Consider the following 57671-nt stretch of genomic DNA (forward strand, 5'->3'; position numbering starts at 1 on the left):
GGCCGTGAGCAGACAACGCTCCTGACTCCCCTGCTGCTGAACTTCCTTGGATATGACAGTGTCAGCGATATGTTCGATGACTTTCAGGATCACGGCAAGCATGTACCTGTTCATGCAGCGAAGCTGCTGTTTGAAGCTGCCGCAGGAAACGATGCTGTAGCTTTGGAAATTCTGACCCGCCAGGGTGTCGAGCTTGGCAAATCAGCTGCTGCGGTCATCCACAAGCTCAAAATGGAAAAGGACACCTTTGACGTGGTACTGGCTGGAAGTCTGCTAACAAGGGGAGATCATGGCTGGATTCGCAGCAAGGTTGAACAGGCTGTCGCAACCGTTGCTCCGAATGCGACCATCGTACCTTTGGCCACTGAGCCTGTCGTCGGTGCATTATGGTCTGCTATGGATGCGGATGGACATGCGGTAAGCCAGGATGTATATGACAAAATGCGGGCCTTCCGCGACTTCGAACATATTAAGCAAACAACAAGATAAGCGACAATAGAGACTGTCATCATAAAAAATTCTTAAATGACTGGAGTGTGCAAAAATGGCAAATGAACAAGGACTGAAAATAGCTGTAATCGGCGGTGGATCTTCCTATACTCCGGAGCTCGTTGAGGGGTTCATCCTTCACCATGCCGAGCTGCCGGTACGCGAGCTGTGGCTGGTGGATATTGAACCGGGTCAGCGCAAACTAAACATTGTTGGCAACCTGGCCAAACGCATGGTGGAGAAATCCGGCCTTCCGATTGAAATTCATCTGACGCTCGACCGCCGCGAAGCCATCAAGGGTGCGGACTTCGTCAGCACTCAAATGCGTGTCGGGATGCTTGACGCCCGTGGCCGCGATGAATCCATCCCTTTGAAATACGGCGTGATCGGCCAGGAAACCACCGGTCCCGGAGGCATGATGAAGGCGCTGCGGACGATTCCGGTCCTGCTCGACATCTGCCGTGACATCGAAGAACTCGCCCCCAATGCTTGGCTGCTGAACTTTACGAATCCGGCGGGTATGGTCACCGAAGCCATTCTGAAGTATTCCAACGTAAAAAGCATCGGTCTCTGTAATGCACCGATCGGCCTCATCAAGCAGACCTCGGCCAAATACGGCGTAGAAGCGGATCGCATCTATGCCGAGTTTGTCGGCCTGAACCATCTGCACTGGATTACACGTATCGATGTGAGCGGAGAAGACAAACTGGATGAGATGCTGGCCGATACGGCCAGTTACAGCGCAAAGAACGTACCTGCACGGGAATGGAATCCGGAATTCCTGCAATCCCTGCATGCCCTGCCTTCCTACTATCTGAAATATTTCTATATGACCGATGCCATGCTCGAAGAGCAGCTGGAATCCTTACAAAAAGGCGGCAACCGTGCGGAAGTGGTTAAACGCGTCGAAGAAGAACTGTTCGAGCTATATAATGATCCAGAGCTGAAGGATAAACCGAAACAGCTGGAACAGCGTGGCGGCGCCTTCTATTCCGAAGCAGCCGTGAACCTGATGCGCTCGCTCTACAACGGAACGAATGACATTCAGACGCTGAACGTCGCTAATCAAGGCATCATTGAATTCCTGCCGGACGATGCCAGCATTGAAGTCAACTGCGTGGTCACCAAAACCGGCCCGCTGCCGCTGCAGCTGACCAAGGTTCCTCCGATGGCCGTCGGACTGATCCATGCGGTTAAAACCTATGAGCGCCTCGCCATCGATGCTGCCGTGACCGGTGATCGCGGATTGGCCATACAAGCATTGGCCCATCATCCTTTGGTCCCTTCTGTCGAAGTGGCGATTCAGATGCTGGACGAAATGCTCGAAGCCAACAAGGAATATTTGCCGCAGTTTTTTACTGAATCTACAGCTAATGCATAATTCAGCTATAATCCACTCGTCCTGATGCCATAAGAAAAACGTCTATCGACGTACTTTCATAGAAGACAGACCGAATTAAAATATTGTTTTTCTTACAATGATAGAATGGTTCAGCTTCGCTGATATTGATGGATCCTATAATCTTATACGAAACCGCCATGTCCCAGGATTTCCTGAGATATGGCGGTTTGTCGTTATAGGTACTTGCCCATCTATATCGCTTTGCTCAAAGCATTCATCAAATGCATTCTCCTAGCTCCATCCATAAAAAAGCAGGCAGGGAGCTAATCTCCCTGCCTGCTTGCATATGAGTAATCAATCCATTTCAAGTTGCTTAGTATGTCCACCAGTTACCGGACATCACGATCATGGAGAACAGCTTGATACTGTCTTCATAGTAGCCCTCATTGGAGCTGCCGGCCGTTTTGGTCCAGACGGAATTCAGCCAGTTTTGGTTCGTGGACGAGGTCATAGCGCTGACACCAAACGGTGCATAGAACGCGCCGCTGCCGCCGGACCCTGTGACAGTGCCGTTGAGTTTATAACCATCCTTCACACTACTAGGGTTGCCGCTTACTTTGGTCGAGATCCAGCTATTCATTTGATTGAGCTGATTGAGCGCCCGGCTGTCACCGGTCATCAGGTAATCCGTTGCGATCCGCCAAGGTGTACGACATGAGTTGTAATCGTAGCTGCCGTCGTTTGCCCCTTCCAGAAAATCAGCTGAAGCCGGCTTGTAAGTCGAACCAGACAGAACAACGAAGTCTGGAAGCAATCCGGTTGATGAGCTGTAGCCGCTATATAAGGAGTTGATGATGGTATAGGTTTTGTCGATCACGTTCGCCCATTTGGCATCACCGGTTGCCGCCTGGAACGCCTTCAAGTGATTCAGCATAAAGTCCGATGGACGGGTGGCATTTTTGAACGTGTTATCCGTTGCCCAGTCGCCAAGACGCAGCGTCCATTGGGACTGATTCACGTCACTTTGCATGATAGCATTGATGATGTCCTTGCCCGCCTGAAGGTAGTTGATACTGCCGCTGCTACCCCACTGCTTGTCCGCAAGCAAGAGCGAATAGGCAATATCCATATCTCCATCCGTGGCCGAGTCTGCGCCTTCAATGTTCTGGAAGCTGCTGTTTTGTTTCCAAGCCATCAGTTTCGAATTGTTGTCGCTCGGATGAGCTTTATAATATTGATAAAGTCCGTCAAAATAAGTCTGCGCATTGCTCTCATAACCAGCCATTAGAACCGTTGCCAGCATTCCGTACCCATGTGCCTCGGATACGGTATTCCCGTTGGACTGATACTTCACATAATACTTGCCTGTGCCCGCCGTTTTCAGATATGCCGATTTCCAGCTGTCCCATTTCGCTTTCACGGAGCTGTCCATCGCGCTTTGTGTAACATTGCTCGGTTTGATCGAGCCGCTGGTATATGTCGTGTGCTGCGGAAACGGCTTGTTCGGAGAGGCGAAAGCGAATCCTGCCGGAATCAGAAGAAAAGCGAGACAACACATCGTAACAGCCTTGCTGCTAAACGAAAATTTCCTATTTTTTCTCATAAACTTACGCTCCTTTTAGGTTCATATGGGTCTTGATCCATGACATAACCTTTAAGCCGAAAATTCAGTGCAGCATCTGGATGGTTAAACAATGATTTGATACTCGCTAAACCACAATCACCTCCGCCTTAAAGTTAAAGCGCTTTAACTTTTAAAACGCTTACATTTATTTTAAATGTTCTTCTAATATTTGTAAATAGACCTTCCGAGATTGAATCAATAGTCCTGAATCGACATTTTCCATAAAAAAACCCAGGAACCAACGTCCCAGGTTTTGCTTGCCTTCATGTCGCCCTCCATCATCGGGAGTTGACTCCTCACTCGATAGAGTGCGATATAATCTAGAACGAGCCCCACAACGAGTAACATCAGTAAGAAAATCTTCGTCTTATAGCTGCTCCCGGTCCATTCGTTGATCTTCATAATCCAGTCCGGCAGAGAATACTGTCCGTTATAAGCGGCGTGGCCAGAATTACCCAGGCAAACAGCAGGGCAGGCAGGGCATAGATCGCATTTGTCAGTCGCCTGTGACCGCGCACGGCCATTTCCAGTCCCAGCGCGACCATCGCAGTATGTACAGGATGACTGACACTCATGATAGTCGGCAGGAAGCTTTCTTCAAACCTGTAAGGGAATAGACTCCAGAAATCCCAATGGATCGTCTTTCCTCCAAACATCGTCGCGCTGTAATCGATCGATCCGGCATTCAGCCACCTACGACTGAGCCCCTCCATGAGCTGGAAGCTCACCTAAGGATTTTATATAAGACTCCTCCCTGTATTCAGCTATTAAGGACGGCCTGTTACAATCCGCAATAAGAGGTCAACCTCTGGCATTTGATAAGCTTCATCTTCGTGAATGTTTAAGGTCATTAGTGCAGAAACAACTGTAAAATAGGTGGAAACCAACTGCCGAGGATCACCCGGTGCAAATTCGCCTGCTTTCTGCCCTTCAATAAATAATGGTTCCAATATATCGACCACATAGGATTCCATGGAATATTGCTCAATAAGCTGTTTTGCTTTCTCAGGCACCCCATCCGATGTACGAGCCTGATGAATCAGCATAAAATAAAGCTGACCCTCACTATCGAGTTGAGTAAAAGCTCTTAACTTTTCGATGGGAGAGCCAGGTAATTGGTAGACACTTTTCATACTATCAATCGACTCTTGGATCGCTTGCTGAATAAGTAGGATAAATAGTTCGTCTTTGGATTTGAAGTAGTGGTATAACAGACCCTGACTGATACCTGCCTCTGTGGCGATCATGCTCAATTTCGCCCCAATAATGCCTCTTCGTGCAAAAATCTTAAGTGCCGCTTCTATGATCTGTTCTTTTCGTTCATCGCGGATAACCTGAAGTTGTTCTTCGTTCAACGGTGACAATGTTTTTCGCTCCTTTTTAATTTCCAGCCTATATTTCATTTTTCACTCTTCCGGTGGAAAGGGTACAAAGCTTGCTTTAGAAAAGGATGGTAACTGGTTCAAAAACCCATCCAATGTTTGGCCCTTTTTTTGCAAAAACGCAGTGAACCATTGGTTGTCTTCAATTGATGCATGAGCAAGAATAGAGCTTACCATCTGTACATTAGTCATTACAGTTGGGGAGAACAATAAGGAATTCACTCCCCAATACAATAAAAATTGCTCCACATTATGGCTCGATGTTGTCTGTTGGAGAAACACATTAAAGTATTTTTGAGCAAAATCAATCCCGATCAATGGCTGACCCACATATTCTACGCCTGACCATTGTAAATCAGAGACACAATTCAACCACCAAGCAGGCTCAACCACATCCTGTAGTCTTTGGAGAACTGTCTGTTCATAAAAGGGTTGGGGATTGGTGCGTTGATCGCTTAAACACTGCTCTAACATCTCCACTTCAATCGCAGCCATGGTCATCCCAAGACCATAAATCGGATCGAAATTGCAGAACGCATCTCCCAGTACCAACAGTCCAGATGGCCATTTTTCCATTTGTTCAAAGTGATGGCGAAACAATTCCGATATCCTATAGCCTCGGGGAGATGTGAGCGGTTCAAGTTTCTTCAAAACCTCCGCAATCAGCGGGTCTACAAGCTGAGCAACGTTTTGTTCAAATTCTTGTACGGTCGTGCCAGGATAATGTCCACCCGCACTCCAAAGCAACATTTCTGCTCTATTATTTTCAACGATGGAGAAAACGCCTGTGAATTCCTTCTTTCGGGAATTCCCATCAACTCGTATAACATCCCATTCTTCGGATAGAGGCGAAGGAATATGATAATGGCGAGTACTGTATCCCAGAGAAACCTTTAGAAGATCACGTTGAGGTACAGTATAACCCAGATCCTGAAGCCATGTCACCAGCTTGGAAGAACGTCCGCTGGAATCCACTACCAGATCCGCTGTAAGTGTTCTATGCTGTCTAGATGGTCCGCGATCTCGTACGGAGATACCCGTGACAATGGTCTGTTCCGCATTGGTTAGCAAACCAATTACGTCTGTTTTGGGAAGAAATCGTACATTCGGAATCCCTTTCACCCGTCTACGAAACACCCATTCCAGTAATGCCCTGCTGAACGTAGATTCATTCTCTGAGTTTGGCATATCGAAGCTTCCATATGGATTGCTCAAATGAGCGATTTTGTTGAATGACGAGGGGGCCCCTTGTGACAGTAAATCATCGTTAAATCCTGGAAAGAGGCGATTCATAATAGTGCTCCCACGCGGCGTAAGTCGATGCGGCTGAAAATCCTGTGGGGTCCCGGCGCGATTTTCAGGTTTGTCAGGGAAGTCATCTTTATCTACTATCCAAACTTCATCGTAGTATTCGGAAAGTACCTTTGCAGTTAGTAGTCCACTTATTCCTCCCCCAATGATAATGGCACGTTCTGAACTTTCTTGCGGAACTGCTGCATTCGTCTCTTTCATGAAAGTATCCCTCCAATTATAAATTCATGCAATTATGATGATAGTGAAGCTATAAGCAGAGATTTCTAACTTAGGTTAATCGGTTCAACCGTTCAATGTTAGATTATAGTAATTTTTATTAGTTGTCAAAGTTAAGATGATACTACCTATGTTAACGAAATAAAAAGTGACCTGATCATAATCGCATCCCTGCGGCACGCTTTCTTTACCGCAACCTCGAACTGTTCGTGAAAGCTCACCATCTATCTTGTGCATAAAGATAGCGTCTTTATGCTTTAACAGCTCTGATCGAATCACCTTATGCAATCCACTAGCTAGTACCCATTACGTCATATCATTCAGTCCATTCCGCTTGCCCACACATGTCCACTAGGGTCCGGGTAATCCCTGCACATCACATACAATTCACACCAAAGGATATTATTTAAAACGGCTGTTTCTAAGTGCGTCATCTATTCATTTCCTTTTAATGCTCATGTCTTACCAGTTATAATCCGGAATATGAGGTCTGATGTTATTGTTTTTTACCGATAAATGCAAATGACAGAACACTGCCGCCGAACAGTATAATGGTCATTACGATAAACGACATCTGCATGCCGGCAACAAACGTTTGGCTGCCACTCAGAATTGTGCCGAGGATGGCCACCCCTATCGTCGCCCCAAGCTGCCGACTTAAAGTATTCTTTTAGATAATCAAATACTGCATAGTCTGATGGCTCTTCAATTCTTATTTATTAACCCCCTTCTTCAGGAGCAGTCAACCCATTTAAGATTTAGTTGATTTATCTTTTAAAAGCTTTTGAATGGTAACTCCAAATAAAACACAGCAAGTAATTGCCGCACATAAATCTGCAATGGGCTCAGCAATAATAACCGCGTCCGTTTTCGGACTAATAAAATTTGGGAGGAAGAGTACTAATGGAATAAGCAGAATAATTTTGCGCAAAATCGCAATGAATATAGAAACTCTAGCTTGTCCCAAGGCAATAAAGATCTGTTGAAAGGCTAATTGAATACCATAAATACATGTTCCTAGGAAAAATATTTTCATTAGTCTGGCCGTCAGTACAATAAGCTCTCGATCGTTGGTGAACAGGCTAATGGGTAACTGCGGTATAAAAATTGCTATGCCCCACATCAACAAGCCAATAGCAGCACAAATAATACTACAATATGAAATTGTGGATTTTACTCGTGTATAATCGTGAGCTCCGTAGTTATAGCTAATGATTGGTTGTGCTCCCTGAGCAAAACTGGACAGCAAAAGCCCAAATATCTGCATCAGCGTTCCCATAATCCCCATAGCCGCAACATACATGTCACCACCATATCTGGCGAGAGACGTGTTAAATACAATTTGAATTAAACTTTCCGTCGATAGCATAATGAACGGAGAAAGCCCCAACGTAAGTACGCTTGCTGCTTGTTTAAGGTTGATGCGCATATTGGATAAGCGTAAGCGCAAATGGGCACGTTTGGACATTAAAAAGCCTAATACCCAAATGGCCGAAATAAATTGTGCAATAACAGTTGCCCATGCAGCACCCTTAATGCCCAAATTCATACCATAAATAAAAATGGTGTCGAGGATAATGTTCACAACCGCACCAACACATACCGTGAGCATGGCTGTTTTAGCATTTCCTTGTGCTGCAATAAACGGATTTAATCCCAGAGAAATGAGTACTCCTAAAGTTCCAAAAAGGTAAATGTCTAAAAATTCATTGGCGAATGGCAAAGTCTCATGACTGGCACCAAATAGTGTTAAGAATGGTGACTTAAATAGAAGAAACACAGTTGTTATTAGTATGGATGCCATTAGTAGCATAGAAAAACAACTACCAAGCAATTCTTCCGCTTTTTTATGTTCCCCTTCTCCCATTTTTATAGAAGCTAAAGGAGCACCACCAGTTCCAAATAGAGCTGCAACCGCTGAAATTAACATAATAATCGGAAAAGATACACCTATAGCCGATAAAGCTAGTGTTCCCCCTTCTTCCATTCTGCCCAGGAACATTCGATCAACTACGCTATACATGGCATTGATTAACTGAGCTATGACGGCCGGAGTAGCTAACCAAAAAATTAGCTTGGGGATACTTTCATTAGTAAAACGGTAATTCATTTTATTTTTCATAACATGGACATCCTTTTTTTGATCTTTAGAAAATGTTAATAATGCTCAAAAAGCCATCATAAAATAACAGCATTAAACAACTTAACCGTGTTGTTATATGAATTAATTAGAGAGAAATACATTTTTTCGACTTACTGTTCCTATAGGATGTGAATGGATAAATACTTACATCTGATATTGCTTGATGGTAAGCGGACCCACTGTTCTTGTGATCTTTAAATTCATGCTGTTCCTACTAATATCTTATTATTATTAATGAAATGGAGCACTTTTCTATCATAGATTAATCGATTAATATAATGTTGGATTCGAATCAATGAATATAGATTAACACAATAAACGCCTATGTAAAACATCGATTTTAAAGGTGCTATCATGCGTTTAATAGCCTTTAAAGCGTATGTTTAATCCCTATATACTCACAATATAATAGAAACGTATATGCGCAAAAATAGAGTGTCTAATGAATAGGAGATTTCATAGTTTTCCAAAAATGATTAAAATTTATTATCCTCTTTTTCTCATCTGTACAAGAATAACCAAGTATGGATCATTCCATTGCAAAAACCTCTCTTTGAATGGTTGTCTGCCATTTAAAAAAAGGTTTCTCTATTGCTCTTCATTATTCGACTACTAATGGGTTCATTTACTCTTCTGTGGGCTATATTACTAATTTGCGATTATCGTCAGCCTATCCATTTTCTAAAGATAACCACAAAGGCCTTAGGAATTCTTTTCTAAGGCCACTTTGTATATATATCTAACTATAACGGGGTAAATACTCATGATAATTAACCATTTGCTTATAAGACTAAAAGACTCTTCTTATACAAAAATTGAGGAAACAAAAGAAATCCTTCTTAAAATGAAAGGAAATATTGCAACCTTACTCGATATGCGGGTCCAAGGTGGACATGCGTCGTGATTCATCTTCTTACGATCTCATGCTGATCACAAAATTTGCATCGATAACGCATATGGAAACGTATCTGGTAGATCCTTTACACCAAGAAGTCAGCATATTTATCGGTGGTGTATTAGACATTGTTCGCACAGACTCTGAGGAATACGAAACCCAGCATACTCCATTGAGGTGAAGAGCATGCTGGGTCTTTGATTATACGTGACAGTCAGGTCAGTCAGTCAGAATAAACTTGAATCAGATTTTATACGCCTTCATCGCTTTGAATAATTCCTTGAACGTTGGGCGTTTACCATACATCAGCACACCTGTACGATAGATTTTCGCTGCGAGCCAGCCGAAGATCATAATCGATACCACGAGAATGGCCAGGGACGTCCAGATCTGCCAGGTTGGCGCCACACCAGCCCCGATCCGTACCAGAATTGCCGTTGGCGATGTGAACGGAATGAAGCTTGCTACTTTTAAGAGCAGGATGTTCGGTGTAGCAATACTAAAGATTGCGATATAGAAGGAAACCAGGGACAACATCGTAATCGGCAATACGGCCTGACCGAGTTCTTCTGTCCGACTCACCATTGAACCAATGGCTGCGAACATAACTGCATACAGGAAGTAACCAAGAATGTAGAAAATCAGTCCATATACAATGACGGCAATGTTCACATCACTCAGGTTCATGTTGAAATCACTCAGTACATCGCGGTTATGTGGTAACAGCATATTGCCGGCAACTACCGCACCGAAAATACCGATTTGCAGCAAACCTACCATGAAAATACCGATGATCTTACCAAACATCTGACTGAGCGGAGATACACTTGTAATCAAAATCTCCATAATACGTGAGCTCTTCTCAGCTGTAATCTCGGATGCAATCATATTACCTGTCATCATCGTTGATGTGAACAACAGGATAATCAGCAGGTAAACAACTACGTAGTTGATGCCACTCATGCCACCTTCCGACTCCACAGCAGCTCCGCTTTGGTCAGAATCAAGGCTTTGCTCTGTCAGTTTCACCGGCGTACTAATGAGCTGCTTTTGCTCCGCCGTGAGTGTATCCTTCACCACCACATCCAGCTTCACAATTTGCAGCGCAGCTTCAATAGGTGCAATAACCTGCGGGGAAATATCTTCGCTTGAGTACAAGACCGGCTGTGGGAAGTCTTGCCCCGCCACAGGTTCGAACTTCAGGTACCCATCCAGAAGTCCAGATTCCACATCGGCCTTAAGTGCCGCTTCATCTTTACCAGCGTCGTTAACGACCCGATACGTCTCATTTCCTTGTGCGGAGGAGTATGTCTCCAGCTTCTCGGCTACCTCTGTTTGGTTCGTGCTCAGAAGACCGATATTTACTGGCTGATTTCCGCCTGCACCTCCGCCAATGGGACCACCGTTAAATAAGGTAATGAAATATGGAATATTGAGTCCAATCGTAATTAAAAGTGCAAGTACAATGGTCGTAACCATGAAAGACTTCGTTTTCACTTTGTTTTTGAACGTAAATCCGATAATCGTGCCCATTTTATTCATTCGACTCACCTACCTCACGAATAAAGATTTGGTTAAGCGTTGGTTCCTTAATTTCAAAATGTTCAACGGTCGTCTGTGCCATGGCTGCTCTCAGAATTTCCTGAGCTGCTTCCATCTGACCAATATGGATCAGGTATCCACGCTCACTTTGCTCTACCTTTTTCACACCCGGCAACTGTTCCAGCCCGTTGACACTTCCCGTTGTGCTCAGGAATACCTGCTCACGAGGATAACGACTCTTGATCTCCTTGATCTCTCCCTGTACCACAGTATTGGAACGGTGCAGTATGGTTATCTGACGACATAATTCTTCAACGTGCTCCATGCGGTGTGTCGAGAACAGAATGGCTGTGCCTTCGTCACGCAACTCCTTCACCGTAGATTTCAACAATTCCACGTTCACCGGATCAAGTCCGCTGAAGGCTTCATCCAGAATGAGAATTTGTGGTCTGTGGACCACTGCGGCAATAAAACCCATCTTTTGCTGATTCCCTTTGGATAGCTCCTCAATCTTTTTGTCGTAATACTCCGGCACTTCGAATCGGTCCAACCAATATTTCAGGCTCTGATCCGCATCCTTTCCATTCATGCCGCGCAGACGGGCCAGATAGTTGATCTGTTCACTGACCTTTACCTTTGGATACAAACCGCGCTCTTCCGGAAGATATCCCATAATCTGCTGCAATTCCGTGTTATAGGGTTTGCCGTTGTACTGAATATTTCCGCCGTCCGGGTGGATCAGCCCAAGCACCATACGCATCGTTGTTGTTTTACCAGCGCCATTGGCTCCAAGCAGACCGTAAATTTCCCCTTCTTTTACATTGAGCGTTACACCATTAACTGCCGTTTTGTCTGCGTATTGCTTGACTACCTGCTTCAATTCCAATCGGTTCATCATGTATCGTCTCCCTTCGGTTATTTCCACTGTACGGGTGCATACCCGGCAATCCAGAATGCCAAGACTTCATCCAATTCCAAGTTACGGATTTTCATAACGCGTATCCCTGCAAGCTCCAACCGTTCCTGTGCCTCAGTCACCCGGGTTGTGATTACCCGAATCAGACCGTTCTCTTCTTGATAAGATTCAACTACACCAGGAATGCTCTCGGGTCGCAGCTCACCTTCATACCAGAGTTCCTTCCATTGTTCGAGTACGATATCCTTCTCCGCCATCCCCAGCGACTGACCACGGTGCATCAATACGATGTAATCTGCAAGCCTTTTGACTTCATCCGCAATATGTGTGGCAATCAGAATTGTGGTGTCTCCACCCGCCATGAAGGTACGGAACTGCTCGACCATCACTTTCCAGGCAAAGGGGTCCAGTCCTGATGAAGGCTCATCCAAAAGCAATAGTCTCGGGCGAGCTGCGATTGCAGCTGCGATCTCGAATTTCCGCCGTTCTCCCTTGGACATCTTGTTCAACTTCACATCAACAGGTACTTCCATATCGCGAATCAGTTGGTCGAACAACTTCATATCCCAACGCGGGTACCAGTAGGCCCGAAAATCAGCTGCTTCCTGTGCAGTAATCCGGTTCTCTTCGAGCCCAGCGTTGTCAGCCACAAAACCGATCTGTTGTCTCAGTTCAATGGGAAGAGGCCCCTCATGTTCCTTCCCAAACCATATAATCTGCCCGGCATCTGGCAGTACCACTTGTTGTAGCATGTTAAGAAGTGTGCTTTTGCCTGAACCGTTATGACCGAGAATAGCAACTACATACCCTTCCGGGATGGTCAGATCAATCGGGCCAATAACTCTGCGTTTTCGCATTTTGGATACGCCGTTCAACTGAACTGCTATGGGTTCCATGTATGAATCACTCCCTCACTTCGAGTAAACAGCCTTCAGGACTTCCCGGAACAGAGTCTCCATTTCTTCTTCCGTGCATCCTACCGATTTTCCAGACTGCACCGCTGCCTGCATTGCTTCCTGCGCGGCCTTCAATCTATAATTTTCTCTGTCCCCGGCTTCTACCTGGGCCACAAATGTACCCGTCCCCTGCTTCGTACGAAGCAGGCCTTCATTCTCCAGATCCTGATAGACCCGTCTAACCGTAATGACACTGCAATTCAGCGCTCCGGCGAACTCACGAATGGACGGCAAATGTGTCCCCTCCCCCAACTGACCCGTAACAATTAACGATCTTAACTGGTTTTCAATTTGGTGATATAAAGGTTCAGCGCTATTTTCATTAATTTGAATGGGTATTTTCACATCTTGCACCTCGCCCTCCGGTACACTCCAGTCTGTTACCTGTCCGTGCCGGCTTCATCCTGTATTCATTCTTGCGTTCATCCCTCATACATTAACTCAAATCCCGAGTGGAAAGTTTCTTCAGCGTCAATCGACTGAAAAGCCATAACCCAGCTAGGCCAGCCACCAAAGCAACCCACATAATCGGGGAAAGCAGCCCCCATGTTTTACTCATATCAATTACAATCGAAAATCCGTAACTGCCCGATGTCCGGATCAGCAAGGATAAGATGATCGTAAGCGGCAAGAACAGCGAACTGAGAAGCAAATATTTTTTACCACTGTGCAGAAACTCTCCGTAAATATATAAGCCTGTCATGAGAAGTCCGTAACCTGTACAAGTTATGCCAAAGGCCAGGTACTGATCCCATCGGAACCCTTCCTCGTGCAACCCGACCACATACAGTGATCCATAGAAAAAGATACCATTATACGTAAACGCCATCAGAGACTGCTGAAGTCTCGACCACATCACCGTCTCGTTAGGAATGGGAAGTCTGCGATAGTAGGCCAGCATCTGTGTATAGGAATCCTCCTGTATGTAACGGAAAGATCGCCTGCTAAACACGAACCCCTGAAATGGCACCATGATCAAAAAGAAAGTATCTACAACAGGATTAATGAAATCTGTCTTCTGTTGTCCTAATAACATCACACCACTCATGCCGCCAGTGTATATCATAAAAATTGCAGTCCACAGCCATTGGAGCTTATCCTTGTTCATCTCACTACGGGTCAACCACCACGCCTGCTTCCATGCGCTCATATCATTGCCTGCCTTTCCATCTGTCATTGGAACACCTTGCTCACTGTGTCTACTGTATATATCAATATACACAGCATACAGACCATTTCCTATTCCCGTCAACTCCCTATTTTCGTGAATCAGGAGAACGGGTGGGATTCATATCAGAGTTACGATAAAATAAAACTTGATTCTGAACGCACAGTGATTCATTGTAAAATTATTTGCTCAACTTAAATAGATACATAGAAAGGATTGATTCACCTATGGATTGGCTGGTTGAGATCGGGTTTGTGTTCCTTTTTCTGATTGTGGTCATCTGGCTCATTATTCGCGACGAACCCAAACGGCATTCTGCCAAAAAAGGCAGACATCGTGTACGTCGTAACAACGGCTTCACCGACTCATCTCCGGCGTACCCGGTCATTACCACCAATGATGACTCCTATACTCATCATTCCAAACACACTAACGATCACAAGCATCATGATAGTGATTCTTTTTCGGGATCTAATCACCATCACAGCAGCGATAGCGGAAGCAGCAACGACAGTGGTGGAGATAGCGGTGGTGGCGGTGGAGATTAAGATAACTCCTCAAACCAAAAAAAGAGCTGTATCCGATATTGTGCGAACACAATTCGGAACAGCTCTTTCCTGTTTCCCGGCACCTGAATACAAAAGAGGTCTAATCCTTAAATCAGCTCATAACCACTTGGCAGAGTACGATTCCTACGGATGGCACGAATCTCTTCCAGAGACAGCCGCTGATTGGTGGAGATCAGGGATTCCACATCATTGCCACGGATCAGATCATCCAAATCTCTCAAATTGGTGTTCCCACGAAAGACGCGGAATCCGCCTTGAAAGTTAGGTCTCGTAAACACAACCAACGTTGCATTCGAACTTGTCGAGAAGAAACGCAGGCTCTCTACCCCACCCAGGATGTTATCCAGATTACGGAGACCCGTGTTACCGCGGTATACCCTGCTTCTTCCACGATAGCCCTCTTCTGAATAGACCGCGAGACGTGGATACGTTTGACTTACATGGACTGTTTTTTTCATTTGTTTTCCCCCTCTCGATCTCATTCTATGAATGAACGAGAGAGGAAGCTTGGACCAATCGACGGATGGATTCATCCATTTTCATATTTTCAGAGAATTCTATTCATCACATGAACTATTAAACGCCCAGAATGACTTCCCATACCGGGCGTGTATGTCCACCAGGATACAGCAGGTACAACAGAACGTATACAATAACGCCAGTGATGGCGCTGCTGAACCAGATCATGGATGTGAATCGCCCCCAGCGGCGATGTGTCTTGAATTTCTTTTTGAAACCAAGCACCAAAGTAGAAATGCCAAAAACCGCTGCCACCGTGGCGAGGACAATATGAAAGATCAGAAATATCCGATAGAAAATCTCCATCTCCGGGTCCCCGCCCCAAGCCGTATTCCCGACAAAGATGGTACGAGACATATAAATGACAAAGAACAGCAGTGCAGCAACGGCCCCTGCAATCATCGCGGTTTGGTGCGCCTCCCGTTTGCCACGGATAATTAGCACCCAGCCAATTCCAACCAGCACCGCGCTAATCACAATGAAAGAAGTACTGATCATGGGTAGCAAAAAATACATATCCATCGTGTGTTTCCCCCTCTTGTCCCAACAAGACTTGTTTTATTTCGCTGCAGGATTAAGTGGACCTCCCGAATTCTCTACAGGATATGGATCATCATCATCTTCCTGTTTTTCCTTACGGTACCATTGGAAAAAGACGTATGCCAGCATGGAGACAAAGATGCCTTCCTGTATGAATTTCATCAAAATACCGCCCACCTGCTGATCTTCCTTCGCAGAGGACAGGAAGTTGAAGAACGCCGGTCCACCGAACGATCGCAGCAAAGCCGTAGAATCCCCGGATACACAATACCGCATCGCCTCAGCCCATACCGCCGGGTTGCTGTAAGTGGCATACAAGGGTTCAGATGCAAAAATAATCAGCCCACAAGCTGGTGTCAGCAGCACCATGTTCAGAAAAATGAATCCAATCTTGGACAACCCTGACGCTTGTCTTCCTTCCGGCAACGGATTGAGCAGCGTCCACCACATAAGCATGGAAGTGATGAAAAGTACAATGTAATACAGACGGTGAACCGTGAAATTCAACATCACGTAATCATGTACCACCGGTAAATGATATAACGAGAACAATCCGTTAAACAGCACAGCCGCCACAATGGGATGGGCCAAAAAAGAGAACTGCCGTGTCGGCAGCCATCGGATGATTCCACGCCATACCCAGAGGGGCAATCCCTTCATCAGTAGCGGTGGGGCTACAAGATAGGACAGAGCCATACTCACCATATGGAAGCTGAACATCACATGACCCAGCAGATTGAATGGCCCAGCTTGGGCCAGATACAACACGGTAAGCCCCGTGATAAACATGATTTTCTGGGCAACCGTCGCCTGATCTGCCCCCTTGATCCGCTCACTGAACGGACCAACGAGCACTAGATAAGCTGCGGCAATGAGCAGAAACAACGCCAGAATAAGTGGACTCCATAAATCGTTGAAACTAAAATATTGCAACCCGAGCATACGGGAAACCTCCCCGTGACCTGATTTGGTTGTTGCCTGAATTCATTGTGGGATTGATTCGCCTAAAAGGGGAAAAGACGGCGACCTGCGCCGCCGCCATCTCTTTTACCACCAAACCCAATAAAGTGCCATAATGATGCACGTAAAAGCTACGAAAAATCCGAAGGCCATGAACAGGATAGGCATTAAATGCCCTTTATCCTTCAAGTGCATCCAGTAACCAAGCTGTACAAACACCTGAAGGATCGCCATAACCACCAATATAATAATGGTGAAGGTCGTATTGACTCCTCCCGCGGCAGCAGCCGCGAACGCAATGAGCGTCAGGACGATCGAGAAAATAAAAACAACGACGTGTTTCTGTGGTCCTTCCGCCCGGTGACGATGCTTCACAGGCTGCTGATCATCACTCTTATCCTGTACCGACATGTGTTACCCCACCTTTCCGAGCAGGTACACGACCGTAAAGATAAACACCCAGACCACGTCAATAAAGTGCCAGTACATTGCGGAGACGTATACTTTAGGTGCAGTTACGACCGTTAATCCTTTTCTGAACAGTTGCCCGATAATGAGCCCGATCCACATAATACCGAATGCAACGTGAGCTCCGTGGAACCCGACCAGCGTATAGAACGCTGAACTGAATGCACTTGTCGTCATGCCGAACTCTTTATGTTTCACATATTCATAGAACTCGTAAATTTCCAGACCGAGGAATCCGAGACCCAGTACAACGGTAATGCCAAGCCAGAGAGCGAGAGCATTGCGCTTGCCCTTGTGCATAGCCTGGATGGCAAATACGCTTGTCAAACTGCTGACCAAGAGAATAAAGGTTGCGGCAGCCACGAGTGGCAGATGAAACAATTCATTCGCCGTCGGTCCGTCATTCGTTTGCCCACGGAGGGCCAAAAAGGTTGCGAAGAGGGTTCCGAACAATACTGTCTCGCCGCCAAGGAACAACCAGAAGCCGACAAGCTTGTTGCGTCCTTCGAGCGTTGCTTTCTCCGGTTCATGCGGCAATTTTCCATTTACTGGTTCGGCATGTGAAGTTGTCATGTTCTAACCCCCTTCTCATCCTGATCCTCCGGTTCAATATGCCAGCCATGATCATCGTAGAGTGACCGCAGCGCCATAGCACCAAATGTAATCAATAGGCCAATAATAACCACAATATAATTGTTGAACAATCCGTTCATAAAGGCATTTCCAAAATCATCCTTGCTGAACATTAGACCCAGCCCGGCAATGAATATACCAACGGACATCACAAACGGCAGTGGAGTTGCTGACGGCATATGAATCGAACCTACAGGTTCGGCCGGTGTCATCTCCGTATGTCCTGCCATTTTTTCTTTCCAGTACGCATCGATTCCGCGTACCAGAGGCGTCTGCTTAAAGTTGTATTCCGGCGGTGGAGATGGAATTGACCACTCCAACGTACGACCATCTTCCCACGGATCATTTGGTGCATCAGCTGGTTTTCTCGTTGTAATCACGATGTTCACGAGGAACATGATGACCCCAACGCCCATCAGGAATGCACCGATGGAGCTGACCAGGTTAAGCAGGTCAAAATCCTGATTCGGCAAATATGTAACGATCCGGCGCTGCATCCCCATCAAACCAAGGAAATGCTGTACAAAGAACGTTAATTGGAAGCCGATCATGAATGTCCAGAACGTCCATTTTCCGAGCGTTTCGCTCAGCATGCGACCGAACATTTTCGGCCACCAGTAATGTAGTCCCGAGAACAAACCAAGCACCAATCCACCAACGATAACATAATGGAAGTGAGCCACAACAAAGTACGTATCATGGAACTGGAAATCCGCAGGCGCAGAGGCCAGCATGACACCGGTAACTCCACCCATAACGAAGGTTGGAACAAATCCTACAGCAAACAGGTTTGCTGCCGTAAAACGAATCTGACCGCCCCACATCGTAAAGAGCCAGTTAAATATTTTGATCCCCGTTGGTACAGCAATCAGCATGGTAGAAATCGAGAACAATGCATTCGCAACGGTTCCCAAACCTGTTGTAAACATGTGATGCGCCCATACCATGAATCCCAAGAAGGCAATCAAGATGGTTGCAAACACCATGGAGCTGTAACCGAACAATCTTTTACGTGCAAAGGTTGGAATAACCTCTGAGATAATACCAAATGCCGGCAAAATGAGAATATATACTTCCGGGTGTCCGAAGATCCAGAAGATATGTTGCCAGAGTACCGGGTTACCACCACCTGCAACATCAAAGAAATTGGCTCCCAATATACGGTCAAACGTTAACAATACAAGTCCTACCGTAATGGCAGGGAATGCAAAAAGGATGATTGCTGATGTAATAAATGTGGTCCAGGTAAACATCGGCATCCGCATATAGGACATTCCCGGCGCACGCATCGTAATGATAGTCGCGAGAAAGTTAATACCCCCGATGAGTGTCCCTAGACCGGCGATCTGGAGACCTATCGTGTAGAAATCCACACCGTGCGTCCCACTGTACTCGCTGCCAGAGAGTGGCGTATACGAAGTCCAGCCGGCATCCGGTGCTCCTCCCATCAACCAGCTGAGGTTCAAGAGCAGTCCACCAAACAGGAACGTCCAGAAACCCAGCGCGTTAACAAAAGGGAAAGCAACGTCCCGTGCCCCAATCTGCAAAGGCACAACGGCATTCATAACGGCAAAAATAATAGGCATGACACCAAGAAAAATCATCGTTGTTCCGTGCATCGTAATCAATTCGTTGAAGACCTGCGCCGACACAAAATCATTCATCGGTTTCATGAGCTGAATCCGAATCAAAATGGCTTCAATACCGCCGATTCCAAAGAAAAATCCACCCGCAATTAAGTAGAGCACGGCGATTTTTTTGTGATCGACGGTGGTAATCCAATCCATCAAGCCCCTATACCGCTTGACGCTATGAGCATGAGCCAAGGTTGTGTACCCCCTTCTTCGTCCTTGCTGTTCTATTCATAGTCCAATTTGTAGTTGGCCAGATATTCGGCAATTCCGTCGATTTCTTCATCTGTGAGTCCAAGGTCTTTCGGATTAGGCATCGTATTGCCCGGCTTCACGGATTGTGGATCATGGAGCCATTCTTTCATGTTGTCCAGCACCTGATTACCGTCTTCCTGGCCTTCGCCCTGGTTCAACAGAATACCTGCCACGGATTGCTTGCCGCCGATTCCCGTCAGGTTAGGCGCAACCGGCCCGCCCTGATCACCAACTGCATGGCAAGAAAGGCAGTTCGTTTTGAACTTCTCGGCCAATTGGGTATCTTCGGGAAGTACCGCCGGGGCTTTCATTTCATTGACCCATTTGTCAAAGGATTCCTGGCTGACCGCTTTTACCTTGAATTCCATGAAGGCATGCGACCTGCCGCATAATTCAGCACATTTCCCCCGGTAAACGCCTTCATTTGGCGCCGAGAAGCTGAACTTGTTAAGCGTTCCATCCGGGTTTGTGTCCATTTTACCCGCAAGTGACGGCACCCAGAAGGAGTGAAGCACGTCAGCGGTTTTCAATTCGAATGCGATTTTCTTTCCGGTCGGGATGATGAGATCTTGAGCGGTGGTTACATCATATTGAGGATAAGTGAATTCCCACCAGTACTGATGCGAGGTGACTTTGACCTGAATTGCATTTTTGTCGTTGGACAGATCTTCGCCTTGGGCAAAAATCGTTTTTACCGTCGGTACTGCCAGAACGATAACGAGCAACAACGGAATGGCTGTCCATATTACTTCCAGCTTGAAATTACCTTCAACCTGTTCGGGCATTTCATTCTGCCCGGCTCGTCTGCGAAACCGGATCAACACATACGCCGCAATAGCAAATACAATGATGAGCACCACGATCATAATCGTAATGGACAGCTTCATCAGATCATATTGGCCTTGCGCCACAGGACCCTGAGGTTTCATTACCGACAAGTCTTCCCGCCCGCATGCGGATAGCAGCAAAGAGAACACCGCCAGCAAGGGGAGAATTCGCTTTGCAACCTGCCACTGTTTCATCATTGATCTACCCCACTTTTTTAACATTTTCGTAGATTTCCGTTTTCGCCCAAAGTAAACTCAAATTAAGTTCATTTCAGCACGATACACGTAATCCTGTCCGACATACAGAACGCTTACAAAAATAACGCTTCCACTACTCCCGTCTTTTCCTGCTAAGGGCATGTCTGCGCATTCTTCCAATTCATTCTATATGGTTCAATCACTTATTAAATATAAGTTGAGGGTATGATTTTGTCAATCTTTGGACACATGTTCACAAATTGTTCACTATATGTAAAAAACCGCACCACAACTTGATTTGTAAACGATTTCAGTTAAAAATATTAGTCTCTACTTTTGAAAAAATTTGCCAAATTTCGGTGATGAAATTGATTTTTTTGCCGATTTTTCTCACATTGAAAACATGCAGTATTATGCAAAAAAGAAGAGCATACATCAAGGTTCTCTCCCTTACAACTACTGGAAGGAGCGGTGAAGCTCCATACCGCCTCCATTTAAATGAGACGGCACGGAGCCTGAACCCAATGAACATCCCGACACCGTTATACAGCATCACTACCAGCTTACCTAAGTTTCAGCGCTCATGTCCCATCCGTAAGTATAAGAGGTCCATCCCCTGTGATGGCCACCGTATGCTCATACTGGACGCCCCAGCTTCCATCAACGGTTCTCACCGTCCAGCCATCTTCATCCCATACAACCGCTCCAGAGCTGCCTCTCGTAAATATGGGCTCGATTGTAATGACCATCCCCTCTGTCAGCATCATACCCGTTCTGCGTTTCCCGTAAGGAAGCACGTTTGGTGGTTCATGGATGTATTGACCAATGCCATGACCAATAAGAGGCTTCACAATACCATAACGATAAAACCTCGCTGTCCGCTCAATCGCGTTCCCGATATCCCCCAGCGTATTTCCTGGCACTGCCAGTGCTATCGCTTTATGAAGTGCCCTTTCCGTTCGCTTCATCAGCTTGCGGATGGACTTGCGTTGTTCACCAATCCCATAAGTCCATGCAGAGTCGGCAAGCCAGCCGTCTTTGTTCACCACCATATCAATGGTCACCACATCTCCTGTGGACAGTTCCCGGTCATCAGGGAAGCCGTGGCAAACCACTTCATTAACAGAGGCGCATGTGGCGTATGGATAGCCTTTGTATCCCTTTTGCTCAGGTGTAGCTCCTCTTTCAGCCAGAAAAGCCTCCACCCGTTCGTTAATATCACCTGTAGTTACACCAGGGGTGAGCCACTTTTCAATATGCTCGTGACAGCTCCGCAGGATTCGCCCTGCTTCCCGCATGTAGCCAATCTCTTCTTTTGTTTTCAAAATAGGGTCCACATGCATTCATCCTTCCTGCCATATGTGTACTTCCATGTATATGCAGCAGGAACGGAACAAAGCCCCAAAAGTACAGCGAAGCTTGGCGGCTTATTCCGATTACTCTTAGGGGAACCCATTTATCCATTGAAAATATATACATATCATTTTCCAAACAAAAAAAACCGTCTGCCGGAGCCTAATGCCCGGGAGACGGTTCTATTCATATCGGAACAGTATATTCAGAGTTGTGTGTGTTTCAGGACACGGAAGAATCCATCTTGACAAGCTCATGCTCAACCACAGAAGTCAATTCTTCCTCGTATCCACCCGTAATCCGGTATTTTCTCACGTACTCCTTCACGAATTTTTTTGGATCTTTAGGACGGAAAATCCGAGTCATTTCCCTCAAACTTTCTTTGACCTCATTGTGACCTTTCGTTGCCATTGTAATTCCCTCCCAAAACGTTGAAAGTGAATGCTCCGTTTAGAGAATGCCGAATAAGTCTTAAATGCCATCCATGAAGTTGTGTGCGCGGCTCAAAGCAAGCTTTAGGTCGGGAACCTTGCTTAAGCAAGTACCTGACACTATAAATACCCGATATGATTCGGTGTGAATCATAATCTTATTGTAGCATATTCGGAAGTATCTTACGACTTGACAATTTTACCTAATATTTATAACGGTTTTTATGCCCAAAAAGTTTAATTCCGAATCATATGTTATAAATACGATACTTCTATACGGAATTAATATATCCAGCATAACACTCAACTATTCGGGGGATATTATCACGGACAACCCATACAGTTAACATACTGGGATCTAAGGAGGCGTTGTTTTATGGATCAGAAAGACAAAGAAATGCTGCCCCTTTCGCATGAAAAGGTGGAAGTGGACGGAATATACACCAACGAAGCGGGACAAGAAGAGCACCTGCATCGAGGACAACAATTCCCAGCCGATCCCGTTCTCGGCAAGACAGAATGGGAACTGACCGAATTCGCCTTTGACAACCATCACGAAGGTCGTACCGACGAACGCTTGGTTCCCAAAGAAAATGACACTGACAAGATTGGCAAGACCACACATCCACGCAGACATTTCCAGCGGGGTGACCGTTAGGTTATAAATGAGAAAGAAAAGGGACAGTTTCCAGCGCTGCATTGGAACCTGTCCCTTTTAAGTTAGCAAAGATACATTTCGTTCCATCCGGTTCAGTTCTGTCCACCTTCCTCATAGCCTATATAAAAAGGACAAAGGAGGCTGGACCGGATGTCCCCCATGAAATCGTCAAGCGGTCTGGATGAAAATATTGCCGGCATGCTCTGTTATCTGTTCACTTTTGTAGGCGGAATCGTCTTTCTGGCTGTAGAGAAACGCAGCCGTTTCGTTCTGTTTCATGCACTTCAATCCGTCACGGTATTTGGAATCATCATGGTCGGTCATGTGTTGTGTGCATTTCTCCCATTGTTTGGGCCACTGCTGGCATCACTGTTGTCCCTGCTTGGAGTGGTGATCTGGCTTCTCATGGTGGTCACCAGTCTGCAAGGCAAATGGTTGAAGCTCCCTTGGGTCGGAGACTTTGCTGAGAAACAAATGCGGCATCTGTAAAGTGAAGCAAGGAGACATTCATTCCAAGAGTCCTATCATTCTTGGATCAACCTCACCCAATATAAAAAGCGGCGATCATGCACGTTGAACACGGGTTATGATCGCCGCTTTTTATATATTTAAGAGAAAGTTCTCTCTATGAGTGTCACATCAATCATGATGTTTTCCTGCGAATCGGTATAAAACTCAAATAGGTACCGCATCTCCAAATCCACTCCAGTGGACCATACTCAAACCAACGCATCCACAGGTTGCTCACAATAATCTGAACAATGACTGCACCCAGGCACACGATACTTGATATCGTGTACGATACAGCACCCTCCTTGAGCACGAGTTGGTATACCCCCAACAAAATGACGGTTTGCCCAATATAATTGGTCAATGCCATTCGTCCAAACGCTTGTAGTGGATGGAGCAGTTGGGCATACCCATGCCGTCGATTCAATAGTAGTAACGTACTTAGATAAAAGATGGACACTACCGGGCCAGTCGCCACACCGATGTGCTGTAACAGAAAGGCTGCGTCCATATTTGTCTGTTCAGCAACAGGCAGAGTTGCGCCTACCACCTCAAACAGATATGGACTCATTGCATCCGGAGGAGCAATCCACCACATGATCCCGATTCCTGCCATAGAAGCAATCAGTGCAGTAAGCCATATGATTCGCAAATGGGGCAAGCCGTTCTGTATCTTCTCCAGCAGTCGGTATTGTCCAGCAGCCAGTCCCAGAAGGATAAGAAAGGGTAACGTTAATATTTTGATTCCCAGCGCGGCTGTAACAACACATCCAAGTACAGCAAGCACCAGGTTCACGGTTCTGGGAGCCCAATAGAGCGGTAGGATGATCAGCCCGACAATTCCATAAATAAACAGGGTTTCTCCAGACTGATACTGCTGATGAATGTATCCAATGACCAGCAGCATAAGTATCCGCAGAAGATAAAGAAGCAGCTTGGGTTTGCCTTTTGCAGCCGCACGGCTCATAAAAAGGTAAAACCCCAACCCAAACAGAAAACTGAAAATGTCATAAAAGCGGGCCTCCACCAAAAAATACAGTCCCCGCTGAATCCAGAAATCCAGATCGTTCTCAGGTTTCAGCATACTCCATAATCCCAACACATTCACAAAGGGTAGTCCCAACAGGGCAAATCCCCGAAATAGATCCAATAACACAATACGTTGTTGCGTAGATACAGGTTGATTCATAAGTATCCCTCCTTACTTGACCCACTTTATAGTAAAAGGGTATACCGCCGCTATCGATTTAGGTGAACAGTCTCTTACATCTGACATAAGGTTATGTTCCCCTTATTGTTCCTGTTTCTTCATACGCTGGACCTTGCGTTGATGTCAAACAACGCAAAACCACCGGAAACACTGCTCTTATGAGCTGGCGTTTCCGGTGGTTTATATGACGTTCATGCCATTGAACATTCACAGCATAAATGATATATGGAATGAACTGTCCATGACATTTACAATTTTCGTTCACATTATTGAATATTTATCCCTTTAAACGCTGATACAGCCGTTAACATAACAATCATGCTGGGGTATCAACATTAATCAGGTTGTCTAAGCCGACTTTCCAGACTCCCCAAGGATCACATCCGCTTGCCGCTCAGCCATTTTATCAGCCGCTGCTTTAGAACCCAGACCATTAAACAGCAAGTTCATGAAAATGGCTGTAAAACTACCTGCAATGATTCCGTTACCGAGCATAATCTGTGCCCAGTCCGGTGCACCTGCGAACAATTGGGGCACGACCGTTACACCCAGCCCCATGCCTACAGAGCAGGCGATGATGAACAGGTTCTCATGACGGTTCAGATCGACCTGGCTTCCGAGAATACGAATACCTGATGACACCACCATGCCGAACAATGCGACCATGGCCCCGCCAAGAACTGAACCTGGAACAAGCTGTGCCAGTGCAGCAATCTTCGGTACAAAGCCGATGACCACAAGCAATCCGCCTGCTACAACAATAACATCGCGCGTTTTGACACGAGTCATCTGGACAAGCCCTACATTTTGTGAATAGGTCGTGTATGGGAATGAATTAAAAATACCGCCCAGCACAATCGCCAAACCTTCTGCACGATAGCCACGAGCCAGATCTTTGGAGGAAAGGTCCTTATCCAAAATTTTGCCGAGAGCCATAAATACACCAGTGGATTCAGCCACGCTGACAATCGCTACCAGAATCATGGTCAGAATCGGTACAACCTCAAACGTCGGCGTACCAAAGTAGAATGGCTGCACGACGTGGAACCAGCTCGCTTCACGAATTGGCGCAAAGTTAACTTCACCCATAAGCCCAGCTGCCACTGTACCCACGAGAAGGCCGATCAGCACTGAGATGGAACGAATGAAACCTGTAGTAAACCTAGTCATCAGAATGATGAACAACAACACGCCGAAGCCGAGCATAAGATGAACTCCACTGCCAAAATCTTCTGCGCCCTGACCGCCGCCGAGATCGTTAAACGCAACCGGAATCAGAGTCAGACCAATTATCGTCACGACCGATCCAGTCACGACTGGCGGAAAGAGCCGAATCAACTTGCCGAAGATGCCTGAAAACAGCACAACGAATATCCCTGACGCAATGATCGCACCATAAATGGCAGACACACCGCTCTTCATCCCGATTAAAATCATCGGTGATACGGCCTGGAATGCACAGCCAAGCATGACTGGCAGCCCCACTCCGAAGAAACGGTTGCCCCATACCTGCAACAATGTTGCCACGCCACAGGCGAGCAGGTCAATCGCAATCAGATAAGTTAACTGCTCCGTTGTAAAGCCTAGTGCCTTGCTGACAATAATCGGTACAACGACAGCTCCTGCATACATCGCCAGCACATGCTGGAGACCCAAAGAGAAGGTTTTGATCGGATGCCGATGCCGCTGAAAAATACGTTCGCGTGCCATATTAGATCGTGACCTCCTCATCCGCAAACGTAACCTGTCCGTCTGACAACGCCCCGATGCGAACCAGCGATTCCACACGGTATCCTGCTTCTTTCAGCAAACGACCTCCCGGTTGGAACGCTTTTTCAATAACGATGCCAATACCAACCACTTCAGCGCCTACCTGCTCCACAATGCGGGCCAGACCAAATGCTGCCTCGCCATTCGCCAGAAAGTCATCAATGATCAGTACACGGTCACCAGGCTGCATGAACTTCTTCGCAACTGTAATTTCATTCGTCTCCTGCTTGGTAAAGGAGTACACCTTCTCAACCAGAATGTCTTCGGTGAGCGTAAGTGACTTCTGCTTCCGTGCAAAAATAAGGGGCACGTTGAGTTCCAGCGCAGTCATGATACCTGGGGCGATCCCTGATGATTCAATGGTCAGTACACGTGTAATGTTCTCCCCTTCAAAACGGCGAATGAACTCCTTGCCCACTTCCTTCATCAGAACCGGGTCCATCTGGTGGTTCAGGAATGAATCCACTTTGAGTACCTGCTCGGACAGAACAATGCCTTCCTGTATTACCTTGTCTTTTAACAATTGCATCGTAATTCTTCCCCCTGTGGCCCTCCCGTACAGAAGCCTGCATGACCTCAATTCCCTTTGTGAAAAACAAAAAGCCCGCCTTTTTACACGCTGCGGAAGGACCGGAGACGGGAAAAGACGGACTTGTACGTATATGGACAAGCCGCATGGATACTGCAAATGTAGTGCAATGGAAGAACGCGTGATAGGTTGACTCAGAGCAAACCTCAAACCTCCCTATCCAAGAAGGGATCTGAAGCTGCCTGAACGTCCTTTTTCAAACACACTGCCTGAGAATCATCTCTTCCATACTTTAAAAACGTTGCAGGATCTTTCCCGTAGTCCGATCATTCCGGTGATCGGGTAGAGACATGCAGGCCTATTCCTGCACATATACGAGTCGGCATATTTAATTTTTAAGCTCCATGATTCGTTACAATGTATGATCGCGAACCTGAATGTAAAAGTGTGAACAGAACTGATAATGTTAGAAGTATACCGAATCGGCGGCGTGAAATAAAGAAGTATTTTCATGGAAGTTGCGGAAACTTGTATTAATTTGCATTAAAGGGATGATTGCTGCGGTTTTTTTATGTACAATATGAGAACAGAAGCGCGTGTCCGAACGGAGAATCGATGGAAACGCCGCCTGTATTAGGAATTTATTTGGTAAAGGAGATTTGCACACATGAAAGGCGTACTGAAGGAATTTAAAGAGTTTGCTGTACGTGGCAACGTCATCGATCTGGCGGTCGGTGTCATTATCGGGGCTGCTTTTGGTAAAATTGTCACGTCCCTTGTGAATGACATCATCATGCCACCTGTAGGTAAACTGCTTGGAGGCATTGATTTCAGTCAGAAAATCATCAATCTGGATGGGGATATGAAAACAGCCAGTGGACAGGAGATCACAACACTCGCTCAAGCCAATGAGGCTGGCGCTACGGTGATTGCCTATGGACAGTTCATCAATGTGATGATTGATTTCCTCATCGTCGCTTTCTGTATTTTCATGCTGGTGAAGGGTATCAATTACATCAAAAGCAAAGAACATAAAAAGCCCGAGCCGCAAAAAACGACCAAGGCTTGCAAATACTGTCTGTCTGAAATTCCGGCTGCGGCTACTCGCTGTTCCCACTGTACTTCAGAACTGGAAGCCGAAGGAAATGGTGCAACAGCTTAATCGTCTCCAGCCTACGAGCGCATCAGAATCCAAATTCTGAGCCAGACTCTATTCGAAGACCATTGTTATCATGCTAGAATTTATGTAATGTAACTCCTGCTTGGTCTGTCCGTCATTCTTCCTTCATCCGTGTTGTTTGGAAAACCCGCACGATGGCGGGTGGAGTCAAAACGGCTCCCACATGAAAGGTCTCACCTTAAAGGTGGGGCCTTTCCTTTATCTCTCAAGCAGGTGCATGCTGACTTATTACCCTTACTCACAACATGCTTACTAACTAGAATCGACGCGGCAGCAAATGCTCCAGAATCGACTTCAGATCCTTATCTTCCTTATAAACCTCTTCCCCGGTATCAAGCTCTGTTACCCGAATATATTCAAAGTTTGCCGAAGCATCCGTAGGTTTGAACAACAACTGTGCCTCATCTTCCAAACGTACATGAAATCCCATATCTTTAAACATGGTCGTTAACTGATTGGTTGCCGGTTCTTGACCCTGTCCAACAAATATAAGACCTCTAAGACTTTTGCGTTCCTGAGGTTGCGGATAAATGACTTGAAAGTGTACAATGCATTCCATAAGATGGTTCCCCTTTCGTTTAAAACATACTTTGTGAAATTTTGAACTTTAAAACTTGCTATATAAGGAGATACGTATCATGACCCCAGAACGTTTCGATATTTACGACGATCAGCAAAATTGGATAGGTACAGAGCTGCGCAGGGTAGTCCATGCCAAAGGATTCTGGCACCGTTCATTTCACTGCTGGATCGTGCGCGACGAAGGTTCGCAGCGGTTGGTACTTTTTCAACGACGACGGGATATCAAGGATACCTTCCCCGGATGTTACGACATTACAGCAGCAGGGCATCTTACTGCAGGCGAACAGCTGCATGAAGCCAGTCGTGAGCTTGAGGAAGAACTGGGCGTGCAAGCGCCTTTTGAAACGCTGACCTATCTGTTGACTGCAAGCCAGCAACTTGAAGGGCAGGTTCGCGGTGTACCTTTTATCGATCGGGAATTCAGTTCCGTATATGGACTGTGCTTGAACCAGCCTCTCGAAGCCTACACCTTGCAGGCAAACGAAGTCGACAGCCTGTATGAAGTGCCTTTGGATGACCTGATTGCCTTATTCCGTGGTGAAACCCATGCGATTCAAGCCGCAGGAGTACAAGCCATGCAGTCAGCGTCTGATCAAGTGGATCAGTCAAATGGTAACTCTATTCCTCTTCCCGTTCAAGCACGTCACATCCGCGAGATTCAAGCAGCCGAGTTCGTGCCACACGGTACAGAATATTATATCGATGTACTTGAAGCGTTAGTTCACATACCCAAAAACGAATCCAATTCTGCCTAAGATTACATTACGTTCATAGCTTCATTTTCTCAAAAATAGCATGACTTCATACCTTACTACATTAGCTCAACAGGGAACATTTGCTGTGATGAACATCACTGCTTCCGTTTAGCAGCATAAACAGGCGTCTGCCTCATGGCAGCGCCTGCTTCCTTTAAGCATGTATTTAGGAGTTCATAGGACAACTGTTCTATTCAAATTGAAGCAGTAATCGCGGAAGCTTCAGACCCTTAATCAGGCTTAAATCCCCTCCGAGGGCACTGACCAATAACGTGCTGAGAGATTTTGGTATCGATGCCCGTAACGAGACTCCAGTTCCTCCCCCATATCCTGCTCCAGCTCATACAACACCAATTCTTGAGCAAAATGATTCAGCAGCAGCCCGGTCATGACCGGATGTTCTGTCACCATCGCCTGAGTAACGCAAGATTCCCCGCGCATCCCTAACATACACCAACGACGATCTACCACTAAAGAGAATTTCCGGCCATTACCTGTTCCGTATGAAGGCAAACCAGGCCAAGGAGCGGGCTGATCCATAATGCCCTCTCCACCATCACATGACCATAACAGGCGAACGCCTCGGTCTTCGGCACCCTGCAAGTCGGCACGCAACAACTCCGCTTCCTCACGCCACACGTCCACCACAATCTCATGTTTGGCCTCAGCCAGTTCACGGCTCAGATTTTCAAATACGTTTTTGTCGCCTTCAATGTTGTAGAAGACTGGCTTCTCCGGCTCATGCTGCGGCATACTGCTCTGCACATATTCAAGGGATGTACGCATCTGACCGGAGATCATGCTTGTCATCTCCTCAGGCTTCAAGACACTGTATTTCGCGGGCTCTCCTGCGCTGCAACGCAGGAATCCCCGCTGTTCCAGCCGTTGCAGGGTGGAATATACATTGGAACGGGATACACCCAGCCTTTTCGCAACCTCATATCCCGAGGCCGAGCCTTGGCGAGCGAGTTCCACCATAATTTTAGATTCCATCTCGGTAAACCCCAGATGACGCAAATGATGCAGCAGTTGGTCCATATTCCCGTCCCCCCATGCTGTAAGCAACCAGCGCTGCCACACATTGATTCGACAGCGCTTCTACTGCATCAGATCTGTTCTGCTCCGCAGCGTGGGCACCACTTCGAACCTTTGGGCAGCTCTGCTGCACAAATCTGACAATTCACCATTTCGCGTGGCACTTCACTCTGTACGTCCACCGTGTTCACGATCGGATTATTTTCTTTCCAGTACCGAATGCGTTCATCCAGCTCCTGCTGGCGCTCGCGTTCTCGCTGCATTTCTTCATCCCGACGGCGTTCCCACTCTGCATCGAACGCTTCCTTTTCCTCTTGGGTAAACTCCGTACTGTTATACTCGGATTCGGTCTCCAGGTCCGCAATGGACGGAATCACCGTGTGATACGGTTCATCCTCCTCCAGTTCCTCTTCAACTGGCGCATCATAGATCGGTCGCTCCGGGCTGTGGGCCACGGCCGCTTCCTGTCTCGCAGGGTTCGTCGCCCCTACAGACGCTGCTGCGGGTTTGAAATCGCCCAATTTGCGTCCGCATTTCGGACAGAAGTTGGCATCCAGTGAAGCGACGTGTCCACACTCGCATAAGCGCTCATTTTTGAGTTGTGCAATCTTGTTGCGCAGACCATCGATCTCATCCTGCAATTCATCGCACAGCCCCGATAGATCCACCATCTCTTTTTCGGCACGCGTCATGTCCTGTGCGCGATAACCTTCATAGAAGATACGACCCATATCTGTAAAATGGACTTCCTGTTCCTGTTGCAAGCCCACAATCTGATTATTTATTTTGCCGATTTCAACGGCGTGCTGGGCACGCTCTGTTGCTTTGTTTGCTCCGTTTTTAATTCGTTGAAGCAGTTTCATGACTTCTCCTCCTCTGTCCCGTCAGAGTTGAACCTTTTGATTCAACATCATTTGTTCCAAAACCCATTTTCATTTGATTTTTTATAGTATATAACTTATACGATATCATGCCAAAAAGTTGCGAAATCTCGCGTGAAAGCTCGTTTTCTGCTGATGCTGGATGAATTCGGGGGGTTTCTTCAGGACCATACGTTCGGGTATAATGAAGCTTTGGCCCTGCTGATCCGCCTACTTGGGCGGTTAACTCTATCATACCAATTTACAATGCGATTGTGAAAAGGGCAAATGAATTACTTTTAAGCCGGGATAGTCCTATCCCTGAATGCATATAGAGGTGGATGAATGATGTTAAGTCCGAACTCAACGTTTTACCCCCGTCCGCTCGGGGTTACCCCGGCGGCATCCCTGCCCCAGTCCCCTTCAGCTCCGCTGGAGACCAGTAGACAACTCGTGGGCAGTGATGAACGGGATGCCCCTTATTTCCGCTCTCTGGAAGAGGTAGGCATCCGTCTGAACGGACCCCAAATCTCAGCGGTTCGCCACGGCAAAGGCCCACTGCTGACACTCGCAGGAGCTGGCTGCGGCAAAACAACTGTACTAGCTGCACGAGCCGGCTACCTGATGGAAGTTAGCGGTGTTCACGCGGGAAGCATCCTGCTGGTGACGTTTACGAACAAGGCTGCCACCGAGATGAAAGACCGCATCGCTTCGCTGCCTGGCATTCGTCCCGCAGCTGCAAGAGCGGTGCAGGCCCGTACATTCCACTCATTCGCGCTGACGCTGCTGCGTCATTACGGCGTGCAGGAAGAGATTTTTGGCGAGTCCCGCGCGCAGCATACCGTACTTAAGATGCTCCTGCGCCAGAATGGCATGAGTGAGGCGTTTCAGCCGGAGAGTCTGCTGGCCATGCTGTCCGCCTGGAAAATGCAAGGATCAGAGACAAGCGATCTTCCCGAAAAATCACAGGAGGAACGCGATGCCAAACGTGTTCTCCTTGGTTATGAAGCCTGGAAGCGGGATCGCAACAAAATGGATTTTGATGATATTTTGCTGCGAGCTGCCGCTCTGCTTCGTGATCCTGCTGTACTGGGGCCGCTTCAGCAGCGTTTTCAGTACATCATGGTCGATGAGTTCCAGGATACCAATAGTCTGCAGTATGAGATTGTACAAAAACTGGCTGCCGCCCATCGCAACCTGATGGTTGTGGGAGACGACGACCAGACGATCTATACGTTTAATGGGGCACGGCAGGAATCCATTTTGGAATTCGATAAAGTTTACCCCGGTGCACGCATCGTGACGCTGGATATCAATTACCGCAGCGATGCGCGTATTCTGGGACTGGGCAGCGAATTGGTCGCCCGGAACAAACGAAGACGTGACAAGCGGCTGCGCGCAGCCGGGCATCGTGGAGATGCGCCACGGTTCGCCACCCCCTCCAATACAGAGGAAGAAGCAGCTTGGGTTGTTAACCAGTTGTGTCAGCAAGTCGAGGAAGGTCTGCATACGTATCGGGATATCGCGATTCTGCATCGGACAGCCAGCAGCAGTCGGGCTATATTTGAGCAGCTTGTATTGAAAGATGTGCCGTTTGTACAACATGGAGCATCCCCGGTCTTCTATGACCAGTCGCTGATCCGACCATTGATGGATCACATGCGCTTGTCACTGAATCCACGTGCTGTAGATGCTCTGCCGAGTGCCCTGGGACCTCTCTATGTGTCCCGCGATGCCGGACTGGAGTGGATTCAGCGCTGTGAAGAGCAGCAGGCGAAGAAATATCCACTCATCCATCTGGCCAAATGGGACAAGCTGAAGCCTTTTCAGCAGGAACAGGTCAAGGAACGTATCAAGCTGATCAAATCGCTGACGAAGCTGAAACCAGTGATCGCGATCCAAGAGATGCGCCGTCAGTTTTACGACAAGTATATGGAGAGCGGTGATCCAAGCATCTTTACCCATTACAAGGAAACGATGCTGGAGACACTGGACGAATTCGAAGCTGCGGCCAAAAAATTCGAAACCGTTGAAGAGTTCATCCAATTCGCCGATGAACTCTCCCGCAGACACCGCGAGATGGAATCACTGCGCCGTTCACAGGACAGCGATGCAGTCCAACTGATGACGATTCACCGGGCCAAGGGACTTGAATTCCCATGTGTATACTGGATCGGCGCCAGCGAAGGAATCGTGCCTCACAGCACGGCACTGCGGCAGGATATCCCTGAAGACCAGAAGGCTGCTCTTACGGTGCAACAGACAGATGCCGAACTGGACATGGCTCTGGAAGAAGAGCGACGGCTCGCCTATGTCGCAATCACACGGGCTAAACAGTATTTATACGTCACTTCTCCCGCCAGCCATCACGGCAAACCCGCAGACGTTTCCCGCTTTCTGCTCGAAGCCTTTGGCATGGAGGTACCGGACAAACGCAAAAACCGCGATGAAGGCCGAACTGGCAATCATGCGTCATACGGCAGAGGTAATGGCAATAATCAGAACTCTCACTCTGGTACACGTTCTGAGGGTAGGGACGTGGTACACAGACGGACAATCAGTAACAGTGAACGTCGTGACTTCGATGTTCATAATGACCGTGACGATGATCGGCTCAGTGAAAGACGCGGGAGCGGTATCATTGGTAACCACAAAGCATTTAGCACCACGGGTGTGAGTCAGGCAACTTCATCTTCGTCCAGTTCGGTATCGCGTGCTTCAGGAGATGCTGAACGCATGGAGACCGTAGCGATTTGGAAGTGCAGTTCTTCCACCTGCAAAGCATGGCTGCGCCAAAAACCGGATGTACCTTCAGCCAAGGCATCCAAAAAGGCAGCGTCTGGTCCCCCACCTTGTCCACTGTGTTCAGGCACAATGGAGGCCGGTACCCGTAAGGTTCCCGTGACTGGGCGGTTCGGAAGATAAAAGCACGTATAATCACTGCACAGCATACTGAACATATATGAAGATCAGAGGAAGGCCTCTTCGATAAGTCATGAGTATGAAGGTGGACAGCTCTTGTTAGCTTTTTTTTGGTCTAATGAACCTGGCACACGCTATTTGCTCTGATTTGCTCAGAGCTGAGATGTAACGAATCGCAGAGACCTTATTTCGTCGATTGGGGCTGATTTTTAGGTTTTAGCGTCTGGTTATACCAAAATAAGGTCACTGAAGTTCGTTAAAATTTGCAATCCTTGTGATTCCGCCTTATAGGGTGCTGTAGATTCGTTAGCAAAGGATTCATTGTTGCAGATCCCGTAGAAAATCAACCAGAAATGGTTGCTGTGAGTATCACAGTTGAGGGAATTGATTTTTTTGAACAAAAGTCGTTTGGATGGCAAAGTCAATGGCTGGTCGGTAACCGAGCACCTTGATGAGTAAGACGAGGACAAACGATTGCTATTCGTTTCAGGACGCTTCCTGCTGTTTATTAACAGTAGAAGCGTCTTTTTTCCATTTTAGAATGGAGGTTGGATTATGCAGGACGGCAAAAAGCATTACTATGTATCAGTAACCCATAATCTCATTGAACAGACCAAGAACGAATCAACACCGTTTGAAGTGATGGTGGACGATGAACAGCTAAACCGGCTGAAAGACCTGATGAAAGTGCTGGAGGATGAAGATGCCTATACATTGCAACGAGCTCCGGTACCCTACAAATCGGCGGATCATGACGAGGCCACAGAACAATTCTCAGATGGCATGACGTTGCTGTACACGTTTCTTTACGACCATGGCACTTCGGATACCCGGCAGGCAATTGAGAGCATGAACGTACTTTCACGGCTGCAAGATACGGATTATGATGATCCGGGGTATGAGAACTCACCACTGAATAAATGAACTCTTATCACAAAGACTTCCTCTCCGATGAATTCAGGTCAATGACCTGCTTCAGGAGTAACGGGAGTCTTTATTTTTTACAATTCGGCCCCAATAGTATCATTATTGATACTATAAACCAAAAATGATACTACTGTTCATTTCGGATATTATACTATATATTTATATATAACTTATTTCTGCGAGGAGGATAACTATAGCGATGGGAAATCCAATCATGATGAAAGCGTTCGGATATTACGAGCCTGGGCTAGAGACCGACATACCACCATTTCAGGAGGTAGAAGTTGAGAAACCAAAACCTACAGGAAAGGATTTACTCGTTGAGGTGAAGGCGGTATCTGTCAATCCGACGGATTGGAGATCGCATCTTTCCAAACATCCGGACGATTTATCCCTGACTGTGCCTGGTCGTGATGTAGCTGGCGTGGTAGTGGACATCGGCTCCGATTGCAATTTGTTCAACGTTGGTGACGAAGTGTATTATGCGGGGAGCAATACTCGTCCAGGCGGACACAGTGAGTTTCATTTAGTAGATGAACGAATTGTCGGCAGAAAGCCAAAAAATCTGGATTTCGCCCAGGCGGCAGCTTTACCTCTGACAAGCCTTACGGCAGGAGAAGCTTTTTTTGAGCGCTTGGGCATTTCCAGGAATGCATCGGATAACGAAGGTAACAGTATGCTTATTATCGGGGCAGCGGGAGGCGTCGGATCGATTGCTACTCAATTAGCCAAGTTGGCTGGCCTTAGAGTCATAGCAACTGCCTCTCGTCCCGACTCGATCTCATGGACAAAATCAAACGGAGCAGACCACGTGATCAACCATCACCAACCATTTGGACCCCAACTTAAAGATCTCGGACTGGCTGGTGTACAATATATTTTCGTGCTAAATCATATAGATGAGCATATGGATGAGATGGCAGAAGTTATTTTGCCGCAAGGGAAAATTTGTTCCATTCTTCCATTCGAGAAACCAGCCGAACTTCAAAAGTTATTCTCAAAAAGCGTAACGCTCGTTTGGGAAATGATGTTCACCCGCCCAATGTTCCAGACAGATGATATGATTGAACAACATCTTCTACTTAATGAAATCGCAGATCTGGTGGATGCGGGCAAGATTCATACAACGATGGCAGAGCGGATTGAACCAATTAATGCAGCTAACCTGCTGGAAGCCTACCGAAAGAGCAAATCGGGCACTGCGATTGGCAAAATCGTGTTGGAAGGGTTTGAAAAGTAAACGTAAATCCGTTTTGTCTGATCACGATCAATAAATCAACCAAAGGGTGTTGTTTCTCCAAAGATAAGATGGAGAAACAACACCCTTTAATACCACGTTAAATTCCATCTCTATATCAGTCCAGACGAATCTCCTGACCTTTTTCGGCTGACTCGTAAATTCCGCACAGCATTCTTGTCGAAGCCACACCATCCGCAATGGGACTGATGGGTTCGGTACCATTCAGACAACAATCCACAAAGTGATCAATCTGATTCTGGAAGGCACCGTGAATATCGAGACCTTTGTAGTCTGTCTGGGGTTCAATGTTCAGGATCGTATTGTGTTTCTCGGTGACGATTAACGTCTCGGGCTCCAGCTCGAACCCACCACGCTCGCCATACAATCTAACTGAGGATTCTTCCCCGCGTGCATGCAGGGTAAAGCTCACATCTACCGCCAGAGAAGCCCCGTTCTCGAAGCGAATTAGCGCATTCGCCATATCCTCCACATTGTTGACAGCAGAACTGTAATCTGCGGCTTTGTAAAAAGAAAGGTGCTCGATATGGGCACGATTGCCCAATTTTCGATACGTGTTGCCACTCACCGAAACAGGTTTCGGTTTGCCCATCAAATACCAGCATTGGTCGATAATATGTACGCCAAGATCAATGAGCGGGCCACCGCCAGAACGGTTTTTGTCCGCAAACCAGCCTCCGGGATTTCCCAAGCGACGCAGAATAGAAGCTTTGGCATAGTACAATTCACCAAACTCACCGGCATCGATGAAACTACGTATCATCTGCATGTTGTTGTCATAACGACGTACAAATCCCACGACAAAGGTACATCCGCTTTTCTTCACAGCCTCTTCAATCCGCAGCGCATCTTCCACATTGGTTGCTACCGGTTTTTCCAGCAGCACATGTTTGCCTGCCTCCAGAGCAGCGATGGCAAATTCGGCATGGGTATTATTCCACGTACAGATACTAACGGCATCCACATGCGGGTCCTTCAGCATCTCCCGATAATCTGTGTACACTGATTGTGCATCATACTTCTCTGCGGCTGCGGCTGCACGCTGTTCGTTCAGGTCACAGATGGCGTAAATGACAGCATTCTCGTTCTTGGCGTAACACCTCATATGAAGATCCGAGATGGACCCTGTGCCGATCATACCGATATGCAGCATTTTACTCGTACTCATCTTCTTCCTCCCTACCCTTTCCAGAACATGGTTATGGTCTAGTCTGCCCGGAGCATGCCTTTGTAAATCCCTGGTGTAGAATTTTCAATCTTCACGGCCCCCAGGGTCTGAGCATAGAAATCCACGGGTCCCGCCGAGCCAATGATCGCGTAAGCGTAACCGTCTGCCTTCATGGCGTGCATACAGGCCAGCAGCAAGGCTGTACCTACACCTTTGCCTCGTGCCTCCTGACCAACACCTGTTGGACCAAAGAAATTGCGACATGTCGCTTCATAACAGGCGAAGCCAATCATTTTCCCATGCTCAATTGCAATATAACAGGAGACTGGTTGACGTGCAAAAGCCAGATCACATTCATCCACCCAGGGCTGGCTAAAATGGGATCTCACCCAATCCAGCACTACCTGTTTTTCTGGTGCGATGGCTCTTCTTATGACAATGGAGGACTCCTCCAACTTTTTCAGTCCACTCTCTTGTTCTGGCAAATGGTAGAGCGCCACCAACATATCACTCATATGACCTTATTCCTCCTTGTATTGAATGTTAGCAACCACACATGAATTCAATCAACATCAAGATAATCCGTAATGTGAATTACAGGTTATAGCACTCTCTTGAAACTTAACCCTATCTTGATGCCTGTAACCTGCAAGATGAATGATATTACAAATTAGAACTGACATACTTATTCCATAACTTACATAACAAGTGCAACCCTTGATCAAGTTGTCCCGTCTATAAGAATGAAGTGCGGCCCTAATTATGAGTTTACCGCGATATAACCAAGATTAGAAGGGATGAAAATCAACAATGAACAACAACATGAAAAAAGTAAGCGCCCTGATGGTCCTGTCCTTGGCCCTGAGCGGTGGAGCTGCATATGCAGCTACTCTGGACAGTACACAGCCCGTCAATTCAACCTCCGTATCAGCTGACAACAAAGGAGCTGAAGCCGTTAAAGTAACTGTAAACGGTGCACCTATGGCTGACGGTTATTGGAACAAGGATGGTCAAGTACCCATGATCGCGCTACGTGATCTCACCGAGGCACTTGGCATTGAACTGAAATGGAACAAAGAAAACAAATCTGCTGAGCTGACAAAAGGTACCCTCTGGACACTCGTTACCACAGGCAAAGACCAGTATTCGGTCAATAAAATGCTGCTTAAGCTGGGAACAGCGCCTGAAATCACAAATGGCAGACTGTTCGTACCCGCTTCTTTTGCAGAAAAGGTACTGCACGGCCAGGTGACAACAACAGGAAACCAGGTCACCATCTCCAGTGAAGAGGAAGTGAAAACCGTTACTGAGCGTGGGGTCATTACGGGAATTAACAGTGAAGGCAAGTATCAATCCATCCATATCGGCGGTGCAGGTACAGATGGTATCGTCCTTAATGTTGGTGAAGATACCACTTTCAAATCCGCGGATGGCAAAGATATCAAGCTCACCAATCTGACCATTGGTATGAACGTGGAAGCTGAGCATTCAGAGATTGCAACCCTCAGTTTACCGCCCCAAACACCTACTTACAAAGTCACTGTACTGGATGCAGCAGCTTCCGAATCCGAAACACAATTGAAAGAGGTTCTTGGTACAGCGGGCACGATTGAGAATGTAAAAACAATAGAAGATAATGGTACTCAGATCGAGATCTCCGGCTCCCGTCTGACAGAGACAGCACCTGATCATGTTATTCTTAACATTAGCAAGGATACAGAACTGGTGAATCATCAAGGGGAAACGATCAAACCAGAGGAACTGACCAAAGGGGCAAAAGTGATTGGATTCTATAGCCCGGTCCTGACTCGCAGCCTGCCGCCAATCGGAACGGCTTGGAAAGTAGTAATCGAAACACCAGCCGAACAACCTGAAGCGAAATAAGCTGCCAGAAAAGAAGGCTAGCCTAATTTAGGCGTAGAGCATAGCAGAGCTAGATCACACTATATCAATGCAGAAATAACCTTATCCCACGCTTCCTCCTTTATAGAGGTTGGGGTAAGGTTATTTCTCGATCCTGCATTTTGTATATATGTATGTAATAGCTCTATTTCCTTATTTCGGCATCAACTTCAGCTTGTGCTTCAACAATCGCTTCTGCCTCAATCTCCACCATCAGCAAAGGATCAATGAGTGCACTAACCTCCACCATCGTGGCGACAGGCTGGATCTGACCAAAAAATTCACCATGAGCCTTGCCCACTTCTTCCCACCGGGAAATGTCAGTAACAAACATGCGGGTTCTCACGACATGAGACATGTCTGCTCCCAATTCTTTCAGTGCATTTTCAATGGTCTGCAAAATAAATCTCGTCTGTGCATATGGATCACCTGCTCCAACCACAACACCGTCCTGCATGGCCGTAGTACCCGCAACCTCAATCCGGTTGCCAACACGAATGGCACGGCAATATCCCACAAGCGGCTCCCATGGAGAACCGGTAAACACCTGCTGTCTGTTCATTCTGCTTTCCCTCGCTTTAAATGTGATTTGAAATCCCGATTAAACATGAATTATATCAGCCTGCCGACCTGCTGAACAAGCAAATAAAATAGGATATAACTGAATTTAGCTCAAACCAAAAAGCCCCTGAGTGATCTCCCGTGCCTTGGACAAGGGTGAATCATTCAGGGGCTCTATGAAATTGAGATCCTAGTCCTCAATCAAAAGATGAAGCACCAGGCTTACAGCTTGATATTAGCCTCATCAAAGTATTCTTCAAGTGTCAGTCCACTTTTCACAACATCAGGAGCCAGATCAGTGCCGACATAGCGAATATGCCATGGCTCGTACACATACCCGGTTATCCCTTCCTCACCTTTCGGATAACGGATGATGAACCCATATTCTGCTGCATGCTCAGCCAACCACTGGCCTTCTTTCGATGTGCCAAACACCTCTTCTATGGCATTGCCTACACTTGGACTGGAAACGTCAATCGCTAGTCCGGTTTGATGTTCGCTGTGGCCTGGCACAGAGCTTACACGATCCGTGTATTCTTTACCTTTGGTTTTGACATTGTTGTTATAGATCGAAACCTGACGCTGATAAGAACGATATCCAGATACCGCACGAAGTTCAATATCGTCCGCTTTTGCACCTGCAAACAGCTTCTCCAGCGCCTCGGCAGCTTCCTTGCGCATATGGCGCTTCTCATGTGGTCCATCGAAGGAGAACGGTACGTTAGGCTCCACCAGATCACTCGGCTCGTACCCTTCAGGCAAGCTGCGCTGTTTGTTAACGATGACGGTCATGGCCTGTGCGTTGGTAACCACAGATTGTGTATCGATCGTCGTTTGCAGCGCACTAATGCTGCGCTTCTCCGTTAGTGGATCTTCTGTTGTAGCTCCATTGCCTGCGTCAGAAGAACCCTCTCCCCCTGTTGAAGTATTGCCGGAACCACTATCCGTGCCTTCACTGCCATTGTCCGAAGATGAGCTGTCATCCCCACCTGTGTTGTTGCCATCATTGCCAGTATCCTCAGTCAAATGAACCGTGGTACCGTCCGACTCTTGCTGTGCGCTTCCTGCTGCGTTCAGATTCTGGTTCTCCTCTGAGCCCGAACCGTCCTGGCAAGCGGATAACAAAGCTCCGCATATCATAAGTGAGGACAGCATAACCGCAATGTGGCGCTGTCGTCCTGTACGTAATTTCATGTAAAAACTCCTATCGCATATTGTAATAATGATTGCAGCATTCGTGTATATGGGCTTGTCTTCCCCTGCGACAGTATACCTTAAATTGCAGCAAAGCTCCACCGGCAAAGACCTCCTTGAGAGCAGGTCATCCTAAAGATATGCCGGGTGTACAACTTGTACGGTCGTTTTTTGGACTTTTAGAGCCCTATCCCAAGCTTCTACACACAAGAAGCAAATTGGAAATGTGTATATCCATTTTGGATAAAAAGCATTGCGCCGATGCACATCACAAACAAGCGGGGGATGATCTGAGATCTCCCCCGCTCCGAATGGTGCATCATTTAGTTGCCGGGCTGTCCTTCTTCTTCTTTTGGACAGCCTCCCACATCCGCGCAGCTACGCGCTCGCGGATCAATGCCAGCCCTGCGGTGGCAGGCACGCCTGGCAGCAGCGCCGCCAGTTCCGGCGTTGCCGGGGCCTTGCCCGGCTGCGCCAGCCGCACCTTCACGGCGCCGAAGCCAGGCCCCGGCTGGTGCATGGCGCCGTCCGCGGCTGCCTCGGCGATCCACTCGCCGACGGCTGCGCCGCCTTCGCCGCCCCGCGCCTGCGGGCGGCCGGCCGTTTCGGCTGCGCGGCCGGAGCCGCTGGGATCATGGGCAAGTTCCTCCGCCCATGATCCCAGCACGCCGGCGAGCAGCGCTTCGCGCGGCAGGCCGGCGTGCGCCAGCTGCAGCAGCGGCTCGGCCGCGAAGCGCGCGGCAACGGCGCGCTCAGCGGCCGCGGCATGCGCGCAGCCCGGGCGGCCGCAGGTGCACGTTGCTGCGCCGCCAGCGCTAAGCGAGCTGCCAGCGGCGGCTGTGCCCGGCGCGGCCTCGCTTGACGCAGCGGGCAGCAGCCCGGCGAGCTCCGCCGGGGCTGGACCGCCGCGCAGCAGCGCGTACAGCGACAGCGGTCGCTTGCGCAGCTGTGCCAGCACAGCCTCGCGTGCGGCTTCACTTAGCTGCGGCAGCGTGCCCGTTACCGTGAATAAGCCCACGGCTGATTTGGTCTTGCTTGCAGCTGCTAACGCCTCTTTGTCTTCATCAGCAGTTGTACTAACTTCTGCTGTCCATCCACTGGGGGACATTTGCAGCTCTACATTCCATTTATCGCTCACAACAATCCCCCTCCTGTCTATACATTCTATATTCCCTATATATCTTAAAACTTACAGCCATGTCTCGCCCTGAAGCGAGATAAGGCCGCGCAGTTCATCATCCGACATTTCGGTCAACCAGTGCTCACCAGAACCGACGACTTGCTCAGAAAGGGCCTTTTTGCTCTCAATCAGCTCATCAATCCGTTCCTCCAGGGTCCCCTGACAGATCAGCTTGTGCACCTGCACGTTCCTGTTCTGCCCAATCCGGAATACCCGGTCCGTCGCCTGATTCTCCACCGCAGGATTCCACCATCGATCGTAGTGAACGACATGACTGGCACGCGTCAGATTCAGACCTACACCACCGGCACGTAGAGATAGGACAAACAAGGATGGGCCCTCCCCTTTTTGGAAGGTCTCCACCATATCATCCCTTTGCGACTTCGAAACACCGCCATGCAGGAAATACGGTTCTTCCTCATACCGCTGTGTAAGCCGGGATACGAGCAGTTCCCCCATCGCCACATACTGCGTGAATATCAGCGCCGATTCACCGTTATCACGGATCGCATCCAGCAACTCTAACAGACGCTCCATTTTGCCGGACGCTTCAGCCTTGCCATGATCCTTGCGGCTGCTGTCCGCCAGTACCGGATGATCACAGATCTGCTTCAGCTTGGTCAGAGACGATAATACGATCCCCTTACGAGCAATACCGTTTCGGCCATCCAATCCACCCATCAGGTCATCCACCACACGCTGATACAGAACCGTCTGCTCTGGCGTCAAGGAACAGTAAGACTTCAGTTCCAGCTTCTCCGGCAGATCCTTGCGGATATCCGGATCACTTTTCAGCCTGCGCAACATAAATGGCGATACCAGCCGATGAAGCTCACGCAAGGATGCTGCATTTTCTTCAGACGGGCCCATTCCGGTATACCGCTGGCGGAATGAAGAAGCTGTTCCCAGATACCCCGGATTGAGGAATTGGAAAATGGACCACAGCTCGCTTAACCGATTCTCCACTGGTGTACCCGTCATCGCAATGCGATGCGGCGTAGATAGCCGCATGACGCTTTGTGCTTGCTTCGTACGGTAATTTTTAATATATTGCGCCTCATCCAGCACAACGGTAGACCAGTGCAGCGAAGCCAGATCTGGGCCATCCCGGCCTGCCAGATGATAAGTCGTCAGCACAATATCATGGGACTGCGCTTCCGCCTGAAACGCATTGCCGTGCAATCGTTGTCCGCCATGATGAATATATAACGACAGATTCGGGGCAAACCGCTTCAGCTCACGCTGCCAGTTCCCGAGCAACGAGGTAGGGCACACAATAAGCGCAGGCAGATGCGCATCATGCACATCCGGGTGTTCACCGTTCGTGGACCGTTCTTCCATCCCCATAAACGCTTCGTGCTCACGTGCCTCCTCAGCCGCGGCTTGCAGTTCCTCATGTTTTAAGTCCAGCAGGCAGGTAATAACCTGAATCGTTTTCCCCAGTCCCATATCATCGGCAAGACATACGCCGAAACCGAGTTCACGCATGGCGGATAACCATTGGTACCCCCGCTCTTGATAGGGTCTTAGCTCGCCATGCAGCTCTTCGGGAACCCGACGAGGCTCAATGCTTCGAAGCACCTGTCCGTCGAGCAGGAAGGAGAGCAGACCTTCCGATTCCGCACCAAAGACGGAAAGCCCCTTCCATGCTGTATCATCGCCTTCCTCAGCTGCCAGATGCAGCCATTCGGAGAGCGGCATATATTGTTCTTCTTCTTTTTTCATATAACGCAGAACCTGGCGAATCTCTTTCGTGTCAACTTCAATCCATTCGCCGCGGAACATCACATAAGGCACCGTTGCTTCTGCGAGTGCAGCCAGCTCCTCCGCCGTAACAGGCTTCCCGTCCAGCATCGGTTCGGCCTTGAAGGCAACCAGTTGCTCCATGCCCAGTGCAGACGGGGCTCCAAGCGGTCTTTCTGTTCCACGATTGAGCATCTGTAGACGTAATCCAGCACGGCGTTTCCCTGCACGGCTCCAGCGGGAAGGCATTAACACCGTTACTCCCGCCTTCTGTAGTCGAGGCACAGCATAAGTCAAAAATTCAAAAAAGGCTTGCTGTTCCAGCTTCATTCCTTCCGGTCGTGCATGAAGAAGCGCCGTTTCCAGCTCCGGTGCCAGTTCTGCTGCATGACCCAGCGCCATCAGGAGCTGTTCTGCAGCTGATATATAGCATACTTTCCCTCGATCCAGATCCCGTTCCGGATGTGCCCAGATCGTGCGTGCAGGTAATCTCAGGCCAGATTCCTGCACACTGTCTGCCCAGAAGGTAATTCCCCACAATGATTCATGATCACCCAGGGGCGGTTCCAGCCGCAGTACCAGCTTCAGCTCACCTTCTGTGGGAGCCGTTTCTTCACTGCCTACCACAGGTCTCACTGTACCACCAGCTTCTTGCAGCATGCCAATGAGTTCTGCCATTTCCTCCGTAGGGCCCTGCACCGTCACCGGGCGGAACATCGAGACCAGACTGTTCCACCACAACTCCGCTACCGGAGAGGAGCCACGTCGGAATGGCGTACGGTATCGAGACAGTTCACTATCCATGCCTCCCATCTCACCCGTGACAACCGCATGAACCATTCCGCTCATAAATGAAAATAATACGGCCGCTCCCGCTTCCTCCCGTGATTCCGGTTCAGAAGATGCGTATGCTCCGGGAGCAGACAATCCGATCGGCGGCATGGATTCCGCCAACTCCCGGAAACGGTCCACATCCGCTTCCTGCAGCAGACGCGGACGCCATACACCTGTCAGCGTTTCCTGTCCGGTGCGGCGACGCGCACCTGTCTTGGCCGCAAACTCAGCGGACGGAGAAAATTCTCCGCGCAGCAGCAGTTCCTGTGTAAACTGTGCTGCTTTTACCCAGTAGCGAATCTCTTCTCCAGCCTGAATTCCTGCCGCATTCAATATACTTTCGTCCCAATGGAGCAGCAGCTTGAATGTATCTTTGGGCGATATTGCCAGCCCTTCCAACGTCCGTCCGAGCAATTGACGCCGCTTCGTACCCTTCGCTTCCGCGGCATTACGCATCGGATTGGGCCAGCGAAGCTCCGCAAGACGCAGAGCGGCAGGCTGAAACAGACGACCCCCGTCGCCAAAATTCAGCTTCCTTACCACGTGGCTCCACGCATCCACACGCGGCTCCGATGTTTCACCGGAAAAACAAAAAAATACGTCACCAAGCCATACTCCATACAGCGATTGCATCATTACAGTCTCCCGTCATCCCTTCGCATTGTTACTCTCCATCATATACGAAAATGCTCGGATTTAAAAACTTTTACAGATAAAAATTGCTTCTTTTATTCCCCTTCCCCTCTGATCTGTACCGAAAAATAGTTCCGTTCCCGTTTTTTCTGCTTCCACATCACTTCGAAAAAACATCTGCAAACCACTTCATACTATATTATGTATACCTGTTAAAAGGTGAAACACGCCACGTCTTAGCATTTGAAGATAGGATGCTTACACGAAAAAATGCCCCTCATCCCCAAAAGGGGTTAAGGAACATTTTCATAATCCATTCAATATGTGCTTTGTGTATATTAGCGTTCACTGCGATTTGGTTAAATTTCCGAGTAATACATCCAGATTAAGAATGCCGGCCTCGTGATCGTCATTATGTGCGATTTCTTTGAAAATCCCTGTTGTGTAACGACGATATCCTTCCGTAGGCTCTTCAAATCGATCATATGTCACGACCGAATCCACGGAATCGACGACGAGCGGCACATAACCGTCGTGGTAAGGAACGACAATGATGCGTGTGGAAGGTGTAGGCTCTTCGTCAGGCATGCCCAGCAGAACACGTACACTGACCACAGAAACCACTTTGCCGTACAGAGGCGTAAAACCCTTAATTTCGGGGCTGCCAAAAGGAACGGTGGTCACAGGGAGCATTCTGATAATTTCATGAACTTCATCAATACGAAGCACACAAATCTGATTTCCGACCGAGAAATTAATGTATTGAACTTGAATTTCCTCATCCATAGTTATATCCAAACCCTTCTTGTTTTCAGTCTCATCGAAGTCTTCATTATCATAATCTTTACCATGAGATTTACATAGCACTTATCTACAGATCTAAGAACACAATCTCACGTTTTGGTTAGATCCTTCATTTGCCGCTACTTGGACATCACGATGCTCAAGCCTTTACTATTATATCGGTCTATGTAAGATAAATTTTTACCCACGGAATGAAGATGTCGATTTTGTATCCCGATGGAAGAGCAGAGATTCGGAACCGGACAAGTATCTCGACAAGGATACCTACGTCAAAAACACCTTCATGTCCACCAGATTCGCGGACAAGAAAGTGTCTTCGGTTGACTCGATCCAGCATTCCTAATACAAATGACACGCCACCTGGCGTCCCGGGGAAATCTCCCGCAGCTCCGGGATAACAGAGCGGCATTCGTCCTTCACATACCGACAACGGGTATGAAACGTGCAGCCGGGTGGTGGATTTTCCGGATTAGGCACGTCGCCGCCCAGGACGATCCGTTCCTTTTGCACATTTGGATCCGGAACCGGAACAGCGGACATCAATGCTTTCGTATATGGATGCAGCGCTTCGGTGAACAGTTCGGATGTGGGTGCAAGCTCGACCACTTTGCCCAGATACATGACCGCCACACGATCACTGATGAACTTGACGACGGATAGATCATGAGAGATGAACATATACGTCAGTCCGAACTGTTCCTGCAGATCCTGCATCAGGTTCAGCACCTGAGCCTGAATGGACACATCCAGCGCTGACACTGGCTCGTCACACACAATGAACTTCGGGTTCAGGGCGAGGGCACGAGCAATGCCGATCCGTTGGCGTTGTCCACCCGAGAATTCGTGTGGGAAGCGGTGTGCCTGATACGGAGATAATCCCACAACCTCCATCAGCTCTTCGATTCGGCTTTTCAGCTCGTTTTTCCCCAACTTGTGATGGGTAAGCAGCGGCTCCTCCAGGGTACGTTGTACCGTCCAGCGCGGATCGAGTGAAGCATACGGGTCCTGGAATACCATCTGCATGTCGGTTCGGAAACGGCGCAGCTCTTCTGGCGGCAGCTTTCGTACATCCTTGCCTTCGAAGAACACCTCGCCATCCGTCGGCTCAATCAGGCGCAGGATTGCACGACCCGTGGTGGATTTGCCACAACCGGACTCTCCGACCACGGCAAGCGTCTCACCCCGCTCCACGGACAACGTAACACCATCCACCGCTTTGACAGCACCGACCTGTTTGGAGAACAGACCTTTGCGGATCGGATAATGCTTCTTCAGGTTTCTAACTTCCAGTATCGCACTCATATGATCCCCTCCTGTTGCAGCAGACAGCGGCAGCTGTGGCTTGGTGTCGTCTCCAATAATTCCGGTTGTATTGTCTCACAGCGTGCTTCCTTCACCGGACAACGAGGGGCAAAACGGCAGCCGGACGGCATATGGGCAGGGTTCGGCACCTGACCCGGAATGGACTGAAGACGATCCTGATCTCCCGCAAGCTGTGGCAGTGAAGCCAGCAAACCGCGGGTATACGGATGCTTGGGATCGGCAAAAAGGGTTTTGACATCCGTCTCTTCCACCACTTGTCCGGCGTACATCACCATGACACGATCACACATCTCAGCTACAACGCCGAGATCGTGGGTAATCATCATGATTGCCATATTTTCCGTCCGCTGGAGGTCACGCATCAAGTCCAGAATCTGCGCCTGGATGGTCACATCCAGAGCGGTTGTCGGTTCATCCGCGATGAGCAGCTGCGGACTGCATACCATCGCCATGGCGATCATCACCCGCTGGCGCATCCCGCCGGAGAGCTGGTGAGGGTATTGCTCTGCAATTTTATCGGGACGGGGAATGCCGACTTTGCGCAGCATCTCAACGGACCGTGCCCAAGCCTCTTTTTTGCCCAGCTTCAGATGGTATCGTGCCGCCTCGGAGATTTGTTTACCGACTTTGAATACCGGATTAAGCGAGGTCATTGGCTCCTGAAAGATCATCGCCATCCGGTTACCCCGAATCCGGCGAATTTCCCGTCCGGACAGCTTGAGCATGTCCTTCCCCTGAAAACGGACTTGTCCTGACGCCACACGGCCGATCTTCTTGGGAAGCAGCTGCATAATCGATAACGAGGTAATACTTTTCCCGCATCCCGACTCCCCGACAATACCCAGCGTCTCACCCTGCCGTATGGAAAGGCTGATCCCGTCCACGGCACGTATGACGCCTGCATCCGTGATAAACTCTGTTCGCAAATCCGAAACTTCGAGCAGTGCAGTCATGTTGTTCCCCTCCCATACCATTACATTCTGAATCTTCTACACCCGTACACATGTCCCTACCACTCTGTCGTTCAGCTTGGTTCTCCAATCGCCCTTCTCTCCCGAAAAGAGTTAGCGCTTGAAGGTCGAAGCTTCTTCCGAAGATGCATTGTTCAAACCCTGCAATGACGTCTCATCTTCCAGGCCTTCCACACCCAAATATTTAAGCGCGCTCAGCGCATACACTTTGGCGCACTGGATAATCTGCCATACGGGTGCTTTTTCGTTAAAATTGTGAATTGTGGACAGCTCTGCCGGACCATATTGCAATACCGGAATCTGATGATTACGGAAGTGGCGTGCATCGCTGGATGCCCATTGCAGCACACCGTACGCCTCTTCGCCGCTCACTTCGCTGATGCTCTCCACCAGTTGGCTAACGATCGGTTCATGCGCTGGAGTCCAGTTTGCGTTGCCCTGGAAGCCAAACGGCTTCAGCTCTGACTCAATTCCCGCTTCAAGCAGAAGCGAGCGAGCACGGTCGAGCACATCCCGGTAATCTACTCCAAATGGAACACGGGAGTCCACCTGAACAGTGCAGCGATCCGCTACCACATTCACCTTGGTTCCACCCTGAATTGAACCGATATTCACCGTGACATGGTCGAACACCTGATAGGCCAGACCTGCCTGTTCGCGGTCACGCGCGTACTCTTGCGAGATTCGGATGATATCCTTCACTTCTTCCGGGATGTCCGGCTTGATGTCCCACAGCCGCTGCAAGGCTTCAATGCCTTTGGCTGCCTTCACAATCGCATTATCCCCTACAATCGGTTGTAGGCTGCCATGACCCGGTGTACCTTCCACCGTAAACTCAAACCAGCAGCTCCCCTTTTGTCCAATCGTTGGATGCTGGGGGCTGGATGGCTCGGCAATGACTGCCGCCGTACCGGTTGCCAGACCACGTTCCAGCACCCATGGTACACCCAGATCGCCGCCTGTTTCCTCATCGGGAACAATCATCAGTGACAGGTCACCTCGCAAAGGTACACCTAGCTTCGCTAGAATAACCGTCGCAAAGATCAGCCCCGCAAGCCCGCCTTTCATGTCGGATGCCCCGCGTCCAAGCATGTACCCATCCTTGATTTCGCCACAAAACGGATCAAAATCCCATCGGGAGAGATCCCCGGCTGGCACAACGTCTGTATGACCACAGAAAATGAGATGTTTATCTGACTTGTCTGCGCCTTCTCCGTTCAATGTCGAGATCAGGTTAAACATGGTTTCCGTTGCCGCGTGTACTTTGGTGTCGATTCCGGCCTGATGCAGATATTCGATAATAAAAGCGCTAATCTCGCGCGAATCCCCTGGAGGGTTCTCCGTAGGAAACCGAATCAATTGTGAACATAACTCCAGTAATTCATCCTGACCTTCCTCAATTGCATCAAGTACCTTCCTTTTCCAATCCATCCTGATCAGGCTCCTTCCAATATCGGTTGTATCGTGCTCAATACGAATTGTCAGAAGACAGGCATGATTGCCTGTCCCCCGAGTCGTCCGTTCAATTACTGCTCTTTGCTAAGTGGATAGAAACGCAGAACTTCATCCGGGTAATACACATATCCGCTAACTTTGTTGTTCATGCCGACAACCCGGTTGTATTCGTAAAGATATGCCCATGGCGCTTCTGTCGTAATAATCTCCTGTGCCTTCATGTATAGCTCGTTGCGTTTCGCCTGATCTGGTTCAGCACCCGCCTCTTCCCACAGTTTGTTAACTTCCGAATTGTTGTAATGAATGTAGTTGGAAGAGCCTTCTCCGTAGAGCAGGAAACCCAGGTGGTATCCAGGATCGTTAACAAAAGAAGTCCATTTGGAGATGTAAGAAACCAAATTCCCGTCTTTTTGCTGTTCCAGGAACTGTGCACGAGCGACCTTGTTGATGTTCATTTTGACACCGATCTTTGCCAGCTCAGCTTGAATCAGAACCGCGTCATATTCCCAATCATCAAATCCGGAACCAAGGGTAAAGTCAAAGCTGAACCCTTCCGCATAACCTGCTTCTTTCAACAATTCCTTGGCTTTATCCAGATTGTACTCGTACACATAGCCCGCATCCGTATAGCCCGGTGTATTGCTTGCCACAGCACTTTTCATCTCTTTGGCCTGACCATACATGACGTCGTTGATCAATTGGTCATAAGGGATCGCATAGTTGATTGCCTGACGCACTTTTTCATTATCAAAAGGTTTGACATTGTTGTTCATGGCGAAGAACAAAATCCGATTACTTGCATTCGACTTGATGGTCAAATTACTGTTCTCCTGCAAAGCCGCAACATCTTTTGGAGGAATCTCGATCGCCATGTCCACGTCACTCTTGTTCAAAAGCAGAACACGGTTGGAGGCTTCTTTCGTGAATTTCAACGTGACTTTGCTGAGCTTCGGCGCGCCCTGCCAATATTCGTTGTTGGCCTGGAAGACCGCTTCACTGGCCGGGTCCCATTTTTCAAGCGTGAACGGACCTGATCCGGCCGCATTTGTTTTCAGATAATCGTCACCTTTTTCCTCGACCAGCTTCTGATCCACAATGGAGAAGGTATACATGGCAATGATCTGGGTGAACATGTGGTTTGCTTTATTCAGTACGATCTCGACGGTTGAGTCGTCCTTGGCGGTCACGCTCTTGATGTCGGCCATTCCGTATAGAAAGCTGCCGGAGCTGGACTTCGCCACACGGTCAAAAGAGTATACAACCGCATCCGCATTAACCGGATTTCCACTTTGGAATTTCAGACCGCTCTTGATTTTGAATGTATACGTCGTATTGTCATCAGAAACTTCCCAGCTCTCGGCGAGCATCGGCTGAATGTCCTCCGTGTTGGCTACGTCTGCACCATCCACCGTTTTGACACCATAGGTCACCAGCTGGTCATAGATTGCTAGAACCAGCGTATCCGAGGTCAGGTCATTCGCCTCCGCCGGGTCCATCGTCGTCCCACCCTCGGAATAGGCAACAGTCAGTGTCGGCGCAGGCTTCGTTGCTTCTCCTGAGCCGGATGCCACAGGCTGCTGGTTGGCATTGCTGGCACATCCGCCCAGAACAACGGTAAGAGCAATCATTGCAGAAAACCATTTGATCTTTTTCATTTTTAGTTTCCTCCCCTTTTCGAACCAGTCTTATGATGCGATAGAGCTGTAAAACGTTGCAGCTTTCATTAGACATAGCAAATGTGTGCGCCAATACCTGGAAAGCAATTCGCCCATACTTCCGATACCAACCGCCACAACATTCGATCATCCTTCTGCCGATAAGGGAACCTTGCATGCCCTTACTCCAGGGCATTCCCCGCAAATCGGTTCCCCCATCCAGCACTCTATGAATCGGTTCTGTAGAGACTGATGGTGATCAGCCCTTATTTTCCCGAACGCAACCGTGGGTCCAGTACATCACGGAAACCATCTCCGAGCAGGTTAAAGCCAAGTATGGATGTGGCTATAGCCAGTCCAGGGAACGTCACCAGCCACCATTGTCCAGAAATAATGTATTCTCGGCCTTCAGATATCATGGCCCCCCATTCGGCTGTAGGCGGTTTAACGCCAAGCCCGAGAAAGCTCAAACTGGATGCCGTCAGAATGGCAAAGCCCATTCCGAGCGTGGCCTGTACCAGCAGTGGTGCCAAAGCATTGGGCAAAATGTGACGAAACAGAATCACTCTGTCCCTCACACCAACGGCTCTGCTGGCTTCCACGTACTCCTTCTCGCGCAGGGATACCGTCTGTCCATACATCAATCTGGCAAATTCAGGGATGCCGACAATCCCTACAGCAATCATTGCACTCGTCAGTCCGTTACCGATGGAAGCGGCGATCGCCATGGAGAGTACCAGCGAGGGAAAGGCAAGCAATACATCCATCACCCGCATAATGATATTGCCGGTACGTCCACCGTAATAAGCAGCAATTCCGCCAAGTGGAACCCCGATTACAAACGAGATGCTAACGGCAATCAGGCCCGTCCAGATACTAATTCTGGCTCCGTACAGTACACGACTCAGAATGTCCCGGCCGTAATTATCCGTACCAAACCAGTGACCACCTGACGGGGATTCCAGCTTCACAGCCGTATTCGTCACGTACGGATCATAAGGGGCAATCCAGGGGGCAATGGCTGCAATGACTGTCCACATGACGATAAAGGCCAGACCAATGGCAGCGAGCCGATTGCGGAGCAATAGTCTCAGAAAGGTTTTGGGTTTGGGAACAACCGCTTGTGCAGGTTGGGTTCCCATGGAAGTCGGTGCGGCAGTACTCACAGCGGTACTCCTCCTTTCGCGGTGACCCTATTCATAACGGATTCGTGGATCAATCAATCCATAGACCAGATCCACCGCCAGATTTATAAAGCTGAACAGAATGGCACTTACGAGTGTGAACGCCTGGATTGGCGCATAATCGGCAGCCAGAATCGAATCTGTGACATAACCGCCGACGCCGGGCCAGGAAAAGATGGTTTCCGTGATCACCGCACCACCGAGTAATCCTCCAAACTGAAGACCAAGTACGGTCAACGTGGGAATCAGGGCATTGATCAGGGAGTGTTTGCCGACGACTGCGGATTCGCTCAAGCCCTTGGCTCGTGCAGTACGCACATAATCCTGTCCGATGACTTCCAGCATGCTGGATCTGGTCATACGTGCTACAATCGCCATTGTTCCTGTGCTCAGGCAGATTGCCGGAAGCAGCAAATGTGCAAGACTGCTTTTGAGTGCAACCATATCTCCGGTCATGAGACTGTCTATCACGTACAATCCGGTAAGATGAGTCGGTGGATTGAGGTCTCCGCTGATGCGTCCCATTGGAGCCGGAGCCCAGCCGAGGATGGAATAGAAGATGTAAATAAACAGCAGTCCCAGCCAGAAGATCGGTACACATGCTCCAATCAGTGAGAACACCCTGGAGATGTGGTCAATAAAGGACTCTTTTCGAGTTGCAGCGATAATGCCTACCGGAATCGCAACACAGATGGCTATAATCACACTGGCCAACGTCAGCTCAATGGTTGCCGGAAAGCGGGTAGCGAAGTCACTCAGCACCGTATGACCGGTATGGTAGGCGAAGCCCAGATTCCCTTGAAGCAACTGTCCCACGTAGCTAAAAAACTGTACAAATAATGGCTTGTCCAATCCCATGTCCATTCGGATTTTGGCAATGACATCATCCGTGGCCTGTTCGCCAGCCATGACAATGGCGGGATCCCCCGGAAGAACGCGGGACAGGATGAAGGTAATCACCACAATGCCGATCAGCGCCGGAATCATCTGCAGCAGCCTTCGGAGCGTGTAAGCAAACAATCGATCAACCCCTTTAACTCTGATGTCTCACTTGCTGTTTTACGGTTCTCTGTGGACGGCCCAGTCTTGAAATTTGTCTGTTCATCCGTCTTTTCTTTGTAATTGTGCTTATTTTACCTAGAATCCTAGCGTCGAACTACGTCCCTTTTAGCTAAAAAAAAGCACAACCGTTTGTCGATTGTGCACTAATGTCTCCTATTTATGTCATGTTAAATTACACTCTAAGACACAGTTCGCTATTTTTCGACCTATATCTACCATATCATCCATTGTTGATTTTGCTGTAGAAGCAAGCGTCCGATTGGCAGGACCTACACCTCTTGTTTATCCTGCTTCATGTAGTAGTACACAAGACACAGATGACAGACGAATTGTTCACGCGGGTGATTCAGGTCGAAGCCCGTAATGTCCCGTATGCGTTCCAGTCGGTATTTCACGGAATTCCGGTGAATATAGAGGCGATTTGCTGTCTCGATCAGGCTTCCTCTGCTCTCCAGATAATAAAAAAAGGTTCGCAGCAAATCCCCGCTGTGTTCATCATCATAAGTGCGCAACTTCCCCAGCTTCCGCTCAAATAGTGCCGAAAAACCCGGATCATTCGCCGTTTCGCTCAGCAAATGATATACCTCCACATCCTCAAACCGGGTTGTACGCCCACCCGACAAACGGGAGGATACCATCAGGGCATTCCTGGCCTCGCCGTAGCTTTGATGCATATTCCAAAGTGGAACTTGGGTGCCCACGCCTGCCCTGAACTGTCCAAGTTTATTGGCCGGATCTTCCAGCCATAACCCAATGGTATCGGTCCATGATTGAACGTCATCCATCCACGCTGCATCCCTGGACTCCCGTGTTGGCAAAAAGAGAACTGCCCTGTTAGTCCGGAACTCAATATGAGGCGCTACTCTCCGTTTTCTGGCCTCCTGTCCAAGCAATTCGGCCAATAGGTCTTCATCCGGAGCCGTCTCACCTTCCATCACCGCTACTTCCCATAAATGCTCCGGATTCATTCCGAGCTTGCGACCTCTCGATTCGGCTTCATGCGGCAACAGCAGAGGGGGTGTCAGCAGTTCGTCTATGAAATTGCCTCGAAGACGCAATTCGGTATCTTCCGCCACCTTGTTCCTCATCAATTCCAGCGATAGTACCAGCCTGGCCTGTTCAATTCCGACTTGTTCCATTTCATCCAGGGAGTCCTTGTCCACCAGCAGCCGGGCAACCTTCCGCCGATCCAGATTAATCTCCCATACGAGTGGGTCCACAGCTTCCTTCCAGTCATAATCCGGCGGTGAAGACACAATCATCTGTCCCGCATTATCGATAACACCTACAGGTGCCTGAAGCAGTTCAGCCACATTGTCCCCCACAGCCTGAATCCCGCTGTTTTCAAGCACCATGGTCATCAGCGTCCGATATACTTCCTCTGACCTGCGGAGCAGTGCAGCCTGTCGATCCAGCACTAATTCCATAACAGGTTGCGTAATATCCATGTAGGGTATTTCCGGAGGGATTTCAATGATTGGCAAACCGCAGTCATTACTGGCTGCAACGGCTTCTTTTGGGATTTCTTTGAGAAAACGTGCAGGCTTGATCGCCAAAGCAGCCGCTCCGGCCTCATTAAGTGTATAGATCAGTTCTCCGAGCAAGCCGGGATTATCACGAATCGAATAGGCTGTCGTCAGCATCAGCATGCCTTCCCGCAACCAACCTTGCAGATCGGGCACCTCCATAATATCCACGAACCGCACAACCCGATCCAATCCTTGATGCCCGCTAATGACTTTGGCCTTGCTGAGTATAGGAATATTCAACAGTTCTTTCAGTGTTATACCTGTCGTTTTCAAGCCTATCGACCACCCTGAGCCAGATTTGCAAATCATTCTTACATACTGCATCTAATTTTTTTGGATAGTTTACCAGACTATCTATTCAAAAAAAACGGGAAATTCTGTGATATACGTATGTTATATATTGATTTCATAAATTAAAGTAATAATAATACGTTGTTAGTAGCAGTTAATGATGTCGAAAATAAATCCATCACTTCATCGCTTCACATTAGAAAACAGGATAAATGGATAAATGATCCCCTCACTCTTTACACATAGGCGCCACACTTCTCCAAGAGACCCGATACCACCTTATTCAACACAAATAACGCCGATGCAGTTATTCACATTGCATCGGCGTCAAAATCAAATTAACCAAACCATTAAACTATCCAATACCCACATCCGGCATTCTTTTGATCAGCTATTCAACGCAGACACGGCTGCCCCTAATGAATAGATCGGGTCAAGCGCCCGGATATGCAGTTCTTTTTCCACTTCCAGGGCGAAACCCATCGTGGCAAAACCGGTACACGCAAGAACGATGGACTCGGCACCTTCCACATTCAGTCTTCTGGCGGCTTCCATAGCCGCAATTCGCCCCTGTGGCGTGTTGAGATCCAGCGTGGTTACCACACCTTCGGGACGATCCATCCCGATATAGGCATCACCCAGTATTCCTCGAATCAGGAGTGGCACTTCCTCCAGGATGGTCAATACACCTACACGCGTTGCTGATGTGAGCGCAAGATGTGCAGCACATGATCCAGCACCATAGACGGGGATGTGAACAGCGGCACGCATTTCTGCAAGAGCCGGATCGGCTGCACAACTGATACCGATAGCGGTACAGCCTTCCTGTTCCAATTCCCGTGCCAGATCCACAATTTTAGGAATCGATTCAAGCTCTGTGGCCTGATCATATACCCCTAGCGGTTGATCGGGAATGCAGCGACTCCGAACCCGAATGTCATAACGACCTTCAATCAATGCCCCGTGTCTGTGGATATCCTCTTCATGATGAAGCGTAATCACTCTGATAAGACCCAACATCGGCATTCCTCCCCAGGCTGTGGATATCTTGTGTGTATGTTACCCACAAACTGTTGATAGTTACCCCCAGTTATGTGGATAACTCTTTATTTATTGTGAATATGTTGTGTATTTGTCGCTAAAACTACCGCGTAATTTACGCATTGGTCCCCACTGTGGATATGTTGTGCATACGCTCTCATACACCTTTATTTTGATCCACAAGGATATCTCTTGATTTTTCTGCTCTATTTCTGATCGAGCAATTCTCCCTGACGCATAATCAACACATCATCAATGTACACATCCGGCTTCTGCACAACGGCATCAATATGAACACCAGCTGCAACTGTGCCACCAAAGGTATTATTACTTCCAAAAGCAACATGAATCGTACCATAGACTTTCTCGTCCTCCAGGACAACACCTGTGATTCGAGCCTTGTCATTGGTGCCAATGCCGAATTCTCCAAGAATTCGACCATCACCTTCCCCTAGCATGGATAACAACTTGTCTCCTTCAGCGCCAGTCGCCGTAACAAGTCGGCCATCTCTAACCGTTAATAGAACAGGTTCGCTAATCGCGCCTATTCCTGCGATTGAGCCATCCACCAGGA

At 48.2% G+C, this 57671-nt stretch carries 55 protein-coding genes, 1 pseudogene and 1 riboswitch (1 of these 57 running past the window's edge); of the genes and pseudogenes, 13 read left to right on the plus strand and 43 right to left on the minus strand.

Translation table 11 applies throughout. The features are described from left to right. Positions 1-489: pseudogene (locus AMS66_RS33480) on the plus strand (N-acetylglucosamine kinase); the annotation flags it as partial. Positions 490-544: 55 nt separating this feature from the next. Next, the gene (locus AMS66_RS04740; protein WP_053779697.1) at positions 545-1870 is read left to right on the plus strand and encodes a 6-phospho-beta-glucosidase; all 1326 of its coding nucleotides are present in this window, start codon (positions 545-547) and stop codon (positions 1868-1870) included. Between the two features lie 334 nt (positions 1871-2204). Here the strand turns inward: AMS66_RS04740 and AMS66_RS04745 are convergent, their stop codons facing one another. The 6 genes from AMS66_RS04745 to AMS66_RS04765 all read right to left on the minus strand — a co-directional run bounded on the left by AMS66_RS04745 (position 2205) and on the right by AMS66_RS04765 (position 8489). Next, positions 2205-3434: a glycosyl hydrolase family 8 gene (locus tag AMS66_RS04745; protein ID WP_053779698.1), complete on the minus strand. Its 1230-nt coding sequence runs from the start codon at positions 3432-3434 to the stop codon at positions 2205-2207. A 419-nt stretch (positions 3435-3853) separates the two neighbouring features. Next, positions 3854-4168 (minus strand): hypothetical protein, encoded by a 315-nt coding sequence (locus tag AMS66_RS04750; protein WP_053779699.1) that lies wholly within the window; start codon positions 4166-4168, stop codon positions 3854-3856. Positions 4169-4222: 54 nt separating this feature from the next. After that, on the minus strand, positions 4223-4819 hold the full coding sequence (locus AMS66_RS04755) for a TetR/AcrR family transcriptional regulator (protein ID WP_053779847.1): 597 nt from the start codon (positions 4817-4819) through the stop codon (positions 4223-4225). A 42-nt stretch (positions 4820-4861) separates the two neighbouring features. Beyond that, positions 4862-6349 carry an FAD-dependent oxidoreductase gene (locus AMS66_RS04760; protein ID WP_053779700.1) on the minus strand — a complete coding sequence of 496 codons (1488 nt, stop codon included), beginning with the start codon at positions 6347-6349 and terminating at the stop codon, positions 4862-4864. Positions 6350-6863: 514 nt separating this feature from the next. Beyond that, entirely contained in the window at positions 6864-6998 is a 135-nt protein-coding gene (locus tag AMS66_RS34315; protein WP_269084529.1) for a hypothetical protein, read from the minus strand. A gap of 120 nt (positions 6999-7118) precedes the next feature. Next, entirely contained in the window at positions 7119-8489 is a 1371-nt protein-coding gene (locus AMS66_RS04765; protein ID WP_082350568.1) for an MATE family efflux transporter, read from the minus strand. A 908-nt stretch (positions 8490-9397) separates the two neighbouring features. On the opposite strand from AMS66_RS04765, the gene AMS66_RS34645 reads away from it, so the two are divergent. After that, entirely contained in the window at positions 9398-9586 is a 189-nt protein-coding gene (locus tag AMS66_RS34645; RefSeq protein WP_407944523.1) for a Dabb family protein, read from the plus strand. Between the two features lie 62 nt (positions 9587-9648). On the opposite strand, the gene AMS66_RS04775 is transcribed toward AMS66_RS34645, so the two are convergent. The 5 genes from AMS66_RS04775 to AMS66_RS04795 all read right to left on the minus strand — a co-directional run bounded on the left by AMS66_RS04775 (position 9649) and on the right by AMS66_RS04795 (position 13969). Beyond that, complete coding sequence (locus AMS66_RS04775) at positions 9649-10947, minus strand: ABC transporter permease (protein ID WP_053779702.1); 1299 nt, start codon at positions 10945-10947, stop codon at positions 9649-9651. Continuing rightward, positions 10940-11842: an ABC transporter ATP-binding protein gene (locus AMS66_RS04780; RefSeq protein ID WP_053779849.1), complete on the minus strand. Its 903-nt coding sequence runs from the start codon at positions 11840-11842 to the stop codon at positions 10940-10942. The genes AMS66_RS04775 and AMS66_RS04780 overlap by 8 nt, the downstream gene beginning before the upstream one ends. 20 nt (positions 11843-11862) lie before the next feature. Continuing rightward, a complete protein-coding gene (locus AMS66_RS04785; RefSeq protein WP_053779703.1) occupies positions 11863-12759 on the minus strand; it encodes an ATP-binding cassette domain-containing protein in 897 nt (298 codons plus the stop codon). Positions 12760-12774: 15 nt separating this feature from the next. Then, positions 12775-13164 carry a GntR family transcriptional regulator gene (locus tag AMS66_RS04790; protein WP_053779850.1) on the minus strand — a complete coding sequence of 130 codons (390 nt, stop codon included), beginning with the start codon at positions 13162-13164 and terminating at the stop codon, positions 12775-12777. 91 nt (positions 13165-13255) lie between these two features. Next, positions 13256-13969: a hypothetical protein gene (locus tag AMS66_RS04795; protein ID WP_144424409.1), complete on the minus strand. Its 714-nt coding sequence runs from the start codon at positions 13967-13969 to the stop codon at positions 13256-13258. 245 nt (positions 13970-14214) lie between these two features. Here AMS66_RS04795 and AMS66_RS04800 point away from each other — a divergent pair, with 245 nt between their 5' ends. Then, the gene (locus tag AMS66_RS04800; RefSeq protein ID WP_053779705.1) at positions 14215-14535 is read left to right on the plus strand and encodes a hypothetical protein; all 321 of its coding nucleotides are present in this window, start codon (positions 14215-14217) and stop codon (positions 14533-14535) included. A 107-nt stretch (positions 14536-14642) separates the two neighbouring features. Here AMS66_RS04800 and AMS66_RS04805 read toward each other — a convergent pair whose 3' ends face one another. From AMS66_RS04805 to AMS66_RS04845, 9 genes are all read right to left on the minus strand, one after another. After that, the gene (locus AMS66_RS04805; protein ID WP_053779706.1) at positions 14643-15014 is read right to left on the minus strand and encodes a hypothetical protein; all 372 of its coding nucleotides are present in this window, start codon (positions 15012-15014) and stop codon (positions 14643-14645) included. A gap of 118 nt (positions 15015-15132) precedes the next feature. Next, the gene (locus AMS66_RS04810; RefSeq protein WP_053779707.1) at positions 15133-15597 is read right to left on the minus strand and encodes a DUF420 domain-containing protein; all 465 of its coding nucleotides are present in this window, start codon (positions 15595-15597) and stop codon (positions 15133-15135) included. A gap of 36 nt (positions 15598-15633) precedes the next feature. Beyond that, on the minus strand, positions 15634-16557 hold the full coding sequence (ctaG, locus tag AMS66_RS04815) for a cytochrome c oxidase assembly factor CtaG (RefSeq protein ID WP_053779708.1): 924 nt from the start codon (positions 16555-16557) through the stop codon (positions 15634-15636). Between the two features lie 105 nt (positions 16558-16662). Next, the gene (locus AMS66_RS04820; RefSeq protein WP_053779709.1) at positions 16663-16986 is read right to left on the minus strand and encodes a cytochrome C oxidase subunit IV family protein; all 324 of its coding nucleotides are present in this window, start codon (positions 16984-16986) and stop codon (positions 16663-16665) included. A 3-nt stretch (positions 16987-16989) separates the two neighbouring features. Beyond that, positions 16990-17616, minus strand: a complete 627-nt coding sequence (locus AMS66_RS04825) for a cytochrome (ubi)quinol oxidase subunit III (protein ID WP_053779710.1) — start codon at positions 17614-17616, stop codon at positions 16990-16992. Continuing rightward, positions 17613-19463 carry a cytochrome c oxidase subunit I gene (ctaD, locus tag AMS66_RS04830; protein WP_407944525.1) on the minus strand — a complete coding sequence of 617 codons (1851 nt, stop codon included), beginning with the start codon at positions 19461-19463 and terminating at the stop codon, positions 17613-17615. The genes AMS66_RS04825 and ctaD overlap by 4 nt, the downstream gene beginning before the upstream one ends. A 71-nt stretch (positions 19464-19534) precedes the next feature. Then, entirely contained in the window at positions 19535-20587 is a 1053-nt protein-coding gene (gene coxB / locus AMS66_RS04835) for a cytochrome c oxidase subunit II (RefSeq protein ID WP_053779712.1), read from the minus strand. 581 nt (positions 20588-21168) lie between these two features. Beyond that, positions 21169-21930: a type I methionyl aminopeptidase gene (map, locus tag AMS66_RS04840; protein WP_053779713.1), complete on the minus strand. Its 762-nt coding sequence runs from the start codon at positions 21928-21930 to the stop codon at positions 21169-21171. Between the two features lie 232 nt (positions 21931-22162). Continuing rightward, positions 22163-22351: a hypothetical protein gene (locus AMS66_RS04845; RefSeq protein WP_017690840.1), complete on the minus strand. Its 189-nt coding sequence runs from the start codon at positions 22349-22351 to the stop codon at positions 22163-22165. Between the two features lie 396 nt (positions 22352-22747). Between AMS66_RS04845 and AMS66_RS04850 the strand changes: the two genes are divergently transcribed. Both AMS66_RS04850 and AMS66_RS04855 read left to right on the plus strand, forming a co-directional pair. Then, a complete protein-coding gene (locus AMS66_RS04850; protein WP_053779714.1) occupies positions 22748-23029 on the plus strand; it encodes a hypothetical protein in 282 nt (93 codons plus the stop codon). A 150-nt stretch (positions 23030-23179) separates the two neighbouring features. Then, the gene (locus tag AMS66_RS04855; RefSeq protein WP_053779715.1) at positions 23180-23518 is read left to right on the plus strand and encodes a DUF4870 domain-containing protein; all 339 of its coding nucleotides are present in this window, start codon (positions 23180-23182) and stop codon (positions 23516-23518) included. A gap of 154 nt (positions 23519-23672) precedes the next feature. Here AMS66_RS04855 and AMS66_RS04860 read toward each other — a convergent pair whose 3' ends face one another. From AMS66_RS04860 to AMS66_RS04870, 3 genes are all read right to left on the minus strand, one after another. Then, positions 23673-24728 carry a DUF418 domain-containing protein gene (locus AMS66_RS04860; protein ID WP_053779716.1) on the minus strand — a complete coding sequence of 352 codons (1056 nt, stop codon included), beginning with the start codon at positions 24726-24728 and terminating at the stop codon, positions 23673-23675. 369 nt (positions 24729-25097) lie between these two features. Further along, complete coding sequence (locus tag AMS66_RS04865; protein ID WP_053779717.1) at positions 25098-26459, minus strand: nucleobase:cation symporter-2 family protein; 1362 nt, start codon at positions 26457-26459, stop codon at positions 25098-25100. A 1-nt stretch (position 26460) separates the two neighbouring features. Then, entirely contained in the window at positions 26461-27048 is a 588-nt protein-coding gene (locus AMS66_RS04870; RefSeq protein ID WP_024632141.1) for a xanthine phosphoribosyltransferase, read from the minus strand. A 59-nt stretch (positions 27049-27107) separates the two neighbouring features. Between AMS66_RS04870 and AMS66_RS34320 the strand changes: the two genes are divergently transcribed. Beyond that, positions 27108-27233, plus strand: a complete 126-nt coding sequence (locus AMS66_RS34320; RefSeq protein ID WP_269084530.1) for a hypothetical protein — start codon at positions 27108-27110, stop codon at positions 27231-27233. Positions 27234-27346: 113 nt separating this feature from the next. Further along, positions 27347-27446, minus strand: a riboswitch (purine riboswitch). 269 nt (positions 27447-27715) lie between these two features. Next, positions 27716-28210 (plus strand): large conductance mechanosensitive channel protein MscL, encoded by a 495-nt coding sequence (gene mscL, locus AMS66_RS04875; protein WP_053779718.1) that lies wholly within the window; start codon positions 27716-27718, stop codon positions 28208-28210. Between the two features lie 274 nt (positions 28211-28484). Here the strand turns inward: mscL and AMS66_RS04880 are convergent, their stop codons facing one another. Next, positions 28485-28787 (minus strand): hypothetical protein, encoded by a 303-nt coding sequence (locus tag AMS66_RS04880; protein ID WP_024632143.1) that lies wholly within the window; start codon positions 28785-28787, stop codon positions 28485-28487. 79 nt (positions 28788-28866) lie between these two features. On the opposite strand from AMS66_RS04880, the gene AMS66_RS04885 reads away from it, so the two are divergent. Continuing rightward, complete coding sequence (locus tag AMS66_RS04885) at positions 28867-29565, plus strand: NUDIX hydrolase (RefSeq protein ID WP_053779719.1); 699 nt, start codon at positions 28867-28869, stop codon at positions 29563-29565. 240 nt (positions 29566-29805) lie between these two features. Here the strand turns inward: AMS66_RS04885 and AMS66_RS04890 are convergent, their stop codons facing one another. From AMS66_RS04890 to AMS66_RS33485, 3 genes are all read right to left on the minus strand, one after another. After that, positions 29806-30603: a TrmB family transcriptional regulator gene (locus AMS66_RS04890; RefSeq protein WP_053779720.1), complete on the minus strand. Its 798-nt coding sequence runs from the start codon at positions 30601-30603 to the stop codon at positions 29806-29808. 68 nt (positions 30604-30671) lie between these two features. Further along, positions 30672-31463: a zinc ribbon domain-containing protein gene (locus tag AMS66_RS04895; RefSeq protein WP_053779721.1), complete on the minus strand. Its 792-nt coding sequence runs from the start codon at positions 31461-31463 to the stop codon at positions 30672-30674. Further along, entirely contained in the window at positions 31441-31716 is a 276-nt protein-coding gene (locus tag AMS66_RS33485; RefSeq protein WP_236703186.1) for a hypothetical protein, read from the minus strand. The genes AMS66_RS04895 and AMS66_RS33485 overlap by 23 nt, the downstream gene beginning before the upstream one ends. A 92-nt stretch (positions 31717-31808) precedes the next feature. On the opposite strand from AMS66_RS33485, the gene AMS66_RS04900 reads away from it, so the two are divergent. The 3 genes from AMS66_RS04900 (at position 31809) to AMS66_RS04910 (ending at position 36549) form a co-directional block, all read left to right on the plus strand. Then, positions 31809-34385, plus strand: a complete 2577-nt coding sequence (locus AMS66_RS04900; RefSeq protein WP_053779722.1) for a UvrD-helicase domain-containing protein — start codon at positions 31809-31811, stop codon at positions 34383-34385. 552 nt (positions 34386-34937) lie between these two features. Next, positions 34938-35306 (plus strand): hypothetical protein, encoded by a 369-nt coding sequence (locus AMS66_RS04905; protein WP_053779723.1) that lies wholly within the window; start codon positions 34938-34940, stop codon positions 35304-35306. Between the two features lie 202 nt (positions 35307-35508). Beyond that, positions 35509-36549 carry a zinc-binding alcohol dehydrogenase family protein gene (locus AMS66_RS04910; protein WP_407944524.1) on the plus strand — a complete coding sequence of 347 codons (1041 nt, stop codon included), beginning with the start codon at positions 35509-35511 and terminating at the stop codon, positions 36547-36549. A 115-nt stretch (positions 36550-36664) separates the two neighbouring features. On the opposite strand, the gene AMS66_RS04915 is transcribed toward AMS66_RS04910, so the two are convergent. Next, complete coding sequence (locus AMS66_RS04915) at positions 36665-37735, minus strand: Gfo/Idh/MocA family protein (RefSeq protein ID WP_053779724.1); 1071 nt, start codon at positions 37733-37735, stop codon at positions 36665-36667. A gap of 38 nt (positions 37736-37773) precedes the next feature. Then, positions 37774-38250 (minus strand): GNAT family N-acetyltransferase, encoded by a 477-nt coding sequence (locus tag AMS66_RS04920; RefSeq protein WP_053779725.1) that lies wholly within the window; start codon positions 38248-38250, stop codon positions 37774-37776. Positions 38251-38557: 307 nt separating this feature from the next. On the opposite strand from AMS66_RS04920, the gene AMS66_RS04925 reads away from it, so the two are divergent. Continuing rightward, the gene (locus AMS66_RS04925; protein WP_236703187.1) at positions 38558-39619 is read left to right on the plus strand and encodes a copper amine oxidase N-terminal domain-containing protein; all 1062 of its coding nucleotides are present in this window, start codon (positions 38558-38560) and stop codon (positions 39617-39619) included. 163 nt (positions 39620-39782) lie between these two features. Here the strand turns inward: AMS66_RS04925 and AMS66_RS04930 are convergent, their stop codons facing one another. The 14 genes from AMS66_RS04930 to AMS66_RS04995 all read right to left on the minus strand — a co-directional run. Further along, complete coding sequence (locus AMS66_RS04930) at positions 39783-40199, minus strand: RidA family protein (protein ID WP_053779727.1); 417 nt, start codon at positions 40197-40199, stop codon at positions 39783-39785. A gap of 221 nt (positions 40200-40420) precedes the next feature. Continuing rightward, positions 40421-41392 (minus strand): M15 family metallopeptidase, encoded by a 972-nt coding sequence (locus AMS66_RS04935; protein WP_053779728.1) that lies wholly within the window; start codon positions 41390-41392, stop codon positions 40421-40423. Between the two features lie 319 nt (positions 41393-41711). Further along, entirely contained in the window at positions 41712-42530 is an 819-nt protein-coding gene (locus AMS66_RS04940) for a hypothetical protein (RefSeq protein WP_053779729.1), read from the minus strand. 51 nt (positions 42531-42581) lie between these two features. Further along, a complete protein-coding gene (locus AMS66_RS04945) occupies positions 42582-45785 on the minus strand; it encodes a DEAD/DEAH box helicase (protein WP_053779730.1) in 3204 nt (1067 codons plus the stop codon). 342 nt (positions 45786-46127) lie between these two features. Further along, the gene (locus tag AMS66_RS04950) at positions 46128-46568 is read right to left on the minus strand and encodes a chemotaxis protein CheW (protein ID WP_053779731.1); all 441 of its coding nucleotides are present in this window, start codon (positions 46566-46568) and stop codon (positions 46128-46130) included. 357 nt (positions 46569-46925) lie between these two features. Next, complete coding sequence (locus tag AMS66_RS04955; RefSeq protein ID WP_053779732.1) at positions 46926-47888, minus strand: ABC transporter ATP-binding protein; 963 nt, start codon at positions 47886-47888, stop codon at positions 46926-46928. Beyond that, positions 47885-48862, minus strand: coding sequence for an ABC transporter ATP-binding protein (locus AMS66_RS04960; protein ID WP_053779733.1), 978 nt, complete (start codon positions 48860-48862; stop codon positions 47885-47887). Before AMS66_RS04960 ends, AMS66_RS04955 begins: the two co-directional genes overlap by 4 nt. Before the next feature lie 111 nt (positions 48863-48973). Next, positions 48974-50311 (minus strand): M20 family metallopeptidase, encoded by a 1338-nt coding sequence (locus AMS66_RS04965; RefSeq protein ID WP_236703189.1) that lies wholly within the window; start codon positions 50309-50311, stop codon positions 48974-48976. Between the two features lie 95 nt (positions 50312-50406). Then, entirely contained in the window at positions 50407-51990 is a 1584-nt protein-coding gene (locus AMS66_RS04970; RefSeq protein ID WP_053779734.1) for an ABC transporter substrate-binding protein, read from the minus strand. A 266-nt stretch (positions 51991-52256) separates the two neighbouring features. Continuing rightward, a complete protein-coding gene (locus AMS66_RS04975) occupies positions 52257-53132 on the minus strand; it encodes an ABC transporter permease (protein ID WP_053779852.1) in 876 nt (291 codons plus the stop codon). A gap of 51 nt (positions 53133-53183) precedes the next feature. Then, on the minus strand, positions 53184-54194 hold the full coding sequence (locus AMS66_RS04980) for an ABC transporter permease (protein WP_181014083.1): 1011 nt from the start codon (positions 54192-54194) through the stop codon (positions 53184-53186). A gap of 311 nt (positions 54195-54505) precedes the next feature. Beyond that, a complete protein-coding gene (locus tag AMS66_RS04985; protein ID WP_053779735.1) occupies positions 54506-56038 on the minus strand; it encodes a PucR family transcriptional regulator in 1533 nt (510 codons plus the stop codon). 405 nt (positions 56039-56443) lie between these two features. Beyond that, on the minus strand, positions 56444-57076 hold the full coding sequence (locus AMS66_RS04990) for an aspartate/glutamate racemase family protein (RefSeq protein ID WP_053779736.1): 633 nt from the start codon (positions 57074-57076) through the stop codon (positions 56444-56446). Between the two features lie 227 nt (positions 57077-57303). Next, positions 57304-57671 carry the 3' portion of an aminopeptidase gene (locus AMS66_RS04995; RefSeq protein ID WP_053779737.1) on the minus strand. It continues 586 nt past the right edge of the window, so only the last 368 of its 954 coding nucleotides appear in the window; its start codon lies beyond the right edge, outside the window; its stop codon occupies positions 57304-57306.

It is taken from the genome of Paenibacillus xylanivorans (assembly GCF_001280595.1).
Classification (GTDB): Bacteria; Bacillota; Bacilli; order Paenibacillales; family Paenibacillaceae; genus Paenibacillus; species Paenibacillus xylanivorans.

What these genes read in the sequence shown, in the direction of transcription:
- AMS66_RS04945 (WP_053779730.1), bottom strand. Translation starts at nt 45,785, where the DNA reads ATGATGCAATCGCTGTATGGAGTATGGCTTGGTGACGTATTTTTTTGT.
- coxB (WP_053779712.1), bottom strand. Translation starts at nt 20,587, where the DNA reads ATGATGAAACAGTGGCAGGTTGCAAAGCGAATTCTCCCCTTGCTGGCG.
- AMS66_RS04960 (WP_053779733.1), bottom strand. Translation starts at nt 48,862, where the DNA reads ATGACTGCACTGCTCGAAGTTTCGGATTTGCGAACAGAGTTTATCACG.
- AMS66_RS04900 (WP_053779722.1), top strand. Translation starts at nt 31,809, where the DNA reads ATGTTAAGTCCGAACTCAACGTTTTACCCCCGTCCGCTCGGGGTTACC.
- AMS66_RS04990 (WP_053779736.1), bottom strand. Translation starts at nt 57,076, where the DNA reads ATGTTGGGTCTTATCAGAGTGATTACGCTTCATCATGAAGAGGATATC.
- AMS66_RS04910 (WP_407944524.1), top strand. Translation starts at nt 35,509, where the DNA reads ATGGGAAATCCAATCATGATGAAAGCGTTCGGATATTACGAGCCTGGG.
- AMS66_RS04850 (WP_053779714.1), top strand. Translation starts at nt 22,748, where the DNA reads ATGGATCAGAAAGACAAAGAAATGCTGCCCCTTTCGCATGAAAAGGTG.
- AMS66_RS04905 (WP_053779723.1), top strand. Translation starts at nt 34,938, where the DNA reads ATGCAGGACGGCAAAAAGCATTACTATGTATCAGTAACCCATAATCTC.
- AMS66_RS04785 (WP_053779703.1), bottom strand. Translation starts at nt 12,759, where the DNA reads ATGGAACCCATAGCAGTTCAGTTGAACGGCGTATCCAAAATGCGAAAA.
- AMS66_RS04845 (WP_017690840.1), bottom strand. Translation starts at nt 22,351, where the DNA reads ATGGCAACGAAAGGTCACAATGAGGTCAAAGAAAGTTTGAGGGAAATG.
- AMS66_RS04915 (WP_053779724.1), bottom strand. Translation starts at nt 37,735, where the DNA reads ATGAGTACGAGTAAAATGCTGCATATCGGTATGATCGGCACAGGGTCC.
- AMS66_RS04765 (WP_082350568.1), bottom strand. Translation starts at nt 8,489, where the DNA reads ATGAAAAATAAAATGAATTACCGTTTTACTAATGAAAGTATCCCCAAG.
- AMS66_RS04740 (WP_053779697.1), top strand. Translation starts at nt 545, where the DNA reads ATGGCAAATGAACAAGGACTGAAAATAGCTGTAATCGGCGGTGGATCT.
- AMS66_RS04930 (WP_053779727.1), bottom strand. Translation starts at nt 40,199, where the DNA reads ATGAACAGACAGCAGGTGTTTACCGGTTCTCCATGGGAGCCGCTTGTG.
- AMS66_RS04890 (WP_053779720.1), bottom strand. Translation starts at nt 30,603, where the DNA reads ATGGACCAACTGCTGCATCATTTGCGTCATCTGGGGTTTACCGAGATG.
- AMS66_RS04925 (WP_236703187.1), top strand. Translation starts at nt 38,558, where the DNA reads ATGAAAAAAGTAAGCGCCCTGATGGTCCTGTCCTTGGCCCTGAGCGGT.
- AMS66_RS04955 (WP_053779732.1), bottom strand. Translation starts at nt 47,888, where the DNA reads ATGAGTGCGATACTGGAAGTTAGAAACCTGAAGAAGCATTATCCGATC.
- AMS66_RS04810 (WP_053779707.1), bottom strand. Translation starts at nt 15,597, where the DNA reads ATGGATATGTATTTTTTGCTACCCATGATCAGTACTTCTTTCATTGTG.
- AMS66_RS04820 (WP_053779709.1), bottom strand. Translation starts at nt 16,986, where the DNA reads ATGTCGGTACAGGATAAGAGTGATGATCAGCAGCCTGTGAAGCATCGT.
- AMS66_RS04935 (WP_053779728.1), bottom strand. Translation starts at nt 41,392, where the DNA reads ATGAAATTACGTACAGGACGACAGCGCCACATTGCGGTTATGCTGTCC.
- AMS66_RS04795 (WP_144424409.1), bottom strand. Translation starts at nt 13,969, where the DNA reads ATGAGCGCATGGAAGCAGGCGTGGTGGTTGACCCGTAGTGAGATGAAC.
- AMS66_RS04950 (WP_053779731.1), bottom strand. Translation starts at nt 46,568, where the DNA reads ATGGATGAGGAAATTCAAGTTCAATACATTAATTTCTCGGTCGGAAAT.
- AMS66_RS04750 (WP_053779699.1), bottom strand. Translation starts at nt 4,168, where the DNA reads ATGGAGGGGCTCAGTCGTAGGTGGCTGAATGCCGGATCGATCGATTAC.
- mscL (WP_053779718.1), top strand. Translation starts at nt 27,716, where the DNA reads ATGAAAGGCGTACTGAAGGAATTTAAAGAGTTTGCTGTACGTGGCAAC.
- AMS66_RS04870 (WP_024632141.1), bottom strand. Translation starts at nt 27,048, where the DNA reads ATGCAATTGTTAAAAGACAAGGTAATACAGGAAGGCATTGTTCTGTCC.
- ctaG (WP_053779708.1), bottom strand. Translation starts at nt 16,557, where the DNA reads ATGCTCGGGTTGCAATATTTTAGTTTCAACGATTTATGGAGTCCACTT.
- AMS66_RS04970 (WP_053779734.1), bottom strand. Translation starts at nt 51,990, where the DNA reads ATGAAAAAGATCAAATGGTTTTCTGCAATGATTGCTCTTACCGTTGTT.
- AMS66_RS04895 (WP_053779721.1), bottom strand. Translation starts at nt 31,463, where the DNA reads ATGAAACTGCTTCAACGAATTAAAAACGGAGCAAACAAAGCAACAGAG.
- AMS66_RS04745 (WP_053779698.1), bottom strand. Translation starts at nt 3,434, where the DNA reads ATGAGAAAAAATAGGAAATTTTCGTTTAGCAGCAAGGCTGTTACGATG.
- AMS66_RS04775 (WP_053779702.1), bottom strand. Translation starts at nt 10,947, where the DNA reads ATGAATAAAATGGGCACGATTATCGGATTTACGTTCAAAAACAAAGTG.
- AMS66_RS04825 (WP_053779710.1), bottom strand. Translation starts at nt 17,616, where the DNA reads ATGACAACTTCACATGCCGAACCAGTAAATGGAAAATTGCCGCATGAA.
- AMS66_RS04800 (WP_053779705.1), top strand. Translation starts at nt 14,215, where the DNA reads ATGGATTGGCTGGTTGAGATCGGGTTTGTGTTCCTTTTTCTGATTGTG.
- AMS66_RS04855 (WP_053779715.1), top strand. Translation starts at nt 23,180, where the DNA reads ATGTCCCCCATGAAATCGTCAAGCGGTCTGGATGAAAATATTGCCGGC.
- AMS66_RS04865 (WP_053779717.1), bottom strand. Translation starts at nt 26,459, where the DNA reads ATGGCACGCGAACGTATTTTTCAGCGGCATCGGCATCCGATCAAAACC.
- AMS66_RS04880 (WP_024632143.1), bottom strand. Translation starts at nt 28,787, where the DNA reads ATGGAATGCATTGTACACTTTCAAGTCATTTATCCGCAACCTCAGGAA.
- map (WP_053779713.1), bottom strand. Translation starts at nt 21,930, where the DNA reads ATGCATGTGGACCCTATTTTGAAAACAAAAGAAGAGATTGGCTACATG.
- AMS66_RS04860 (WP_053779716.1), bottom strand. Translation starts at nt 24,728, where the DNA reads ATGAATCAACCTGTATCTACGCAACAACGTATTGTGTTATTGGATCTA.
- AMS66_RS04885 (WP_053779719.1), top strand. Translation starts at nt 28,867, where the DNA reads ATGACCCCAGAACGTTTCGATATTTACGACGATCAGCAAAATTGGATA.
- ctaD (WP_407944525.1), bottom strand. Translation starts at nt 19,463, where the DNA reads ATGGATTGGATTACCACCGTCGATCACAAAAAAATCGCCGTGCTCTAC.
- AMS66_RS04805 (WP_053779706.1), bottom strand. Translation starts at nt 15,014, where the DNA reads ATGAAAAAAACAGTCCATGTAAGTCAAACGTATCCACGTCTCGCGGTC.
- AMS66_RS33485 (WP_236703186.1), bottom strand. Translation starts at nt 31,716, where the DNA reads ATGATAGAGTTAACCGCCCAAGTAGGCGGATCAGCAGGGCCAAAGCTT.
- AMS66_RS04965 (WP_236703189.1), bottom strand. Translation starts at nt 50,311, where the DNA reads ATGGATTGGAAAAGGAAGGTACTTGATGCAATTGAGGAAGGTCAGGAT.
- AMS66_RS04760 (WP_053779700.1), bottom strand. Translation starts at nt 6,349, where the DNA reads ATGAAAGAGACGAATGCAGCAGTTCCGCAAGAAAGTTCAGAACGTGCC.
- AMS66_RS04780 (WP_053779849.1), bottom strand. Translation starts at nt 11,842, where the DNA reads ATGAACCGATTGGAATTGAAGCAGGTAGTCAAGCAATACGCAGACAAA.
- AMS66_RS04975 (WP_053779852.1), bottom strand. Translation starts at nt 53,132, where the DNA reads ATGGGAACCCAACCTGCACAAGCGGTTGTTCCCAAACCCAAAACCTTT.
- AMS66_RS04920 (WP_053779725.1), bottom strand. Translation starts at nt 38,250, where the DNA reads ATGAGTGATATGTTGGTGGCGCTCTACCATTTGCCAGAACAAGAGAGT.